This window comes from Mesorhizobium sp. M0698, assembly GCF_040320455.1.
GTDB lineage: Bacteria > Pseudomonadota > Alphaproteobacteria > Rhizobiales > Rhizobiaceae > Mesorhizobium.
The window spans coordinates 500,634-557,689 of the sequence record NZ_JAMYPQ010000001.1; the positions used below are offsets into that span (position 1 = coordinate 500,634).

Consider the following 57,056-nt stretch of genomic DNA (forward strand, 5'->3'; position numbering starts at 1 on the left):
TGCCCACATGCCGGCGCAGTTTACGACGATATCGGCCTCGATCAGGCCTTGCTCGTCGCCCTGCGCCCAGGAAACGCCGGTGACGCGGCCGGCCCTGGTATGGACCTTGGTCACCTTGACGTTCTCGACGATCGTTGCACCGCGCTGGCGCGCGCCCTTGGCCAACGCCATGGCGATATTGGCCGGATCGCACTGGCCGTCGAGCGGCAGGTGCACGGCGCCGACCACATCTGACACATTGAGATGCGGGTACATCTGCTTGACTTCACGAGGCGAAATCTCGCGCACATCGACATCGAAGGCGCGGGCGAGAGACGCCTGCCGATAGATCTCGTGCTTGCGCTCCTCGGTAAGCGCCACCGTGATCGAGCCGACCTGGCGCATGCCGGTGCCGACATCGGTCTCGGCCTCCAGCTTGACGTAGAGGTCGGCCGAGTATTTCGCCAGCCGCGTCATGTTCTGTGAGCCGCGCAGCTGGCCGATCAGGCCGGCGGCGTGCCATGTCGTGCCCGACGTCAGCTGCTTGCGCTCGAGCAGCACGATATCGGTCCAGCCGAGCTTGGCCAGATGATAGGCGACCGAGCAGCCGGAGACGCCGCCACCGATGATGACCGCCCTCGCTTTGGGGGGAATGGCCTTGGTCGGAATGGTTTTGGTGGGTGAGGCGCTCATGCGGCCTCACGGCGATAGAAGGAGGCGAAGCGGCGCAGGCGTGTGGCGGCCTCCATCAGCACCGGCTCAGGCTGGCAGAGGCTGAAGCGGATGTGGCCGGCTGCAGCCTCGCCGAAGCTCGAGCCGGGCATGACGCCGACCTTCTCCTGGTCGAGGAAAGCCCAGGCGAATTTTTCGTCGTCCGGCTCGATCGCCGATATGTCGAGCATCACATACATGCCGCCTTCGGAGCCGCGCACGGTGACGTTGTTCATACCGCGCATGGCATCGAGAACGACGGCGCGCCTTGCGGCATAGCGCTCGGCGATCTCCTTGACGCCGTAACCATTTTCGAGCGCCTCAGCGCAGGCGAGGCTGATGAAGGCCGGCAGGCCGTAGGTCATCACCAGATTGAGGTCGGTCAGCAGCGAGACCATCTCCTCGGGCCCGGTCAGCCAGCCCATGCGCCAGCCGGTCATGCCGTGGCTCTTCGACATCGAATTGATGACCAGCGTGCGTTCCGCCATGCCGGGCAGCGAGCGTGGTGAGACGTGCTCGCCGCCGCCCAGCGTCCAGTAGACCTCGTCCGACAGCAGCCATAGGTCATGCTCGCGGCAGATCTGCGCCAGATCCTCCAGGCGCTCTCGCGAATAGACGGCGCCCGTGGGGTTGTTGGGCGTGTTGATCAGGATGGCGCGGGTGTTCGGCCGAAGGGCGGCGCGAATGTCGGCGGCGCGCGGCTGAAAGCCATCCTCGGCGGGGGTCTCGACGACGCTGAACTCGGCGCCCGCCGCACTGAAGGTGTTGGGATAGGTGGCGTAATAGGGCGCGACGACGATGGCATGGTCGCCCTGGTCGAGAACCGCTTGAATGGCCGCGTAAAGCGCGGCCTGCCCGCCCGGCGTGGCGATGACCTGGTCGGGATTTGTCGCAACGCCGGTGCACCGCATCGAGGCCGCCGCCATCGCCTTGCGCAGGCGTGGAACGCCGGCAAGCGGCGTGTAGTGGTGATTGCTGGCGCGAACCGCCGTCACGCAGGCTTCGATCGTCTCGCTCGGCGTGTCGAAATCGTGGTCGCCGACCGACAGCATGATGATGTCCTCGCCGGCCTGCTTGCGCGCCCAGGCAGCGGAATGAACCTCCCAGCCATCCTTGCCCGAAGGCACGATGCCGGAAATGCGCGATGATGGCCTGGGCATTATGCTGCTCCCGAAATTTCATAACCGGCCTGTTCGAGCCGGTCGCGCAGCGCGGCGATGTGGGCCGGTCCGACTTCGCAGCAGCCGCCGACGATGCCGGCGCCGGCCTCGACCCAACCGACCGCCTGGCCGGCATAGGCATCCGGATCAAGGTCGTGGCGGGCGTGCAGCACTTCCACGGTACCGCCATGCTTGAGCGCCTCAATCGAGGTGAAGCCGTTGGCATAAGCGCCGACCGGACCGCCGAGAGCGATCAGTTCGGGCAGCGCTGCAGCGATCGCTTCGGGCCGGCAGCAATTGATCAGCCGGGCCGCGACGGGCAGGCCGGCAAGAGCGCCCGACGCCGCCGCAATGGCTTCGCCGCTGCGCAGGCGCGGCGTGCCGTGGTCGGCAAGCGTCCACGACACCCATAGGGGCTTGCCGCTTTCCGACGCCGCGGTGACGGCGGCGCGCGCCTCTTCGGCCGACGCCATGGTTTCGCACAGAAACAGATCGACGCCGTCCGCCTGCTCGGCAACGATACGGCGATAGATGTCGAGCGTATCCTGGAAGGATATCGTCAGCGCCGGCGCATAGCTGCCGAACAGCGGCGACAGGCAGCCGGCGATCGCCGCGTCGCCGGCCTGGTCGCGGGCTTGCCTTGCCAGTTCGATGCCGCGCTTCTGCAGCGGCTTAAACAGCTCTTCCGCGCCTTCGCGTGCCAGCCGCTCCGGCGTGGCTGAATAGGTGTTGATGGTGATGACGCGGGCGCCGGCGCGGATGAATTCCGCATGCAGGTCGCGCACCAGATCCGGTTCGTCGATCAGCACCCTGGCCGACCACAGCGGCGTCGGCTCGGAACTGCTACGGCGGACCAGCTCCTGGCCCATGCCGCCATCGGTGAGGATCACTTTCTTCATGCTCTGAGCCTCTCGTTCTTTGGATCCCATAACGGCTCATCCTTCTGCACGACCGCCCGAAAACGTTCGCCGAAGATCTCGATCTCGACCGCGGTTCCCGGCTCGGTGAGGTCGGCGCGCAGCATGCCGAGCGCGATCGACCTGTCGATGCGATGACCCCAGCCGCCGGATGTCGTCTCGCCGACGATCCGGCCGTCATGCCACAGCGTCGACATGTAGGGCGCATCGCAGTCGCCGGGGTTTTCGACAACCAGCGTGACGAAGCGCTTCTTGATGCCCTGCTGCTTCTCGTTTTGCAGCGCCGTCTTGCCGCGGAAGTCGGGCTTATCCCATCTGACGAATCGCTCCAGCCCGCCCTGCAGGATCGAGTAGTCGGTCGACAGGTCGCCCTTCCAGGTACGGTAGCCTTTTTCGAGCCGCAGCGAATCCAGCGCGTACATGCCGAACGGTTTTAGTCTATGCCTCTTCCCGGCCGCCCAGACGGCGTCGAAGATGCCTAAGGTATCGTCGACCTTGCTGTGGATTTCCCAGCCGAGCTCGCCGGCGAAGGACACGCGCACCAGCTTTGCCCAACGTCCGGCGATACTGGTTTCCTGATGCGTCAGCCAGGGCAGGGTGAGGTCGGCTGCGCAGAGTTCGGCGAGGATTTTTCGCGAGTTGGGGCCGGCGAGGATCTGGGTGGAGTATTCCTCCGTCCTGTCGATCAGCTTGAATGTGGCGTCCTTCGGGATGCGCGACTTCAGCCATTCGAAATCATGCCACTGAGCCACAGCGGCGGTGATCAGCGTCATCAGGTTCTCGTCGTGGCGGACCACCGACATTTCGGTGACGATGCGGCCCTTGTCGTCGGCAAAATAGACGAGGCCGATGCGGCCGGGTTTCGGCACCAGGCCGGTCACCTGGAGGCTCAGCCATTCGGCGGCACCCGGACCGTCGAGATTGAAACGGGAGAACCCCGGCAGGTCCAGAATGCCGGCGGCATCGCGGACGGCGAGGCATTCCTCGCGCACACGATGCTGCCACGGCCCGTCGCGGCGGAAGGTCAGCGTGGATTCTTCGGAGATGTCGTCGCCTGCGTTCGTATACCAGGTGGCGCGTTCCCAGCCATTATAAGCATCGAACCGGGCGCCGAGTGCCTTGATGCGGTCGTGGAGCGGCGACAGCTTGCGGTCGCGCCCGGCCGGCCAGGCATGGCGCGGGAACTGGATGGCATATTCGTTGCCGTAGATCTCCATGCCCTTGGCGACGCAATAATCCGGGGCCGAGGCAAAGGCGGTGAAACGGCGTGGATCGCAGGACCACATGTCCCATTCGGTCTGGCCTTCGGTCACCCACTCGGCCAGCACCTTGCCGGCGCCGCCGCCCTGGGCGATGCCGAAGGTGAAGACGCAGGCCTCGAAGGCGTTGGGCACGCCGGGCATCGGCCCGATCAGAGGGTTGCCGTCCGGCGCATAGGGGATCGGCCCGTTGATGACCTTTGAAAGGCCGGCGGTGCCGAGGATCGGCACGCGGGCGACAGCATCGGCCAGGTAATGTTCCAGCCGATCGAGATCGTCGGGAAACAGCTGGAAGGAAAAGTCGTCGGGCATCGGGTCGTTGTGGCCGACCCAGTGGGCGCGGCAATTGCGCTCATAGGGGCCGAGATTCATGCCGTTCTTTTCCTGGCGCAGATAATAGGACGTATCGACGTCGCGCAGCAGCGGCAGCTTCTTGCCCTGTTCCTTCGACCACGCCGCCAGTTCGGGGATTTCCTCGAACAGGATATATTGATGGCTCATCACCATCATCGGCACCTCGCGGCCGAACATCCTGCCGACTTCGGCGGCGCGGTAGCCGGCGGCGTTGACGACGATCTCGCAGCGGATCTCGCCTTGCGCCGTCTCGACCACCCACTCGTGATTGTCTCGGCTCACGCCGGTGACCGGACAGAAGCGGATGATCTTCGCGCCCATGTCGCGCGCGCCCTTGGCCAGTGCCTGGGTCAGCTGCGCGGGGTCGATATCGCCATCATTCGGATCGTAGAGCGCGCCTTTCAGCTCATGCGTCTCGATGAAGGGGTAACGGCGCTTAATCTCGTCGAGCCCGACCACGTCGATATCCATGCCCTGGTAGCGGCCCATGCCCTTGGCGCGCTGGAATTCCTGCATGCGCTCCGCGCTATGGGCCAGCCTGAGCGAGCCGGTGACGTGGTAGTTCATGGGATAGCGGACCTCGTCGGCCAGCCGGCGATAGAGCTCGGTCGAATAACGCTGCATGTTCATCAGCGACCATGACGAGGAGAAAGTCGGCACGTTGCCGGCGGCATGCCAGGTCGAGCCGGAGGTCAGCTCGTTCTTCTCCAGAAGCACGCAGTCGGTCCAGCCCGCCTTGGCGAGATGGTAGAGCGAGGAGGCGCCGACGGCACCACCTCCGATGATCACAACGCGTGCCGTGGTCGGCAAACCGGCCATGTTCTTCTCCGACTATTTGTTTTGATGCATGTCGTTGTCCCAAAACCGCCACGCACTTTTGGGCGACATGCATTCGTTCAATAGACAGGCGGCGAAACCACCCAGATGACGACAGCCGGCTCGGCTCCAGGATTGCGCCATCGGAACGGCTTGCCGTCGAAGCGGAAGGAGTCGCCTTCGCCAAGCCGGTGCCAGATGCCAGCAATTTCGATGTCGAAACTGCCCGAAGCGACGTAGCCGGCTTCCTCGGTCGGCCGGCGCGCCTCGGCCTTCATCTCGGCACCCGGAGCGAAGACCGAACGCAGCATCTCGAAGCTACCGCCGAGATCGGGCGACAGAAGCTCCTCCACCAGGCCGGAATCGCTTGTGCCAAGCGTGCGCCGGTTGCCGGCGCGCACGACCACGCTGCGCTCGGTCTCGACAGGCACGTCATGGCTGAAGAACAGGCTGACCGGCACGCCGAACAATTCGGCGAAGGCCCTGAGATCGCCGAGCGACGGGACCGACAGACCGCGCTCGACCTGGCTGACCCAGCCGACGGAACGGCCGAGCTTCAGTGCGATTTCAGCAAGCGTCAAGCCGCGCGCCTTGCGCAACGCGCGAATGTCGCCGGCCAGCAGCCGTTCGCCGCTGTCCTGTTCCGATCTGGCGGCGGTTGAGGGCAAAGCCATCCCTGTCTTGGTGAAAAATTCTCAGCAAATTTCATTTGATGGCGGGTTCATGAAAAAATCAAGAGGATTTTCACGCAACCACAAGATTTACTTGCGCCATTTTGACGGTTCGGGCAAAGGCTCGGCGCACGAGCGGCGAGTGGGGCGTCCGGTCGAGGCGGGTAGGCTATCGGGCGTTCAAAAAGACGCGCAAGGATGCTCCATCACTTCTAGTCGGCGCATGATCCTTCCGGAAAATCGGTTCGGGATCATACGCAAAAGGACGGCCCATGCTGGAAAACAACTCCCGGATTGCGGCGGCGATCGTCGATGACGCGATCACCTCGCGGCGGTCGGTACGCGCCTTCTTGCCCGATATGGTCGACGACGAGATCATCCGCGATATTCTCGCCGTTGCCGCGCGCGCGCCCTCAGGCACCAATATGCAACCCTGGAAAGTCTATGTGACCAAGGGCGAGGTCAAGCAGCGCATCACCGACGCCATCCTCAGCTCGGGCATCCGCGCCGAAAAGGCCGAGTGGGACGAGTATCGCTACTATCCCGACCAGTTCTTCGAACCCTATCTGACGCGACGGCGGGCCAACGGTTTCGGCCTCTACGGCGTGCTCGGCATCGGCCGGCGCGAGGTCGACAGGATGCGTGCGCAGCACGACCGCAACTTCGTCTTCTTCGACGCGCCGGTCGGCATGATCTTCACCGTCGACCGGCGGCTGAACAAGGGGTCGTGGATCGACTACGGCATGTTCCTGCAAAACATCATGGTCGCCGCGCGGGGCAGGAGCCTGCACACCTGTCCGCAAGCCGCCTTCGCGCCCTATCACCGGCAGATCAGGCCGGTGCTCAACATTCCCGACGAGGAGATCATCGTCTGCGGCATGGCGCTCGGCCACGAGGATACGTCCAAGCCCGAAAATGCCTTCCGCACCGACCGCGCGCCGCTGGAAGAGTGGGTGACGTTCGCGGAGTGACGTGAAGCGCCGTCCGGCTCTACTGCACTTCGTAGCCGACTTCCTCGCTCGCATGGCAGAGCGCTTTCCAGAACGAGCGGGCAAACGAGCGGAACACATAGATGTCGAACTGATCGGCGCCGGTGCGCTGGATCTGCGCGAAGATGTCGTGATGCATGGTCGAGCGGCCGGCGCCGATCGGGAAGGCCGGCAGCGCGAAGTCGATGGCGAAGAATTTCGCCAGCACCCACTCGGCCTTCGGCCCGGCGATACGGATCGCGGTGCGGCCGTGCGAAAGGTCGGTCACCGTACCGATGGCCGAAGTGACGACACTGGCAAAGGCCGGCGCCAATCCCTCGGCTTCATCGACCACAGTGAACTTTCCCGGCGCAAAGCCGAACACCGACCTGGCGCCGTTCGTCACACCGCCACCGGCGCCGTCGGGCAAAGCCAGGCCGGTGACCGCATGGATGCCGGCCATCAACTTCTTCTCCTCGCCGGGCCAGGCGGCGAGCTGCAGGATCGAACCCGGCCTGGTTTCGGAGAGGATGATTTCGACACCATGCTCGAAATTGCCATGCGAGCCCGGATGCAGCACCGGCTCAAGCGGCGATTGGCGTTCAACCATGCATGCGGCTCCCGTCCGGATCGAAGAAATGGTTGGAGACGATCTCGACCGGCCCGAACCGGTTGCGCAGCGGGTCGGAGACATAAGCGCGCGTGCCGCGCCGCGCCTTGCCGCCCTTGACCAGGGCAAGCGCGATATATTTACCCAGCGCCGGCGAATAGCAGCAAGCGGTGATGTGGCCAAGCGAGCCGTGCGGATTGGCTTCGTCAAGCTCCTCGACGATGTGTGCGCCGCCATTGAGCGGCTGGTTGTCGAGCGAAACAATACCGACGAGTTCCAGGCGGTCGGGCGCGATCAGCCCCTCGCGGTCCATCATCGCCGAACCGATGAACGGCTTCTTCTTCGACAGCATCCAGTCGAGATGCAGGTCGCGTGCCGTGGTACGGCCGTCGATCTCGGCACCGGTGACGTGGCCTTTCTCGATGCGCATGGTGCCCAGCGCCTCCAGCCCGTAGGTCACCAGCCCGAACGGCTTGCCGGCTTCGATCAGCGCCTCCCAGACATGGGTGCCGTAGCCGGCGCCGGAATAGACCTCGAAGGCCATTTCGCCGGAGAAGGACAGCCGGCAGATCATCACCGGCACGCCGGCGATTTCGCCGTGGACGATGCCCATGAAGGGCAGGGCGGCATTGTCGACGGCAGTGCCGCTGACGCAAGCAGCCAGTATCTGCCTTGCCTTCGGCCCGCCGATGGCGGCACCGGCCCATTGGTCGGTCACCGAGGTGACGTGGACCTTCAGCGCCGGCCAGATCACGTCGAGGAAATATTCCAGATGCTGCATCACCTTGCCGGCATTGGCGGTGGTGGTGGTCATCAGGAAATCCTGCTCGCCGAGGCGCCACGTGGTGCCGTCGTCAAAGGCGAGACCGTCCTCGCGCAGCATCAGCCCGTAGCGCGCCTTGCCGACGGCCAGCGTCGAAAACATGTTGGTGTATAGGCGGTCGAGGAATTCCGCCGCGTCGGGGCCTTGCACCGCGATCTTGCCCAGTGTCGAGACATCGACGATGCCGGCGCTCTCGCGCGTGCCTCTCGCTTCGCGGACATAGGCCTGCTCGATCGTCTCGCCGGGATGGCCGTAGATCATCGGCCGATACCACAGGCCGGCGGAATACATGGTGGCGCCGTTGGCGACGTGCCAGTCATGCATCGGCGTCAGCCGCTCGGGCTTCAGATCGCCGAAGCGTTCGGCGGCTAGCGAGCCGATCGACACCGCCGAAAAGGGCGGGCGAAAGCGCGTCGTGCCGACCTGCGGGATCGGCTTGCCCAGCGCCTCGGCCATTATGGCCAGGCCGGGTATGTTGGAGCTCTTGCCCTGGTCGGTTGCCATGCCGAGCGTGGTGTAGCGCTTCAGATGCTCGACCGAGACGAAGCCTTCGCGATGCGCCAGCCGCACGTCATCCGCCGTCACGTCATGCTGGAAGTCGACGAAGCTTTTTCCTTCGGCCTTGATCTCGAACACCGGCGCCGGATCGGGATCGCCAGGTGCTGCTTCGACGGCAGGCAAGGCCGCCGGCGTGGCGGTTGCGCCCGCAGCGGAAAGACCGGCGGCGCGACCTTCGGCGATCGCCTCGGCGGTGGAGAAACTGCCGGTGAAGGCGCCGGCGCCGATCCATTGCTGTGTCGTCGGCTTGGGCGGCAGGAACGCTTGCAATGCTTCGTTCCATTCCGCTTTGGCTCCGGCCTGGCTGGCCAGATGAATGGTCGGCGACCAGCCGCCCGACATCAATAGGCAATCGGCGTGGATGCTGCGCGCATCGCCGGAAAGCGCGCCGTTGACCATGTCGAAGCGCTGCACCTTGAAGCCGGAAAGCGCCTTGCCGCCCTCGGTGGCGATCACCGCGTGGCCAGAAAGGATCTCGGCCTCGGTCTCGCCGGCCAGCTTGCGCATTTCGCTCGAAAGCTCAGGGCGCACGTCGATGATGGCGACGACCACGGCGCCGGCCTTCTTCAGCGCCAGGGCCGCGCGATAGGCGCTGTCATTGTTGGTGAACAGCCCGATCCTGTCGCCGGGCAGCACGCCATATTCAATGGCATAACGCTCGGCAGCATGCGCCAGCATTACGCCTGGCCGATCATTGCCTGGAAAGACCAGCGGACGCTCCAGGGATCCGGTGGCCAGCACCACCGACTTGGCGCGGATCGTCCAGTAGCGATGGCGCGATTCGCCCTTGCCGGGCGTTTCCTTGTGGTCGGTGACACGTTCGAGCGCGGCAAGCGTGTTGCCGTCATAATAGCCCCAGACGGTGGTGCGCGGCAGCAGGCGGACATTGTCACGGCCTTCGAGCTGGCCGGCGGCGCGCGCTGCCCAGTCGGCGGCCGGCATGCCATCGATCGTCTCGCCCGACCAATTGGCCGAGCCGCCGAAATGCGGCTCGAGCTCGGCCAGGATGACGCGTGCACCCTGATCGGCAGCCGCCCTGGCGGCCATCAGCCCCGCCGGGCCGGAGCCGACTACCAGCACATCGCAGAACGCGTTCATGCGTTCGTAGCGCGCCGTATCGGGAGCCGTGCCTGCCTTGCCCAGGCCGGCGGCACGGCGGATGAAATGCTCACAGAACATCCAGAAGCGAGTGCCCTTCAGCGGACCGATCACCGGTCCCATGAAGGTCTTGTAGTAGAAGCCGGCCGACAAAAGCTTGCCGCCGAGCTGGTTCACGGCACTGATGTCCCAGGCAAGCGAAGGGAAGCGGTTCTGGCTGATTGCGGCCAGCCCGTCATAAATCTCGACCATTGTGGCGGGGATGTTCGGCTCGCGAACCTCGCCCCTCAACACTGTGACCAGCGCGTTCGGTTCCTCGACGCTGGCGGTCAGCAGGCCGCGCGGGCGGTGATATTTGAACGAACGCCCAAACAGGGTGACGCCGTTGGCCAGCAGCGCCGAAGCCAGCGTGTCGCCGGCATGGCCGGTATAAGGCGCGCCGTCGAAGGTGAAACGGATGGTCCGCAGCCGGTCGATGCGGCCCCCGGCCTCTGTACGGCGCGGGCTCATGGCTTGTCCTCGGCCCGGTGCCGCGCAACCGAGTTGTGGTCGCCGCGCGCGAACGCGGTGCTGGAGATCTCGTGCGTCAGCGTGTTGCGCACGACCCTGAGATGGGCGCGGCAGCCGCCGGAATGCTGCCAGATCTCATTGTGGTCGCCGGCTGGATTAAGCCGGTCGTAGACATAGGCGTTCCAGGCGTCGAGGTTCTGCGAGGCGGGCTGTGGGCGCTGGCGATTGCCGTCGCCCTGATAGGTGAATTCGATCACGTCGCGCGGGCCGCAATAGGGGCAGGTGATGAGCATGGATCTCTAACCTAATGCAGCCCGGGCGTGGCGCCCTGGCCCTTGTCGTCGATCACCAGGCCGCGGTAGAAGCGGTCGAGCGTGAAGGCCGCGTTGAGACCGTGCGGCTCGTCCTTGGCAATGGTCCAGGCAAAGCACCAGCCGGAAGCCGGCGTCGCCTTGAAGCCGCCATAGCACCAGCCGCAGTTGAGATACATGCCCGGCAGCGGACCGGTGGTGATGATTGGCGAGCCGTCCATCGACATGTCGCAGACGCCGCCCCATGAGCGCAGCATGCGGACACGGGCCAGCCCAGGGAACAGCGCCAGCATCTCGCTCATCACCTCATCGACGATCGGCAGGCTGCCGCGTTGGGCGTAGCTGTTGTAGCCGTCGAGATCGCCGCCATAGACAAGGCCGCCCTTGTCCGATTGCGACATATAGAAATGGCCCATGCCGAAGGTCAGGACCGTATCGATGAACGGTTTTAGCGATTCCGTGACGAAGGCCTGCAGCACGTGGCTCTCGATCGGCATCGTCTCGATGCCGGCAAGCCGCATGACCCGCCCGGTGCTGCCGGCAACCGCGACCGCTACCTTTTTTGCGCGGATTTCGCCGCGCGTTGTCGTGACGCCGGTGATGCGGTCGCCGTCGCGCAGGAAGCCGGTGACCTCGCAATTTTCGATGATGTCGACGCCGCGGCGATCTGCGCCGCGCGCATAGCCCCAGGCGACGGCGTCGTGGCGGGCGGTGCCGGCGCGCCGCTGCATCAGGCCACCGACGATCGGGAAACGCGCGGTGGCTGAGACGTCGAGCGCCGGCACCAGGCGCGCGATTTCGGCCGTGGTCATCAGTTCGGCGTCAACGCCGAGATGGCGCATGGCGTTTCCGCGCCGGGCATAGTCGTCGAGCTGAGCAGGTGTGTGGGCGAGGTTCAGGCAGCCGCGCTGCGAGAACATGACGTTGTAGTTGAGGTCATGGGCCAGGTTCTCCCACAGCTTCATCGAATGCTCGTAAAAGCGGGTGTTGGCCGGCAGGAGATAGTTGGAACGGACCGCCGTGGTGTTGCGGCCGACATTGCCGGAACCGAGCCAGCCCTTCTCCAGCACCGCGACATTGGTGATGCCGTGCTCCTTGGCGAGATAGTAAGCGGTCGACAGGCCATGGCCGCCGCCGCCGATGACGATCACGTCGTAGGACGCCTTCGGGTCGGGCTTGCGCCAGGCCGGCTTCCAGTCCTTGTTTCCGGTCAGCGCGTTCTTGAGAAGCGAAAAGGCCGAATATTCCGCCATTCTTATTGTCATCCATTTCAGGCTTTGCGGCAGACTATAGAGCAGGCCGCCAACGCAAAGCCAAGATTGCGCCATCGCTTTTCGACTCCCCGACTTCGACCGGATTGGCCGACTTCGACTGGATTGGCCGACTTCGACTGGATTGGCCGACTTCGATTGGCGGACTTCGAAAACGAGCCGCCTGGGATGACTTGCCCCGTGATATGAGCGTCTTTATCAAGGACGTGCTTCAAAACTGCCTCTGCCGCCCGCGAGTCGCCAGAAAAATCATGTTCTTTCGTTTACTCCGCCTGGTCCTGATCGCTGCACTTGTTGTCTCGGCGCCGCCGTCGTTCGACGCGATGGCGCAGGCGCTCGGGCAGGGTGCCGCCGGGCTGGTCACAGACCAGCAGAAGGTCATCCAGAGCCTGACGGCCAAAACCGACGATCTCGAGAAGAAGATACAGCAGGACGGCCAAGACGATGCCACCCTGGTGGAAATCCGCCTGCAATTGGAGGATCTGTCGCGGGCGGCGCTCACCAGCGCGCTGGCGTTCCGCTCGCGTCTCGGCGATATCAACGATCGGATCGAGACGCTGGGACCTCCGCCGGCCGCGGGCCAGCCGGCCGAGCCTGACATCGTGACCGGTGAACGCCAGGCGCTGGCTTCCGAAAAAGCCCAGATTAACGCCGTCATTGCCAGCGCGCAGAACCTGTCGATCCGCATCAGCGGGCTGATCGAGAAGATCGGCAACATGCGCAGCGAGCTGTTCCGCAATCAGCTCACCAAGCGCTACGTGCTGTCCGATGCATTGAGCCCGGAGGTCATCTCCGATGCCAACGACGAATTTACCAGTTTCTACAAAGCGGTGTCGTCCTGGCTGAGCTTCGCCTTCAAGTTCAAGTTCCAGGCAATTCTTGCCGCGACGTTGATGGCGCTTGCGCTGGCCGCCGTGCTTTTTGTCGGCGGGCGGCGCCTGTTCGGCCGCGTCTTCGAAGCCGATCCTTCCGTCGAGGATCCATCCTATCTCAGCCGCCTGTCGGTGGCGTTCTGGTCGACATTGCTGCCGTCGCTGGCGGTTGGCGCCTTCCTTATCTCGACGGTCTTCTTCTTCAATTATTACAATGTCTTGCGCGGCGACATCGGCATCTTCCTGAATTCGCTGGTTGCCGTTATCGCGGTGGTGTTCTGCGTCAACCGGCTGACCAATGCGGCGCTGGAACCGCGATTGCCGAACTGGCGTCTGATCCCGGTCGAAACCGGCCCGGCGCGCTGGCTGGTGCGGCTGACGACTGCCATGGCCGTCGCCATCGGCATCAATTATTTCCTGTCGGTCGTCAACGACAAGATGGGCTCGCCGCTATCGCTGACCATCGCCAGAAGCTTTGTCGCCACCATCAGCGTCGGCGTCATCCTGATCCTGATGGGGCTGCTGAAGCCGTTCAAGGCTGCCGACGGGAGCTGGCGCCCGTGGCCGCAATGGCTGCGCTACACCGCCGTCGCGCTAGGGCTATTCACCATAGCGTCGGCGCTGCTCGGCTTTATCGGCCTTGCTATTTTCGTCTCGGTGCAGGTCGTGGTTACCGGCACTATCCTGGTGACCGCCTATATCGGCTTCCTGTCGGCGCGGGCGATCGGCATGGAAGGTGGCTTCGCCAACACTTCGATCGGGCGCTGGCTAGCGGCCAATTCAAGCTCCGAAGAGACCGCGCTCGACCAGCTCGGGCTTGTCGTCAGCGCCGCCATAAACATCATGATCGTGCTGGTGTTCCTGCCGCTGATCCTGTTGATGTGGGGCTTCCAGCCCGGCGACATCCAGGCCTGGGCCTACAAATTGGCGACGGGCCTCACCATAGGCTCGGTGACGATCTCGGTCACCGGCATTCTCACTGGCGTCGTCGTCTTCATCATCGGCTATTTCCTGACGCGCTGGTTCCAGGGCTGGCTCGACGGTTCGGTGATGGCGCGCGGCCGGGTCGACACCGGTGTGCGCAATTCGATCCGGCTGGCGGTCGGCTATGCCGGCGTCGCGGTCGCGGCACTGGTCGGCATCTCGGCGGCCGGTATCGACCTCTCCAATCTCGCGCTGGTCGCCGGCGCCCTGTCTCTCGGCATCGGCTTTGGCCTGCAGAATGTCGTCTCCAACTTCGTCTCGGGCCTGATCCTTTTGGCCGAGCGGCCGTTCAAGGTCGGCGACTGGATCGTTGCCGGTGACATCAGCGGCACGGTCAAGAAGATCAGCGTGCGCGCCACCGAGATCGAAACGTTCCAGCGGCAGTCGGTGATCCTGCCCAATTCAAACCTGATCAACAATGCGGTCGGCAACTGGACGCACCGCAACAAGCTCGGCCGCATCGATATCAAGGTCGGCGTCGCCTATGGCAGCGACATCAAGCACGTGCATGGCGTCCTGTTGGAGATCGCGCGCAGTCATCCGCTGGTGCTGAAAAACCCCGAACCCTTTGTGCTGTTTTCCAATTTCGGCCCGGCCGCGCTCGAATTCGAGATCCGCGTATTCCTGGCAGACGTTCTTAGTGGCAATATCGTCCAGAACGACATCCGCTTTGCCATCTTCGATGTGTTCGCCGACCAGCATATCGAAATTCCGTCGACACCGCGCGCCGTCGTCGAGACCAAAAAGCACGAGGCGTGGCCGATCGACGACGACAAGATCGAAGTCGAATTCGCCGAGCGGGAACAAGCAAAAGCCCTAGCGGCGGTCGAGGCGAAACGTCTCGCCAAGTCGGGACGCAAGGTACGGAAGCCCGATCCTGACTAGCTGATTCGAGCTTGCCTTCAAGCCTTCGGAAACCAATTGCGGCATGAATGCGGCATTCAGTTGCCGTTCAGCTTGCATTGCATATAAGCTCACCTGCAAACGGCGAGAATGCCTTGCGAAATGCAACAGGGGCGGTGGCAACACCGATACTGCAAAATGTGGAAGTCTCTCGTCGCCGCCATCGCTTTTCTGGCCGTGGGCGGTTCGGCCCATGCCGCCAGCGCGGTCAACAAGGACGCCGAGACCCGCACGCTGATCGTGACGGAAGGCGGCGGCAAGACCGAGCTGGCGCTGGCCGCTGGCGAAACCGTGGAATTTTGCCCGAGCGGCTGTTTTGTTACCTTGCCGAATGGCGACCTCGAGGCGCTGACCGGTTCGGAAACCATTGAGATCTCGGGCGGCGTTGCGCGCATCAAGTAAAGTCGACGCCATGATTTTTGAAGGCCGGGCAAACGCCCGGCCTTTTATTTGCTTCCGGTAATCGGTGATGAAGGTATGCACTTTTCTTCGAAGCTGCGCAGGACGGGCTCTAGCAGCGCCTTCGTACCGAGCAGGGCGAAGGCGTAGGTCTAACTGCATTCGACAGGCTGGTGGCGCGGGCTTTTTTGGCGATGTCGCAAACAGGCTGCAAGCGCGGCGCCGCGCCGCCCTATAGTCTGCTCGCAATAGCATCTTGGAGTCGCGGGCAATGGCAGGGTTTCCGGAAAAGGCGAAGGTCGTCATCGTCGGGCTGGGCGGCATCGTCGGCGCATCGGTCGCCCATCACCTGATCGAGCGCGGATGGGACGATATTGTCGGCATCGACAAATCGGGCATCCCGACGGATATCGGCTCGACGGCGCATGCCTCCGACTTCTGCTACACGACCAGCCATGATTTCCTGTCGTGCTGGACGACGCTCTATTCCATCGATTTCTACGAAAAGATGGGTCACTACGCGCGCATCGGCGGCCTCGAGGTCGCCCGCGTCGGCGACGACGCCCGTATGGCGGAGATCAAGCGCAAGATCGCCTCGGCGAAGGCCTTCGGCACACGCGCCCGCCTGATCGATCCCGCCGAGATCAAGGAAAAATTCCCGCTGATCGAAGAACAGATGGTACAGGGCGGCCTGTGGGATCCCGACGCCGGCCTCGTCATCCCGCGCTCGCAGACCGTCGCCGGCAAGCTTGTCGACCAGGCGGAAGCTTCCGGCACACTCAGGGCGTTTGCCAATACGTCGGCCAGGTCGCTCGTCATCGAGAACGGCCGTATCAAGGGCGTGGTGACCGACCGCGGCACCATCGAAGCCGACTATGTCGTGGTCTGCACCGGCATCTGGGGACGGCTGATCGCGGAAATGGCGGGCGAGGACCTGCCGGTCATGCCGATTGACCATCCGCTTACCTTCTTCGGGCCGTACACTGAGTTCGCCGGCACCGGCAAGGAGATCGGCTGGCCGCTGCTGCGCGACCAGGGCAACTCGGCTTACATGCGCGATACCGGCGATCCCAAGACCGCCGAAGGCGGGCAGATCGAATGGGGTTATTACGAAGAGACCAATCCGCGCCTTTGCCATCCGCGCGATATTCTCGAGAAAAACGAGGCGCGGCTTTCGCCGTCGCAACGCGATCTCGACATGGAGCAGATCATGGCGCCCCTCGAGCGCGCCATGGAACTGACGCCGATCCTGGGCGAGCTGGGCTACAATGAGAGCCATTCCTTCAACGGCCTGCTGCAGGTGACGGCGGACGGCGGCCCCTCGATGGGCGAAAGCCAGAAGGTCAGGGGCCTATGGTATGCCGTGGCGATCTGGGTCAAGGACGGCCCCGGCATGGGCAAGCTCATCGCCGACTGGATGACGGACGGCCGCACGGCGATCGACCGCCACGCCATCGACTATTCGCGCTTCTATCCGCACCAGACCAAAGAGCAGTTCATCTGGGACCGCTGCACCGAAACGGCGATGAAGGTCTACAACCCGGCGGTGCATCCGCGCGAGCCCTTCTCCAAGGCCCGCAATGTCCGCCGCTCGCCCTTCTGGGAGCGCGAAAAGGAACTCGGCGGCTATTTCATGGAGCTCGGCGGCTGGGAGCGCGCCCACGGCTACGCCGCCAACGAGCATCTGCTCGAGAAATACGGCAACCGGGTGCCGGTGCGCCAAAACGAATGGGACAACCGCCATTTCTGGCGCGTCTCGAATGCCGAGCATCTCGCCATGAGCGAGGATTGCGGCATCGTCAACCTGTCGCATTTCGCCATGTACGACGTGGAAGGCCCGGACCATGTCGCGCTGATGGAATGGCTGTGCGCGGCAAAGATCGGCGGCGACGGCAATATCGGCAAGGGCATCTATACCCATTTCCTCGACGAGGAAGGCATGGTGCGTGCCGACCTGACCGTCATCCGCATGGCCGACCGCTGCCGCGTCATCGACGGCGCCGATGCCGGGCCGCGCGACTTCCAGTACATGCGCCGGACGGCAGAGGACAAAGGCTTCGACGTTACCGTCACCGATGTGACCGAGACATATGTGACCGTCGGCATCTGGGGTCCGAACGCGCGGGCAACATTGGGCAAGGTCGTGGAAAACCCCGACGGACTGACGCCTGAGAATTTTCCCTTTGCCGCGATCAAGCCCGTCAGGATCGCCGGCAAGGACGTGACCGCCTTCCGCATCTCCTATGTCGGCGAGCAAGGCTGGGAACTGCATATGCGCTACGAGGACGGCCTGGCTGTCTGGGACGCGCTGCGGTCGACCGGCGTGATGGCCTTTGGCGTCGAGACCTATGCCAACAGCCGCCGCATGGAGAAGAGCCTGCGCCTGCAAAACGCGGACCTCTTGACCGAATACAATCTGCTGGAAGCCGACCTTGCCCGTCCGAAAGTCAAGGAGGCCGATTTCTGCGGCAAGGCAAAGCATCTGGAATATCGCGCCCGGGTGCATCAGCCGGCCATGCTTTGCACGCTTATCATGACGGACAATACAGATTCGAATGGTGTTCCCCGCTATCCGGTTGGCACGATGCCGGTGATGGACCCGCAAACCGGTGAGACGCTCGTCGACGAGCTCGGCCGCCGCTCCTTCACGACCTCGGTGGCCTATGGTCCGACCCTCGGCAAGAACATCGCGCTCGCCTACCTGCCCTGGGCGTATTGCCAGGAGGGCCGCAAGCTGAGCGTCGAATATTTCGGCGAGAAGTACCCGGTCGAAGTGGCCGCCGTCGGCTACAGGCCGCTCTACGACCCGGAGAACCTCAATCCGCGCAGCTAAGCGTTGCTTGCCTGCCGATTCTCCACACAGGCAAGCCGAGCAGTGCCAGCAGGACCTGAATGCAGAAGCCCGATTCATCGTCGGGCTTTTCGCTTTGTGGAGCGATGATTCTCGCTTTCCGTCGCGCTGCGATTGGGGGGTGCCTTTGCGGCGGATCGGCTGGGACAGAAAAAACGATGCGCTTGTGTTTCAGCTGAACCGGAATATCCCGGTTCGCGTCAGCTGGACCTTCGCAATTCCCATTGTGCTGCCCTTCCTGAACGAGTGGGCGAGCCGACCCAAGGATGCACTGATCCATACCTCTATCTTTGCAGCGCTTCTGTTTGCGTCGATATTTCTGCACGAACTGGCGCACGCCTGGATCGGACGCCGACAAGGCGTCGCCACCGACATGATAGAATTATATCTCTTCGGCGGGCTCACGCGTTTCAAACGCGCCGCAGCGCCATCGCCTGCCTGGGCGCGGATTGCGATAGCGGGTCCCCTGGCGAACGTCGCGCTCGCCGCGTTTTTCGATGCGGCCTATTGTCTGGTTTTTGGAGAACTCATCCCAGTTGCGCCCGAAGGGCCATTCGGGTGGCTGCCGTCAAGGTCGGCCGGTCCTCTGGAATGGACGCTTTGGATTGGCGCATTGTTGAACGTGTCACTTATCATTCTCAACATCCTGCCCGCCTACGATCTGGATGGCGGCGTGATTGCAAGACATTTGTTCCTGAGACGCTTCGGCGTCCGCCGGGCCGCGCAGATCGTCGGCATCTGCGGCATCGTACTTTCAATTCTGCGTTTTGCGATCATCTTGCCTGCCGCGGTTGCAGGTATTCTGTTGTGGCTTCCGCCGTCATTCAAGCCGAACTGGAGGGCAGCGCGCGGGGTCGGTGCTAGAAAACCGAAGCCGGACCCATCCTCCGAGACGGATGTCGAGAAGGCCGTGGAGTGGCGGGGGCGGGGCGGGCACCGCATCCACAAATGAAATTCGTTTTCCGGCGGTTCGCAAAAATGTGACCGAATGAGCCCGGCTCTCCACCGGGCTTTTCTCTTTGTCGATCGGCGATTTTCGCTTACCGTGCGTCATGTCTGGTTTTGCCCGTGCAAGACATCTCGTCTCGGGTGCCGCCGCGCTGGCGTCGGTGCTATGGCTGGCTGCAAACTCCCGCGCCGCCGAGCCGGTCGACGTCGAACTGGTGCTGGCAGTCGACGTTTCGCTGTCCATGTCGCCGGACGAGCTCGAAATCCAGCGTCATGGCTATGCGGCGGCGCTGACGCATGACGATGTCCTGCAGGCAATCGGCGAAGGCGCTCATGGCAAGATTGCCGTCACCTATGTCGAATGGGCTGGCGCGACCTGGCAGCAGGTCGTCGTGCCGTGGACGGTGATCGCCAATCGTGCCGACGCCGAGCGGCTGGCAGCGCAGCTTTCCGCTCATCCGCCGGCCAGTGCCAGGCGCACCTCGATCTCCGGCGCGCTGGAATTCGCCAGCGATCTCTTTGCTGAAAGCGGCTTCCAGGGCGTCAAGCGGGTGATCGACATTTCGGGTGACGGCCCCAACAACCAGGGCGCACCTGTCGATATCACCCGCGACGCCGTGATCAAGCAAGGCATCACCGTCAACGGCCTGCCGCTGATGACCAGGGGCGGGTTCAGCAGCGCTTACGATGTCAACAATCTCGACCGCTACTACAGCGACTGTGTCATCGGCGGGCCGGGATCCTTCATGATCCCGGTCAATGACTGGACGCAGTTTCCGGAGGCCATCCGCCGCAAGCTGGTGCTGGAGCTTGCCGGTCCGGCCTCGCCGGAGCGAGCGGCGGAAGAGGCGGCGCATCCGCCATTGGTGCTGGCACAGGACATCCCCGTCACCGACTGCCTGGTCGGCGAAAAAATGTGGCGCGACCGCAGCTGGATATACAACAGCCGCTGATGGCGGAGTTTGCTGTCGATGGTGACATACCGCAGTGCAGCATCTGCTTCATTGACAAGCCTGCGGGCGTCTGTGACACAATTCCGCATCCGAACACATAAAAGGGGAACCGACATGAACAGGATCGGAATTCTTGCCGCAAGCTTGACGCTTGCCGTCGGATTGTCCGCGCCGGCGATGGCCGCCACATCGGTCAGCATCGGCATCAGTGGATGGACCGGCTTTGCGCCGCTGACGCTCGCCAAGCAGGCCGGCATCTTCGAAAAGCACGGCCTCGACGTCACCTTGAGGAAGGTGCCGCAAGCCAGCCGGCCGCTCGCCATCGCCAGCGGCGACCTGCAATGCGCCGCCACCACGGTCGAGACCTGGCTGGTCTGGAACGCCAATGGCGTGACGACCAAGCAGATATTCCAGCTCGACAAATCCTACGGCGCCGACGGCATCGTCGCCCGCAACGACATCAAGACCGTCGCCGATCTCAAAGGTAAGTCGGTCGCGTCTTCGGCGCCGGGCACCTCGCCCTATTTCATGCTGGCCTGGGTGCTCAACAAGAACGGCATGTCGACCAAGGACGTGACGGTCGTCAACCTGGAGCCGGATGCGGCGGCGCAGGCGTTTCTCGCCGGCCAGAACGATGCGGCGGTCACCTATGAGCCGTTCATCTCGGCGGTGCGCGAAAAGTCCGACCAGGGCCATATCCTTGTGACCACTCTCGACTATCCGATGGTGCTCGATACGGTCGGCTGCACGCCGGAGTTCCTTAAGGCCAATCCGGATGCGGGCAAGGCGCTTGCCGACAGCTATTTCGAGGCACTCGACCTGATCAAGAGCGATCCGGCGAAATCCTATGAGACGATGGGTGCCGACGTGAAGCAGTCGGCCAAGGAATTCGAAGAGTCGGCCAAATACCTGAAATGGGCCGACAAGGCTGAAAACAAGCAGTTCTTCACCAAGGAATTCCAGGACTTTTCCAAGACCGCCGGCGAGCTTCTGCTGCAGATGGGTTTGATCAAGGAAGCGCCTGACGTCTCGACATTGGCCGACACCAGCGCCGTCGCCGACTAACCGGCAGGATTGTCGCCCGGCGGCGGCGCGTGCGCCGCCGCTTTTTCATTCAGATCAGAGGACGGTCGAAGATGCCGCGCCCCTTGCATCCGGTCTCGCCGGGCATTCGAACCGTGCTCGGCATTTCGTTCTTCGTGCTGTTCGTGGCGTTCTGGGCGTGGATCACGCTTGGCGGCCACGTCAATCGCATTTTCCTTGCCGATCCGCTGTCGATGGTGAGAGACGGTTGGCGGCTGCTGGTCGAGGACCGCTTCTGGCTCGACATCCTTATCACCATCTGGCGCGTCTTCGGCGGGTTCCTGATGGCGGCCATCGTTGCCGTGCCGCTCGGCATCGTGATGGGTGCCTGGAAGCCCGTGGAGGCGTTCCTGGAGCCGTTCGTCTCCTTCGCCCGCTATCTGCCGGCATCGGCCTTCATCCCGCTGCTCATCCTGTGGGCGGGCGTTGGCGAGCTCGAAAAACTGCTGGTGATCTTCGTCGGCTCGGTGTTCCAGATCATCCTGATCATCGCGGTCAAGGTCGGCGGCACACGGCGCGACCTGGTCGAGGCGGCCTACACGCTTGGCTCGTCCGACAACGGCATCGTGCGGCGCGTGATCATGCCGGCCAATGCGCCGGAGATTGCCGAGACCCTGCGGCTGGTCCTCGGCTGGGCCTGGACCTATGTCATCGTCGCCGAGCTGATCGGCTCGTCGTCGGGCATCGGCTACATGATCATCAACAGCCAGTCGCGGCTGGCGACAGGGCAGATCATCTTCGGCATCATCGTCATCGGCCTGATCGGGCTGTTGTCCGATTTCGCCTTCAAGGCGCTCAACCGTTGGCTGTTTCCATGGAGCCTGGCGTGAGCAAGCTGCTCATCGAAAGCGTCTCGCGCACCTTCGCCGGTGTCGGCGGTGGGCAGCCGGTCAAGGCGCTGATGCCGATCGATCTGGCGGTCGCCGCCAACGACTTCATCACCATCCTGGGGCCATCCGGCTGTGGAAAGTCGACGCTGCTCAGGATCGTCGCCGGCCTCGAAGCGCCGAGTGGGGGACGTGTTCTGCTCGACGGCAGGGTGGTGGACCGGCCCGGTCCAGACCGCGGCATGGTTTTCCAGTCCTATACGCTGTTTCCGTGGCTGACGGTCGCCGAGAACATCGCCTTCGGCCTGCGCGAACGTGGAATGGCCGAGCACGAGCGCAGCGAAATCGTCGCTTCTTACGTCGATCTCGTCGGGCTGAGAGGTTTTGAAAACCATTGGCCGAAGCAGCTTTCCGGCGGCATGCAGCAGCGCACCGCGATTGCCCGGGCACTGGCCAACGATCCGGAGATCCTGCTGCTCGACGAGCCGTTCGGCGCACTCGACAACCAGACCCGCGGGCTGATGCAGGAACTGCTTCTCGGCATCTGGGAGCGCCGGCAAAAAACGGTGCTGTTCGTCACCCACGACATCGAGGAGGCGATCTTCATGGCGTCGCGCGTGGTCGTGATGACGGCACGGCCGGGCCGCATCAAATCGGACGTTGCCGTCGACCTGCCGCATCCGCGCCACTACACGCTGAAGACCAGCCCGGAGTTTTCGGCACTGAAGGCGCGGCTGACAGAAGATATCCGCGTCGAGGCGATGCGCACGGCGCAGATATAGTCGGGTCAGCAAGGCGCCTGAACGGCTCAGAGACTTCGTAAGTCCTTGATAAGCACGTAAAGATGCAGCGGGTCCGTCGGCGATTGCGCGAATCCGTAGCGCTCGTAAAACGTGCGGGCGCCGTCGTTCTTGGCGTGGACGACGACCTTGCGGATACCTGCAATATCGGCCGCCTGCAAACTGCGCAGGACGGCATCGCGCAACAGTCCGCCGCCGACGCCTTTGCCTTGCCAGTCCAGACTGACCGCAAGACGCGCCAGCAGCATTACAGGCACCGGATGGCGTGCGAGACCTTTCGTCAATCGCTCGGGCGCGCCCTCATATTTAACTTCACCAACGACCAGGGTATAAAAGCCGATCACATCTTCGCCAGAGAGACCAATGTAGGTCTGCGAAGCATTGGCTTGCTGGTTTTGGAATGCATAGCGTACGAGAAAGCGATTGAGCGGTTCTTCACCGCAGTCGAACATGTCCACCAAATGCGTGCGGGCCAGTTTCTCGATCTGGAATTCGCTCACGCTGGATCGCGACCGGAAAAGATGCTTGGTTCGTTCAATAGGTGCTTGAGGCGGGGGAGATCACGCGTTGGCGCGTCGAGCGCTGCCATGAACGCGACCCATTTTTCGGCGTCGAGATGGAAGCTGCGCCGGTCGGCTAATGTTTCTTCGGCTCGCGCAAGCGCGCTTTCAAGCACGAAATCGCTGAGCGAACGGCGTTCAGTAGCGGCGGCGGTTGCGAGTGTACGCTTTGCCTGGGGGGTAAGGCGCAAGTCCAGTTTTTCCGATCTGGTGGTTCTGGTCATTGGTACCTCTCGATTGAAGGATACCACGCCAGACAATGTCATGACAATGCGGCCGCGCCCGCGAAACGTGCTGGATCAAGCCGCTAGAAGCTGCTTGCGGTCGACGCGTTCCTGTTGCGGCGAGCGGGCGTACAACTCGCGATAGCATTTGGAGAAATGCGAGGCGGAAACAAAGCCGCAGGCGACCGCCACTTCGACCACCGGCAACGACGACTGGATCAGCAGGTGCCGGGCGCGGTCGAGGCGGATCTCCAGATAGTAACGGGCAGGGGAGCGCCCCATCTCGGTGCGGAACAGGCGCTCAATCTGCCGGCGCGACAGGTCGACATGGTCAGCGACCTCGATCAGCGAGAGCGGCTCGGAGAGATTGGCTTCCATCAGCTCGATAATGGTCAGAACCTTGGAATTCTGCACGCCAAGGCGGGCGCGCAGCGGCAGGCGCTGGCGGTCGGTCGGGCTGCGCACGCGATCGGTCAGCACCTGCTCGCAGACGCGGTTGACGAGGCTTTCGTCGAAATCGTCGCCGATCAGCTTCAGCATCATGTCGAGCGCGGCGGTGCCGCCGGCGCAGGTGTAGATGTTCTGGTCGATCTCGAAGAGGTCGGCGAAGACATTGGCCTTGGGGAACGCCTCGGAAAAGCCCGGCAGGTTCTCCCAATGGATGGCGCAGCGCTTGTTGGACAGCAGGCCTGCGGCGGCCAGGATATGCGCGCCGGTGCACAGGCCGCCGACGGCAACGCCGCGATTGTACTCCTCGCGCAACCAGGCAAAGGCCGATTTGTTCTGGTAGCGCTCGACATTGATGCCGCTGCAGACGATGGCCATGTTCGGCCGGTCCGGTCCGGACATTTTCTTGCGCTCTTCCTCCAGCGAGGTGTTGACGGCGCATTCGACGCCGTTCGAGGCGCGCACCGGCTTGCCGTCGATGCTGGCGAGCCGCCAGCGATAGGCTTCATAGCCGAGCATGCGGTTGGCCGAACGCAATGGATCGAGCGCCGTCGCGAAGGCGATCATGGTGAAATCGGGGACCAGGAAGAATACGAACGATCGCCGGATCGGGTGCTTTACGACGTTCACGGGTAGATCCTCACGCTGCAATGGCGCGAACAGGATGTCGCGATTAGCATAGCGACATCAGGAAAGACGTTTCCTGTCAATTGGCTAGATGGCAACGGAGCGACTTTATTTGCGACACGGGTCGCAAATGGGCAATCGCTATGCGGCGAAGGACGCGACATGCCGCCGGATCGACCAAACGAGCCTACGCAGTCTGCGCACACGAAAACGCCGCCTCGGCAAAACCGAAGCGGCGCTGGATCGACTTCGAAGCAGCGCTAGGCTGCTTCCGCCGGGATTGCCGCGTCTCAGGCGACGAAGCCGAGGCGCGCGGCAGCCATGGCACCGGTCTGGCCAGGCATGGTGTTGGCCAGGCGCTGGCGCTCGAGCGCGGTCGTCAGGTTCATTTCGCGACGGGCAAAGAGGCGGGCAAAAAGCTTCATGATCATCTCCATTCGGTTGCTCAGACGGGTCGCCTTCGCTTGATGGAGTGGGGCAGCTCGTTTGTTGATGATGATATAGGCTTACGTGAGGGGAAACTAAATCGCAAAAGCGAAGCACTTGATATGAAAAGCGACACGGAATGCGACAAATTTGGGCATTCTGCCCCGGATTTTCGATTATTTACAATGTGTTGATTGCCAGTGCGGGCTGCTATGCGACTTGCTCATATGCGGCATGCGACGGCGACATGGCTCGGGAAAATCATTGGAGTACAAACAAAAAGGCCTGCCGGGCTGATCTGCGCGGCAGGCCTTCAGCTGTTGATACACACGGTTTACTTTGCTCCAGCCCAGGATCCCACACCATGGCGAGTGCCGGCCTTGGCATCGGCAGCTTCAGGCCAGCCGATATCCTTCTGCAGTTCAATCGGCAGCGCGCGGATGGCGCGTTCCGTCTGGTAGCGGGCACGGGCCTCGCTGAACTCGGTCGCGATCCGACCGATGGATAACAGGATAGACATCTCATTCTCCTTCGCGTTGGGCCGGGTTGTCCCGGCGCTTGCAGCGTCAGGCGGTACACCGGGTTTGTTTCAGCTTCATTTCGTGTCGATTGCAGGTCCGTGTCATGGTTGTTTCGGGACCACTTCGATGCGTCCTGCCTTCGATGGAGTTGACTATCCTCCCAAACTGATGTTCAATCAAACGAAATGGAATGATGGTTTGCATCAGAAAAATTGAAGGTCGCTTGCCATGAACGCCCCACTCAATCATCCGCTGCCGCTGCTCGATCTGGATGTTCTGCGCACTTTCGTCGCGATCGCCGAGACCGGCAGCTTCACCACTGCGGCCAATGCGGTCTTCCGCACGCCGTCGGCCGTCTCCATGCAGATCAAGAAGCTGGAGGACATTCTCGGCCGCTCGGTGTTCGCGCGCGACGCCCGTTCGGTGACGCTGACCACCGATGGCGAGATGCTGCTCGGCTATGCGCGCCGGCTGCTGTCGATCAATCGCGAGGTGGTGTCGAAGTTCATCATTCCAGACATTGTCGGGGTGGTGCGGCTCGGCTCGCCGGACGATTACGGCGAACGTGTGCTGCCGCATGTGCTGAAGCGGTTCGCACAGTCGCATCCATCGATCGCGGTCGACGTCACCATCGACCAGAGCGTCAATCTGCGCCGGCGCATGGACGACCGGGCGCTCGACATCACGCTGCTCACCAACTCCTACAAGACCAGCGCGATCGGCGCCGAAGTGCTGCTCACAGAGCCGATCGTCTGGGCCGGTGCCAAGGGCGGTTGCGCGCATCTGCGCGAGCCGCTGCCGGTCTCATTGTGGGAAGAGGGCTGTGCCTGGCGGGCAGGGGCATTGGAGGCGCTTGGCCGCGAGGGCCGCAATTACCGTATCGCCTATATGAGCGCGCACACGGCCGGCCAGCGCGCCGCGATCATGGCGGATCTTGCGGTGGCGCCGCTGCCGAAATCCTTCCTCGGCAGCGACATGGTCGAGCTGTGCCCGAAGGACGGCATGCCTGACATCGGCACCTACAACCTCGCCATGGTGGTGACGCCGGACGCCAGCGCGCCGGTGAAGGCAGTCGCCGACCATATCCGCGCGACGTTTGAGATGTTCAGGGAAACTGGGAAGTTCTGACCCAAACTACGACCTGAGCGGCGCAACCAGATCGCGAGGGGTTCCGTCGCGGTCTGCCCTTTGCAGCGACAACTCTCCTGCCTTGGCATGATAACTGTAAGTTTCGTTGGTCAAGAAGGCCACTATACTGTCCCGCGCGCGTCGCGCCTCCGGCATGTCGATCAACGGCCAGACATGGAACATGCCTTGCTCGTGGACGACCTCAATTTCGACGCCGGCCGTGCGTGCCTTTTCCGCGAAGATCAGATTGTCGGGGGTGAGCAGATCGCGTGAGCCGGTCAGCAGCAGCGTTTTGGGCAGCACCGACAGGTCGCCGTAAACCGGGCTGATGCGCCAGTCGGTGGGATCTATGCCGGCGCTGTAAAGCCGGATCGCCTCGCGGCCGCCGGCAATGCCCAGCCACGGATCGTTGCGTTCGGCCTCATACATTTCTGGGTTGGCGAGCGACACGTCGAGACCGGGCGAAATCAGCACGTGGCGTGATGGCAAGGGCAGGCCATTTTGCGCAGCCATCATCGTCAGCACGACGGCCATGTTTCCGCCGGCGGAATCGCCCATGAAGATGATATCAGTCGCCCTGGTTTCGCCGAACATCTGGCGGTAGACGGCGCCGACCATGCCGAACATGGCGTGAAAATCGTGTTCGGGAGCAATGGGATAGATCGGCACGGTGATACCGAACCCGAGGCGGTCGGCCATGTCGGCGATCAGCCGCCAATGATAGGGTGTGATTTCAAAGACATAAGCGCCGCCGTGCAGGTAGAGAATCCGCCTCCGCTCACCAGCCTGGGGAGCGATCTCGTAGACGGGAAAGCCGTTGATCGCGCGGGTTGTGATCTCCAGGCGTGACCGCAGCGACGCAGGCGGCTGATGGTTTTCCGTCTTGCGCGCATAGGCGATCCAGCGCTGCAGGTTCTCGGGGCTGGAAAACGCCTTCTTGCGGCTGTACCTGAGGACGAACGACACGACGTGGCTTTTGAGACTGGGCATGCAGATACACGGACTTCGGCTGAGCCGACTAAGAGAACCCCGACTATTTCGAAGATTGTGTCGCCACCAAAAAAGTCAAGATTGATGCAATCTCAACACGGTCGTTTGATCCCAGCTGTCGACAAAGCGTCCGGCCATGAAGTCTCTGGCCTACCGGCGCAGCTCAACGCCGCGGCAGCAACGCGGCGCGCAGCCAATTGCTGGGTGCAGCCGGAGCCGCATTGCGGCTCCGGCGAATACCGAGCAGCTTGCATTTGTCGATGAATTTCATCCGCGCTGCATGCCCCATCCGACCGAAAGCTGCCTTTCGCTCGAACGCGGCGACACCGGCCAGCCAATGTCCTTTTGGATCTCAGGCGGCAAGCTGTTGAGGATGCGCAGCGACTTGCGCGCTTCGCGTGTTTTCTTGAAGGCCGCACCATAGCGGCCGAGGCTTTCGAACATCGACATCTTGATCTCCTTGGAGCGTTGCGGTGGCCGAAAACTGTTTCCGCCTGCCGTTCGATGCCGGTTAAATGCTCCGCCTATGTATCTGGCGGATTTCACGAAAACGCGATTTCGTTTCCAGATCGGCGCGATCTGGAAACATTTGCATACAAATGAAAATGGAAGGTCTGACAGCCTAGCGGAGGCGAGTCATCCCCGCCCGCGCCGCGCGGCGTGGCCTTCGCGCGAACGCCGCCGCGGGGCAGCGTCGCCGGCAATGCCGTCTTCGCTCACCGTCTTGCGCGGCGGCAGTTTCACCGCCGCCGACAGCTTGGGAAACGGGTCGATCTTGTTCGGGAGCGCCATGGCATAAACGAAATGTTCCTGGAATTTCGGCTCCAGCGCCGTCTCGATCTTCTCGATCTTGCTAACGGTTTCCTCGATCTCGCGGCGATAGCCACGGTTCAACAGCGCCATGCGGGCGCCGGCGCCGGCCGCATTGCCAACGGCCGAGACCTTGTCGAGGTCGCAATCCGGAATCAGGCCCAGCACCATTGCGTATTTCGGGTCGATGAACGAGCCGAATGCGCCGGCGAAGTGGATGCGGTCGACATGATCGGTGTGCTGCTTTTCCATCAAAAGCTTGGTGCCGGCATAAAGGGCGGCCTTGGCAAGCTGGATAGCGCGCACATCAGTCTGGGTGATGGTGATCTTGGGCTCGCCTTCCTTCAGCACATAGGAGAAGGTGCGGCCATTGGCGACGACGCGAGGCGAGTGGCCGCTCAGCGATCCATCGACGACGCCGTCCTCGGAGATGATGCCGGCGAGATACATCTCGGCGACCACCTCGATGATGCCGGAGCCGCAAATACCGGTGACGCCGGTCGCCTGCACGCTGTCGAGGAAGCCCGGCTCGTCGGACCAGAGTTCCGAGCCGATGACGCGGTATTTCGGTTCCAGCGTTTCAGGATCGATGCGGACGCGCTCGATGGCACCCGGTGCGGCGCGCTGGCCACCGGAGATTTCCGCACCTTCGAACGCCGGGCCAGTTGGCGATGAGGCCGCCACGACCCGCTGGCGATTGCCGAGCACGATCTCGGCATTGGTGCCGACATCGACGATCAGCATCATCTCGTCCTGGCGGTGCGGCCCTTCCGACAGCGTCACTGCGGCAGCGTCCGCGCCGACATGGCCGGCAATGCAAGGAAGCATATAGAGCCTGGCGCCCTGGTTGAGCTTCAAACCGATATCCGATGCCTTGATGTGCACGGCGCCGGAGACGGCTAGCGCGAAGGGGGCGCCGCCGAGCTCGGTCGGATCGATGCCGAGGAACAGATGGTGCATGATCGGATTGCCGACGAACACGGAATCCAGGATGTCGTTGCGTTGGACGTTGCCTTCGGTGCAGACCTTGTCCACAAGCCCCGAAATGGCCTCGCGCACGGCGACCGTCATGCCTTCGCGGCCGTCCGGGTTCATCATCACGTACGAGACACGGCTCATCAGATCCTCGCCGAAGCGGATCTGCGGATTGGATGTGCCCGACGAGGCGGCGACGCGGCCCGACAGCAACGACACCAGATGCATGGCGATCGTGGTCGAGCCGATATCGCAGGCAAGGCCGTACGCCTCGTTCTTGAGGCCGGGCCACAAAGCGATGACCCGTGCGGTCTCGCTGTCGGTGTCCTTGTGGATGGCGGCGGTCGCGGTCCAGTTGCCTTTGCGCAAAATGCCTTGCACCTGCGGCAACAGATGGAAATCGAAATCGAGGCTCTTGAGGCCCCAGTCCTTCATCAGCGCGATCTTCAGACGGTCGAGGTCGCCGAGCGGCTTGTGCATGTCGGGTTCTTCGATCTCGACATAGCACATGCGGATTGCCGCATCGCGGGCGATGACCCTGGTGTCGGCGTCCTTGCGGATGGTCTGCGCGTTGATGACGGTGTCCTGCGGCACGTCGACGACGAGATCGCCGAGAATCTGCGCCGAGCAGGACAGCCGGCGGCGCTCGGGCAGGCCGCGTACGCGCTCGTAGCGCTCTTCCTTGGCGCCCTTGGGCGAGAGGTGATCGTTGGAGGAAACGATCTTGTGCTTGGCGAAATTGCCTTCCTGCACCTCGATCTGGCAACGACCGCAAGTGGCACGCCCGCCGCACACGCTCTCGACATAGACACCGAGCTGGCGCGCGGCATCCAGAACCGGCGTGCCGACCGGAAACCGCCCGCGCTTGCCCGACGGCATGAACAGCACGAGCGGATCGGTGATGTTGACGGGAGAGTTCATACGTTCCAGACTTTACTTTCTACGCAGCTCGGGTCTTGGCCACGGCAGCGATGCCGCTGTGTCTCGGTTCCTCCCCAGTCCTAGGCCCCATATCGTGTCGGCCAAGACCTGGCTCAACCCCGCGCCATACGCGCTTCGCGGCCGCCGCGCCTGCGTCCGCCATTGCCATTGCCATCGCCCGGCGCGTTGACCTGCGTCCGGGCGGCAACGGCCTGGCCGCCTTCAGCAGGCTTGTAGTCCTTGTAGGTCCTGATCCAGTTGGTGCAGTTCTCGTCGGTGCCGTTCAGCACGTTGGCGCCGCGCACCGCTTCCATTTCCTGCGGCCGCACCGGGTTCATGATCGCCGAGGTCATGCCGGCGCCGATCACCATCGGGATGAAGGCGGCGTTGATGCCATGACGGTGCGGCAGGCCGAACGAGATGTTGGAGAGGCCGCAGGTGGTGTTGACCTTGAGCTCCTCGCGCAGCCGGCGTAGCAGGGCAAATACCTGGCGGCCGGCATCGCCCAGCGCGCCGATCGGCATGACCAGCGGGTCGACGACCACATCATGCGCCGGAATGCCGAAGTCGGCACAGCGCTGAACGATCTTCTTGGCGACGGCGAAGCGCACATCGGGGTCCATCGAAATACCGGTCTCGTCGTTGGAAATGGCGACGACGGGAACGTTGTATTTCTTGATCAACGGCAGGATGGCTTCGAGCTTTTCCTCCTCGCCGGTGACGGAATTGACCAGCGGCCGGCCCTTGGCGACCTTCAGCGCCGCTTCGATTGCCGCAGTCACGGAGGAGTCGATCGACAACGGCAGGTCGACCAGGCCTTGCACGATCTCCAGCGTCTGCACCAGCAGCGCCGGCTCGGTGGCGTTGGGATCGACTGCAGTGACGCCGGCATTGACGTCGAGCATGGTCGCCCCACAGGCGGCCTGCTCCAGCGCATCCTTGATGACGGTCTCAAAATTGCCGGCGATCATTTCGGCGGCCAGTTTCTTACGGCCGGTCGGGTTGATGCGCTCGCCGATCACGCAGAAGGGCTGATCGAAGCCGATGATGATTTCTCGTGTCGCCGAGGCGACGATGGTCCGGGTCATGAAATCTCTCCATCGTGATATAAAGAGTTCTTTATATCGTTATCTGTTTCTGATCAAGCGAATGCTGACGATTCGCGCTGTCAATGCGCGGTCTTGACCATGTCGACCTGGGTTTCAGTGAGGTCGTCATGCAGTATGTGGTCGAGCCGGTCGGCAACGAGCTGGTCGTCGCGGCGGATTTCGCGTTTCCACGGCCGGCGACCCTTCAGCACGCCGGATTCGTCGACGATCTCGGCGACGTATTCTTCCTGGCGGTAGGCCATCACATGGACGCCGGATACACCGGGAATTTCCTTCACCTCATTGATGATGTCGATGCAGAGCTGCTTGCCTTCCTTCTTCTGATCCTGGGCGCCTTCCAGGCGCTTGACGATCTGATCGGGAATGTGAATGCCCGGTACGTTGGAGCGGATCCATTTGGCCGTCTTGGCCGAGGCCAGCGGCCCGACGCCGCACAGGATGAAACATTTCTCGGTATAGCCGAGATCGCGGACCTTCTGCATGTAGGTGCGGAACATCGGTACGTCGAAGCAGTACTGGCTCTGCACGAACTGCGCCCCGGCGGCGATCTTCTTGCCCAGCCGATAGGGCCGGAAATCGATCGGCGGCGCGAACGGGTTGATGGCCGCGCCAAGGAAAAGCTGCGGCGGCGTCGTGAGTTTTCGGCCGGACAGGAATTTGCCGTTATCGCGCATAACGCGGCAGGTTTCGAGCAGCGACATGCAGTCGAGATCGAACACCGGCTTGGCGCCGGGCTGGTCGCCGGCCTGCACGCCGTCGCCGGTCAGGCACAGCATGTTGGCGACGCCCATCGCAGCACCCCCAAGCACGTCGCCCTGGATGGCGATGCGGTTCCGGTCGCGGCAGGCGATCTGCATGATCGGGGCATAGCCCATGCGGGTCAGCAGCGCGCAGATGCCGACCGACGACATGTGGCAGTTGGCGCCGGAAGCATCGACGGCATTGATGGCGTCGACCCAACCGTCGAAAATCCTGGCGCGGTTGTAGACGTCTTCCGGATCGGCGCTGTCGGGCGGATTGAGCTCGGTCGTCACTGCGAACTCGCCGCGCCTGAGGACGCGTTCCAGCCGGCCACGCGAGGTGTGGCCGGGCAGGGGATCGAGCGGCAAATGGATGCCGGCCGGATTCTCGTCTGGCTGACGGCCGATCATGCCGACGCTCCGGTCTTCGTAGTGTTCCGGGCCGCATTGCGGGCGGCCGCGGCCTGCGCGGTGACCCGCAGCCAGGCGGAGGTTTCGCGCAAGGACTGATCCACCGGCTTCTGCACGTCAAAAATCTTGTCGCCATGCGCCATGTTCTGCGAGCCTTCCCAGGCTTTGACCCAGACGCAAGGCATGTCAGGCTCGACTTCGCAATTGCCGTTGGCGCGGACACCGCCGCAAGGGCCGTTGCGCAATTGTTTGGGGCAGTTCATCGGGCACGACATGCCGGTCGAGGAAAGAATGCACTGGCCGCACATGCGGCAGTCGAACATGAAGCCCTTGACGCGCTTTTCGACGAATTTCACCGGCCCTTCGACACGGCTGTAGCCGATGCCCTTCCACAGCGGATGGAGGAGCAGGAACATGTCGGCGAATTTGCCGTAGAACCATTCGAGCAGCCGCGAATGCCGCACCGACCAAAGCCGCACCGCGAAAGAGCGCTGCACACGTCGCTGCGGCGACACGTCGGCCGGCTTGTAGTCGGATTTCGGCGCCGCCTTCTTGACGATGGTCGCCTGGGTCACGCCGGCTTGAGCCGTCGTCGCCGGCATTGATTGGGGATCAGACATTTTCTTTGCCGCCCGCCTTGACCAGAGCGACCAGCCGCTCACGGTCGTATTTCGCATCGAGCTCCCGAAGAGCCTTCTCTGCCTCGGCTTCAAGATCGTCACTGACTGCGACGGGCTCTGCCTTGCGCCATTCGGCAAGATAGTCGTCGGTGCCGCCGGCGCCGGTGCGCATGGCGCACATGTCGATCGCCTCGGTGAAGCGCAACGGCAGTTCGCGCTTGGCGTTCTGCCGGCCCTTCTTGACGATGACCTGGGCGGGGATGTCGCGCCAGTAGACGACGATCAGATCGGCCATGAATTCCTGCTCCTGCAGAGCGCCGTGCGTCCAATCGGACGCATAAACGATGCTCTACCATTTAACTCCGCTGCATCGTGCTCTCCGAAGATCGATTCCGATCTTTTGGCCAATGCAGTGGTTTCGAGCATTGCCGGAAGCGCTGTTGGGCTGCTTGTTATGGGACGACGCGGGGGCCTTCAAAAGCGACGCAATCGACGGCCGCGGTTGAAAGCGGAGTTTCTTCCAGCACTGGTCAGCCGGCGCGGCCATCGTAGCTGCCGACCAGCTTCCTGTGGAAGCGCACGTAACCTCGTTCGGTCGTGCGTAAATGCTCCGCGACGATGTCATGGAAGCGCGGCAGGCGGTGGAAGGGAACGGCCGGATAGGAATGGTGCTCGGAATGGTACGGCATGTTCCAAGCCACGAAGCGCACCAGCCTTGTGGTGAAGGTGGTGCGGGTGTTCTCGAGCATGTTGGCGACATGCGGGCACAACGCGTACTCGGCCAGCAGGTAGGCACGCAAAAACGGCTGTCCGACCAGCACCGGCAAGATCCAGACCCACAACAGCAGCGCCGACTGCGCGGCGAGCGATGCGGCCAGCAATGCCGCATGGCCGATCAGGAACAGCCGTGCTTCGGCAACCACCTTGCCGCGGCCCTTTTCCGGCACAAAGCCGTCGCGGTTGCGGCCCGCCGCATTGGTTGCGATCACACGGCCCATGGCGATCCAATAGGGGCCGCCTGACAGATAGCGCAGATATTGGCTGATGGTCTCCGGCTTCGGGGCCATCAGTTCGGGGTCGTTGTCCGGGTCGTGCGTATGGCGGTGATGGGCGAAATGGAAATAGCGGAACCATTCCGGCGGCAGCAGGATCAGGAAGCCGGCCACGGCGGCAACAGCGCGATTGAGCCACGCCGTCCTGAACGCCGTTTCATGGATGGTCTCGTGCAACAGCGTGAAGAAGAAGACGATCAGGATTCCCTGCGGCAAGACGAGCAGCGGCCAGAACGGGACGCGGGCGGCGATCAGCGCGCCTAGCAGGATAACCAGCCCGGCATGGACCGCCAGCCGGACAATGCCTGGCCGGTCAACCCTGGCGGTGAGGTCGCGACGGTCCTCGACCGAAAGGCCGGCAATGATGGTGCGGTGGTCGATGTCGCTCATGATGCAATGTTAGTGGCGGGTGGCTGTCCGGTAAATCGGCGCGTCACCAGACGCCGTTCCTTATCCCCGTCCAGAGATAAAACCATACCGTCGGATGATACCATTGTTTCGAAGGCAGGCCGGGATCCACCGTGCCGACCTTGCCGGCCAGCGCATCCCTGACCGCTTCGACGCAGATGTCGCGCGAGAAGGCCGCCTGCCGCAACGCGTAGCTTGAAATTGTGTCGCCCGGCTGCGGTTTGCCACGCGTCTGCCGCAGCACGCCGCCAGTGTCGACGCCGGCGTCGACCAGATGTACGGTGGTGCCGAAGTTCTCCGCATCGCCTGAAGCCAGCGCCCAGTAGCCGCCATTCATGCCGCGATATTTCGGGGCGATGCCGGCGTGGTAGTTGAGGACCGGGCAAGGGATTTTCGCCAGCGTCTGCCGCGACAGCAAGCGGCAGCCGGCGAGCAGCACCACACCCGGCTGGATTTCCGCGATCGCCTGCAGGCACTCCGGCGCGTTGGCCGACGAGACATAAATGATCTTTTGCCCAGGCTTCGGTTCGGTTTGCAGCTTCTGCCCGGCGGCAAGCCGTGCTGCGTGGCCGGCGAAGAAGCGCTTGCCGAGGCGCGTCAGCACCATCCTGCCGAGTTGACCGATGGCCGAGGTCCAGCCTTGCCGCCGCGCCCGCGCGAGAAGCAATTGCTTTTTGGATTCAGGAGCTTCGAGGATGACGCTGACCGGGCCGAGTTGATCGGCGACGGCGTTGACGATCGCCCAGATATGCGGGCCGCCTTCGGTGACGACGACGATCGGCCGTTGGTTTGTTTTCGACAGTGCCATGCTCTGCGACCCCCCCGCAAAGAACCTGTTCTTTGCGCGCGAATGCTAGGCTGACCGGGTTAACCCCTGGTGATCGGGGCTCAGCGCTTGAATTCGAGGATATCGAGCTTCGATTCGTAATAGGGCGCCGGGAACTCGATGCGCCATTCACTGGCGCTGTTGCGGAAGGCATAGCCGACCTGATCGCTTTCCGGGCCGCTGCCGTAGGGCTTTGCCGGATCGTCGTTGACGTGGAAGGAACCGAGATAGATCGCGCGTTTCTCGCCATCGTCGAAGAAGCGGCCCTTGGTGCGCTGCGAGCCGGTGATCTTTTCCAGTCTCCAGCCGGAGCCGTCGTCACTCACCTTGCATTTGAACCAGCCATAGATGACGAGCGGGCTCAATCCGCCGGCCTTGATGGTGCGGCATTGCCATTTGCCGGTCAGGTCCCTGTCAGAGAAGGGAACCAGCGGCTTTGCCAGCAAAGCGTCGAGCTGCTTGACCTCGGCGGGATCGCCGGCCTTCGCCTCGTCAAGCGCTGCCTTGCGCGTCTCGCCATATTTGTTGAGCCGCGCCTTGTCGGCAGCCGTTATCAGCTTCTGCACCTCGCCATCGGCCAACGCGGGCATGGTCAAGCAGAGGACAGTTGCTGCGGCAAACATGAGGCGAGCGATCATCGGTGGCGTTTCCCTTTTGTTGGCTGGAGCAGGCTGTTTTCTTGTCTGGCGCATACCTTAATGTTTCGCCGCGTTCTGTCATCCGTGCCTGAGCATCGACAGCAGAAACGAGGTGCAAAAGAATGCGGATCTTGCTGACGGGATCGTCCGGTTGGCTGGGCAGCGCCTTGGCGCCGCGCCTGCGGGCTCTTGGTCATGACGTCACCGGCCTCGATCCCGTCCCATCCTCGGAAACGCGAATCGTCGGCTCAGTCGCCGATCGCGACCTGGTCATGAGGGCGGTCGAGGAGAACCGCATCGAGGCCATCATCCATAGCGGCGCGCTGCACAAGCCTGACATCGAACGTCATCGCAACGAGGATTTCGTCGAGACGAATGTGCGCGGCACGCTCAACCTGCTCGATGCGGCAGCAGCTTTTGGCGTTCAGCGCTTCGTGTTTACGTCGACGACATCGCTGATGATTTCCGAGTCCATACGCACCGGCTTCACCGGCGGGGCGCGCAAGGCGGCATGGCTGACGGAAGACATGTCGCCTGAACCGCGCAACATCTATGGCGTCACCAAGCTTTCAGCCGAACAGCTCTGCCGGCTCTATCATTTGCAGTTCGGCCTGCCGGTGATCGTGTTGCGCACCGCCCGGTTTTTTCCCGAGGCGGACGACATGGCGCACGTGATCGAACAGTCGGATGCCAACACCAAGGCCAATGAGCTGTTGTTCCGCCGGCTGACGGTGGAGGACGCAGCCGACGCCCACATCGCTGCCCTGGAGAAAGCGCCGCAATTGGGCTTCGACACTTTCATCATCTCGGCACCGACGCCTTTCCAGCCCGAAGATTGCGCGGCCTTGATCGCCGACGCGCCGTCGGTCGTCGCGCGCTATTTTCCGGATTATCCGGCACTCTACACGAAGAAAGGCTGGACGATGTTTTCGTCGATCGACCGGGTCTACGATGCGTCGCGGGCGAGGAAGCGGCTGGGTTTCGTCTGCAAGACGAGCTTTGCCGATGTGCTTGCCGCCCTGGCGATCGAATAGAAGCGCGGCTATCATCGCAAAACGTTTGCGCGGGGAGGTGCATGTTGGGGGTGACGATCCATTTTGAGGGACAGCTGCGCGAAGACGAGCACTACGCTGTGCTATTGCGGGAAGTGGAGGCGTTTGCTGTCACTCGAGGCTGGCCGTTTCGGAAAATAGACGAAGCCGAAATGGTTCTCCATCGGGTCGTTGATGAACGCAGCGTGGACTATCTCGGCCCGGTTATAGGAATAGAGCTTCTGCCGCATCCCAAGTCGGAGCCCCTTCGGTTCGAGTTCGACAGGCACCTCTTCATGCAGCAATTTTGTAAGACCCAGTTTGCCGGGTCGGACGCGCATATCGAAATCATCGAGCTGCTCCGCAAAGTTGCTCCTCTTTTCGACAAGCTCGATGTCTTTGATGAAGGCGAGTACTGGGAACTGGGCGACTCCTCAATTCTGCAAGTCAACCTCGACACCGTCGAAGCCCTGATTGCAGAGGCGTTGCGCAAGGATCCAACTGCAAGGGGACCGATCCGGTTAGAAAACGGCCGCGTTGTCGATTTCGTGTCGGATCCGCAACCGGCGAGCAAATAATCCGAAGCGGGGCGTCTAACGGACGTCCTCCGGATGTGAGGCCACCCGCTTAAGTTCGCCCGTCAGGTCACCATAGCCGGTCGAGCGCCGCTCATAAGCGAGGCCGAGCATTTTCGCCGCCTTTTCGGCGACCTTGTCGAGTTCCGGGTCGTCGGTCTGGGCGATATAGATCAGCTTCTCGTAATTGCCGAAATAGTCCTTGATCAGCTCCGGGTGCTTGTCCAGACCGAGCGGCTTCATGAAGAAGGCATCGAATTGCCGGCAGAGGAAATCGGTCATGTAGAACGACATCATGTCGTCATCGGCGACCTTCGCATAGGCATCCATGCCCTGGTAGAAGGCAAAGCAATGCGGCCCGGCCATACGCTCGACGCCGTGCTTCTCGCAGATCCGGTCGAGCAGGCCACCCGTGCCGCAATCGGCATAGCCGACGAATATGTGTCTGTAGCCGTCGGTCTTGGCCTTCTCGATAGCCTTGTCCATGGCCGGCGCGATGCGGTCAGGATAGAAATGGAACTCCGCCGGCAAGCAGGTCAGGTCGAGATGGTCGAGCCCGAGCTGCTCCTTGACCGCCAAAACTTCGCGCGCAATCATCCCGCAGGCGATGACGAGCAGCCTGTCGCCTTGATCGGATTGTTGTTTTCGCGCGGTAGTCATGGAACCAGTCTAATCCATCTTCGTTGCTGTCCAGCGAATTTATATCCTGAGGGAGACACCATTCATGAAATTGTTCCGCGTCGCGCCAATCGCTATTCTCGCCTGCGCCTTGGCTGTTTCGGCCTGCGCCAACACGGTGCGCGGCGTCGGTAAGGATATCAAATCCACTGCGAAGGCTGTTGACGATACCGTCAAGAAACCCTGATCCGCACGGCTCTAAATATTTGGGAATAAAAAAGCCGCACTGCAAGGCGCGGCTTTTCTCGTCGGTGCCGGACTTATTGGCTCAGGCCGAAGCGCGGACGTTGTGCTTGCGCTTCATGAAGTCCTTGGCGGTCTCGACCGCCACCGCGGCGTCGCGGCAATAGGCGTCGGCGCCGACGGCTTTGCCGAATTCCTCGTTGAGCGGTGCGCCGCCGACCAGCACGACATAGTCATCGCGAATGCCCTTTTCCTTCATCGTATCGATGACGACTTTCATGTAAGGCATGGTCGTCGTCAGCAGCGCCGACATGCCGATGATGTCGGGCTGGTGCTTTTCGATGGCATCGAGATATTTTTCGACCGCATTGTTGATGCCGAGGTCAATGACATCGAAGCCGGCGCCTTCCATCATCATGCCGACCAGATTCTTGCCGATGTCATGGATGTCGCCCTTGACGGTGCCGATCACCATCTTACCCTGCTTCGGCGCGCCGGTGGCGACAAGCAGCGGACGCAGGATGAACATGCCGGCCTTCATCGCGTTGGCCGACAGCAGCACTTCGGGAACGAACAGGATGCCGTCGCGGAAGTCCTCGCCGACGATGCGCATGCCCTCGACCAGAGCCTCGGTTAACACCTTGTAAGGCGCCCAGCCGCGCTCGAGAAGGATATTGGTGCCTTCCTCGATTTCTTCCTTCAACCCGTCATAAAGATCGTCGTGCATCTGCTGCACCAACTCGTCGTCGGAGAGTTCCGAAAGGATGATCTCGTCGTCGGCCATTTTTTCTCAGGCTCCTTGCCGGCTACAACTGTTGCGGCAGCTTAAAAATATCGCGTCAATACCTAACCCGCACGGGCCGGTTGTCCATAGCTGATTTGCGACTTCCCGCAAAACGAAAGCGACCGTAAATCTCTTGGAATTCTTGTCGATTTTGCGACAGGCGTTGGCGCTGGCGGGCCGTTTCGAATAGGGTGCATGGCTACGATCCGGCCAGAGACCGCAATATGCGGCCGCAAACGGATTTCAGGCCGGTGCAAGAGCCCGGCCGGAGTAAATCAGGCCAGAACGAAAGCCAGGGAAGAACGATTATGAGTGAGAACGCGCCGGTCGATCAGGAAGCGTCAAACGCACGGCGCGGGCGCGCTGCCAGCGGTGGCGCCGCAGCCCGACGGGCTGCACGTTCGGGCGGCGGCCCCGGCACACAGCTCACCTATATCAAGCGCAAGATCAACGTCTATGAAGTGCTGGACGAGGAAGGGCTGGCGCTGATCGAAAAGAACACCGACACGGTGCTGGAGGAGATCGGCATCATCTTCCGCGACGACGCCGAGGCGCTGCAGCTTTGGAAAGAGGCGGGCGCCGACGTCAAGGGCGAGCGGGTGCATTTCCCCAAGGGCCTCTGCCGCTCGCTGTTGAAGACCGCTCCGTCCGTCTATACCCAGCACGCCCGCAACGGCGAGCGCTCGGTGCAGATCGGCGGCAACGCGACAGTGTTCGCGCCGGTCTATGGACCGCCCTTCGTGCGCGATCTCGACGGCGTCAGGCGCTATGCGACGATCGAGGATTTCCGGAATTTCGTGAAACTCGCCTATATGGCGCCGTCGATCCATCATTCGGGCGGCACGGTTTGCGAGCCGGTCGACGTGCCGGTCAACAAACGGCATCTCGACATGGTCTACAGCCATATCAAATATTCGGACAAGCCGTTCATGGGCTCGGTGACCGCGCCCGAGCGCGCTGAAGATACGGTGGCGATGGCCAAGATCGTGTTTGGTGACGATTTCGTCGAGAACAACACGGTGCTGACCAGCCTGATCAATGCCAACTCGCCGATGGTCTTCGACGAGACCATGCTGGGAGCGCTGAAGGTCTATTCGCGCCACAATCAGGCCTGCATCGTCACGCCGTTCATCCTTGCCGGTGCGATGAGCCCGGTGACGGTCGCCGGCACGCTGACCCAGGTTTTGGCCGAGGTTCTGGCCGGGGCGTCGTTCACACAGCTGATCCGGCCGGGTGCGCCGGTGCTGTTCGGCACCTTCGCCTCGTCGATCTCAATGCAGTCTGGCGCGCCGACCTTCGGCACGCCGGAGCCGTCGCTTGTCTCGTATGGCGCCGCACAGCTTGCCCGTCGGCTCGGCCTGCCGTTTCGCACCGGCGGTTCGCTCTGTGCTTCAAAAATCCCCGATGCGCAGGCCGCCTACGAGAGCGCCAACACGCTCAACTCGACGATCCTCGCCGGCACCAACTTCGTGCTGCATTCGGCCGGCTGGCTCGAGGGCGGTCTCGCCTCCTGCTACGAAAAATTCATGATGGACATCGACCAGCTCGGCATGACGCAGAAGTTCTCCGAGGGTGTCGACCTGTCGGAAAACGGCCAGGCGATGGATGCCATCCGCCAGGTCGGCCCAGGCAGCCACTATCTCGGCTGCGATCACACCCAGGCCAATTTCCAGACCGCGTTCTACCGCTCCAACATCGCCGATAACAATTCCTACGAGCAGTGGCTGGCCGAAGGCGAAAAAACCGCGCCGCAGCGCGCCAACGAGCTCGCGCGCCGCTGGCTCGAAAGCTACGAGGCGCCGTATCTCGATCCGGGCATCGACGATGGGCTGAAGGACTTCATCGCCAGGAAGAAGTCGTCGATGGCCGACGCCTTCACCTGAAAGGAGCCCGAATCAGGCGGGGCTAAAGTCGCCAACATCATCCACAAGGAAGTCTGGCGGAGTGCCTTCTCCGACCCGGACAAGAAGGGGTGATCCCGAGCGCGGCATGACTGAAACCATCGCGGCAGCGCTTTCCGCCTCCGGCCTCATGCTTCGCGGCGGCTTCAATTTTGCAGGTGGTGAAGAAACACCCTCCGGTCTCTCCGGCGTCGCCGCCAAATCCGTGCTGCTGGTGGGGCAGGCGGGTGCCGCACCTTGGCCGCACTTCCTGCGCTGGTTGGAGAAACAGTCACAGCCGATCGACGATCCGCTCGACAGATGGTCGCGCGAAGTGATCGGCGCGGTGGCCGGAAAATTCGGGGCGCGCGCCGTGTCACCGTCCGACAGGCCTTATCTGCCGTTCCAGCAATGGGCGATGCGTGCGGAGGGGCTGAAGCCGTCGCCGCTCGGCATTCTCATGCATCCGAAATACGGGCTCTGGCATGCCTATCGCGGCGCGCTGCTGTTCGAAAATGAGATTGCGCTCCAAGAACCCCACGACGTGATTCACCTTTGCGATACATGTTTGGAAAAACCTTGCCTGAAATCCTGTCCGGTCGAGGCTTATTCTGCGAATGGTTTTGCACATGAAACCTGTCTGGCCCATGTGCGCGGGCAAAACGGCGCGCCCTGCCGGACCGGCGGCTGCCTCGAACGCAACGCCTGTCCTTACGCTACCGATTATCGCTATCCGGCCGAGGTTCAGGCCTTTCACATGGCAGCATTCGCGCGTCTGTAGCGTCGCCGAATGCCGCACGAAATCTTGAAGCAGATCGCCTCATTACAGCTTGCCGCGACGGTCACCGCGGGTATCTATCGCACGTCAGATCAACGGAGCGGATGATGGCCACGCAAGCGATGCAGATCAAGACAAGCGACGGCATTGCCAAGGCCCGGCTGTACCGTTCGGCGGCCCCAGCCAAGGCAGCGATCATCCTCTACATGGACGTTTTCGGTCCGCGACCGGCGCTTGATCAGATGGCGGAGCGGCTTACGGGCGAGGGCTATGCGGTGCTTGTGCCGGACCTTTTTTACCGCAATGCGCCCTACGGTCCGTTCGATCCCAAGACTGCGTTCGGCGACGAGAGGAGCAAGGCCGCCATCACAGGTCTCCTGGGCGGCACGACCCAGGAGATGACGATCCGCGACAGCGGCGCTTTCCTCGATGTGCTCGCTGCCCAGGGCCTAACCGGGCCGGTCGGCATTGTCGGCTATTGCATGGGCGGAGCGCGGGCGCTGAACGCGGCGGCCAGCTATCCCGATCGCATCGCCGCCGCGGCCACTTTTCACGGCGGCAATCTGGCTGGTGACGCAGCCGACAGTCCGCATCGGAAGGCCGCCTCGGTCAAGGCAAGGGTCTATATCGGCACTGCCGGTGTGGACCGCAGCTTTCCGCCGGAGCAATCGGCGCGGCTGGCCGAAACACTGCGCGCCGCCGAGGTCGATCATGTCATAGAGAACTATGCCGGCATGGCGCATGGCTGGTGCATGCCGGACCATAGTGCCTTCGATGCAGCCGGCGCCGAACGCCACTGGAAGCGGCTGACGACGCTGTTTGCGGAGACGCTCGGCCAAGGCACGCCAACCATTACGACGTGACCGCCCGCCAAAAAATTCTTTCCATCGCCCCAAGGAACCGCCATTAGCCTTCGTCCAACAGGCAAATGATGGCGATGATGCTGGACGAAAGCGAAGCCTCCGACGCCGAACTGATCGGACGGGCGAAGGGCGGAGACCGGGGTGCTTTCGGCAAGTTGCTCGAAAGGCACTATGGTTTCGTCTATCGCGCCGCCTATCGTTGGTGCGGGAAAAAGGCCGACGCCGAGGACATCGCCCAGGAAGTCTGCGTCCGGCTCGGGCGGGCGATCCGCGACTATCACGGCAGCGGTGCCTTCACGACGTGGCTCTACACCATGACGCTGAATGCGGCGCGCGACATGATGCGCAAGACCGCCCGCGAGACGGTCAAGACCGAGGCCTATGGCGCCTATGCGCTGATTTCGGGGGAAATCTCGGCTGAGCCGGAAGACCCGGCCGAGACGCTCTGGGCAGCGGTGCGCAAGCTGCCGGACAAGCAGCGCGATGCGGTGCTGCTGGTTTATGGCGAAGGGCTGAGCCACGCCGCCGCCGCCGAGGCGATGGCGATCTCGGAGACGACGGTTTCCTGGCACATCCATGAAGCGAAGAAACGGCTGAAGACGCTGATGCGTTCAGCCGGGGAAGTGTGACCATGGTCGACGACAACGAACTGAACAGACTGCGCGACATCGCAGCACCGGCGCCGGACGCGGACGCAAAGGCGCGTGCCCTCCAGGCCGCGCTGCGCGCCTATGACATGGAAGAAAAAACTTTGCCGGGCGCCCAAGGATCGGTGAGCGGGCTTCGTCTCACAGAGCGAGCACAAAGGCTCTGGAGCGAAATCATGCAAAAGAAACTCTTCGCCACGCCGGCCATTGCCGGGCTCGTTGCCCTGCCGATCGCCGGATACGCTACCATTTATATGCTGGGGGAATCCAAATTCGGCGGGCCCGAATTCGGCGGGGATAAGATCACCGAAACGCTGGCTGACAAACCGGCGACCGTCAAACCGCCGGTCGTTGCCGAAGCGGACAAGCAGAAGAAGGCGGACGCCGACAGTGAAAGCCGCGACACCGGCGAGGCGCTTGTGGCGCCGACATCGCCGCCGAAGGCGGAATCGACCGCGGTCGGCGGGCTGACGCAGCAGGATGTGCTCAGCCGCAATGCACCCGAACCGGCGCAGAGCGGCGAGTTCGCGTTGGATGGGGGTGCAAGCTCCGCGGCTCCGGCAGTCGATGGCGGCGCGCGGGTCGGACGCGTGCCTGGCACGGTTGCCGAGCCCAAGCTGATGGCACAGCAGCCCGCCGCTGCGCCGGCCGACCAGATGCTGCCGCAAGAGGAAAACCGCGACCGCGTCGAGAATTTCAAGACCAACCCGGTGCATGCCGCACTTGAAGACCCGGTCTCGACCTTCTCGATCGATGTCGACACCGCTTCCTATTCCTTCGTCCGGCGCTCGCTGAAGGAAGGCTTTATCCCGCAGGCCGACACGGTTCGCGTCGAGGAGATGATCAACTACTTCCCTTATGCCTGGAAGGGACCGGACTCCGCCTCGACGCCGTTCCACTCGACCGTCAGCGTCATGCCGACGCCGTGGAACGAGCACACCAGGCTGATGCATGTCGCAATCAAGGGTTTCGACGTGAAGCCGGCCGAGCAGCCCAGGGCCAATCTGGTCTTCCTGATCGATGTGTCGGGCTCGATGAACGAGCAGGACAAGCTGCCGCTCCTGCAGTCGGCCTTCCGGCTGCTTGTCAACAAGCTGAGACCTGACGACACCGTCTCGATCGTCACCTATGCGGGCGATGCCGGTACCGTGCTGGAACCCACCAAGGCTTCGGAAAAGGACAAGATCCTCGCTGCCATCGACAATCTGACATCCGGCGGCTCGACGGCAGGCGAGGCCGGCATCAAGGAAGCCTACAGGCTGGCGCAGAAATCCTTCGTCAAGGACGGCATCAATCGGGTGATGCTCGCCACCGATGGCGACTTCAATGTCGGCCAGACCGACGACGACGACCTGAAGCGGCTGATCGAAAAGGAGCGCAAGACAGGCGTATTCCTGTCGGTGTTCGGCTTCGGCCGCGACAATCTGAACGACCAGATGATGCAGACCATCGCCCAGAACGGCAATGGCACTGCTGCCTACATCGATACGTTGGCGGAGGCCGAGAAGGTGCTGGTCGAGGATGCCTCCTCGACACTGTTCACCATCGCCAAGGACGTGAAGATCCAGGTCGAGTTCAACCCGAACAAGGTCTCGGAGTACCGGCTGATTGGCTACGAAACCCGCGCCTTGAACCGAGAGGATTTCAACAATGACCGGGTCGATGCCGGCGAGATCGGCTCAGGTCATTCAGTCACCGCGATCTACGAGATCACGCCTAAGGGCAGCGGCGGCGAACAGATCGACCAGCTGCGCTACGGCCAGGCCTCGGTGAACAATGGCGGTGTCGCCAATGCCGACGAATATGCTTTCGTCAAGATCCGTTACAAGCTGCCGAACGAGGACACCTCGAAGCTGATCACCACGCCGGTAACGTCAACCAACGAGGTGGCGTCGTTCGACCAGGCCAGCACCGACCAGCGTTTCTCCGTTGCCGTTGCTGCCTTCGGCCAGAAGCTGCGCGACGAGGATGCGACCGCGAAGTTCGGCTACGACAAGATCATGCAGATTGCCACCGCCGCCAGAGGAGCCGACCCGTTTGGATACCGGTCCGAGTTCCTCTCGCTTGTGCGCCTTGCCTCGGCGCTCGGCGGTAACCGGTAGTGGCAATGACGGCCGGTTTCTTCAGATGGGATCGTTCTGATAGGGGGAGCCGGCCTACGGGCGGGTGAGGCAGGCCGGCGAGGGAAACCTTGCCGGCCTTTTTTCGCGGCCGCACTGCTTCGCGCGGACCATGTCGCAGACGAAAGCGTCAGGCGCGTCCGCGGCGCCGCTCGCGGCGGGCTTCGCTGGTCTCGGCGACGTTGACCGTAGCCTGCTTGTTGCGCATCGGGCCGATGCGTTCGACGATCTGCTCGACGGTCGGGCGATCCGACTTGGTGTGCGCATCGAGCGCCTTGCGCATGGCGGCGAGGTGCTGGAACGAGGTGCCGCAGCAGCCGCCGACGATTTTGGCGCCGGCATCGACGGCGAGGCGCACATAGTCGGCCATCAGCTCGGGTGTGCCGGAATAGTAGATCTCGGCACCGCGAAATTCGGGAATGCCGCAATTGCCCTTGACGATCACCGTTGCTTCCGGCTTCGCCTCGGTCATGTCGAGCAGCGAAGCGAGAATGTCGGAGGCGCCGACACCGCAATTGGCGCCGACACCGAGCGGTGTCTGCGACAGGCCGTCGACGACGCCGTGGATGTCCTTCGGCAGCAGTCCCATCATGGTGCGGCCGGCGGTGTCGAAGGAGCCGGTATAGGTATAGGGCAGGCCGACGCGGATGGCGGCTTCGGCGGCGGCGCGGATTTCGTCAGGCGCCGACATGGTTTCGATCCAGGCGACTTCGGCGCCGCCGGCCTTCAGCCCCTCAATCTGCTCGGCAAAGGCTTCGACCGCCTCGTCATAGGTCATGGCGCCGAGCGGCACCAGCAGCTCGCCGGTCGGGCCAACGGAGCCGGCCACGATCACCTTGCGGCCAGCGTTGCCGGCGACGGCGCTTGCGATCTCGGCCGCGCGCTTGTTCAGCGCATAGACGCGGTCCTGCGCGTGGTGCAGCTTGAGCCGATGGCAGGTGCCGCCAAAAGAGTTGGTCAGGATGATGTCGGCGCCGGCATCGACAAAGTTCTGGTGCAGGCTGGTGATGGTGTCGGGCGCGGTCTCGTTCAAGAGCTCGGGAGCCTCTCCGGCCTCAAGGCCCATGGCGAACAGATTGGTGCCGGTGGCGCCATCGGCGAGCAGGACGCCCTTTTCGGCAAGCAGAGCGTCGATCGGATTGGTCATGTGAAATACGCCTTCCCGGAAGAATAACTGAGATAAGGATATAAAGAATTCTTTATGTGCCGTCAATGTCGGCACGTAGAGCAACCGGTCAAAATTGCATCTCCGCCAGCTTTCGTGTGAAGCTGGCCGCTTCATGCGCGTTGACGTCCGCGGCACGGATCAGATTGTCGAAATGGCTGGTCAGGGTGCGGATCGGCTGCGTGGCGTTCAGCACCAGATACATGTCGCCGACGTAAATGGCGGCGCGATAGGGCCCGAAGATGGTGTAGGGGATCGAATAGCGCATCCGCCCGTCATAGAGAAACAGGCGGAAGGTGGGATAGAGGTCGTCGAGCAGCGTCGCCATGTGGAGGAGCTGCTGGTGGCGGTCGGCCTCCGGAAAGCGGTCCCACACGCCCAGCCCACGCGCGAAGATCTCCAGCGTGTGGCGCGGCATACAGACTTCCATGTCGGTTTCGGGCCGTCGGTTGTAGTCGATGCGGTACTGCGTTTCGCCGGCCTGTGCCTCGCGGCTCTTGTTGGCGATGACGGCTTCGTAGTCGACAAGCGCCTCGGTGCGCAGAAGATCGGGAATGCCGGCCGGCACGTAGCGGATTTTCGTTCCCGCCGCCTCGGCATGCCAGCGAGCCAGCAGCGTGCGGTCGAAGCCGTCCGGCGCCTCCTCGATCTCAAGGCTCTCGCGGATTTCGCCGGTAACACCCTCGTCGTGGCTGAGGCCGAGCAACCAGTCGAGCGAGACTTTGAATTCGGCGGCGATGTTGAGCAGCGTTTCGGCGCGGGGAAGGCGGGTCGAGGCGCCGGAGAGCAGCTGCGACAGTGCCGAACGGTCGATGCCAACCGCGGCGGCGAAGGCCGACTGGTTCAAATCGGACCTTGTCAAGAGCATTTTCAGGCGCTCGCGAAAGATCGTCGACAGGTCGCGCTTGTCCAAATCTCTACTCTCCCTGACGTGAGCAAAATTTTGCGCCGAAGCGCTCTACATGGCGTTTCGAGCGCAAATGAATCTACGAGCTTGTTTACAATAGATAACATCTGCAGCTGAAAATGCGCAATCGCAACAGTTTGTGCGCCTTATCGCGTTGCAGCGATGCAACGCTCCTGACACAATGCTGTCAGGAATCAAACGGGTTCCGGCGACTGGAAGGCAGTGGTCGATAGCATGACGAGCATGGGCAACAGGCGACACGGCGCAGCGGGCATCGAATGGCCGACCGTATTTCTCGCACTTCTCTGCTACGGCGGCTGGCTCGCTACCGGCTTCCTGCTCTGGCCATCCTACCCGCTGCTGGCACTCGCCTTTCTGACCCTGATTGCGGCGCTGCAATCCTCGCTGATGCACGAGGTCCTGCACGGCCACCCAACCCGGAATGCGCGGCTCAACGAAGCCTTTGTGTTCCTGCCGATTGGCCTTGTCTGGCCGTTTCGCCGATTCAAGACCATTCATCTGCGCCACCATGCAGACGAGCGCCTGACCGATCCGCTCGACGATCCCGAAAGCTATTACAAGGCTCTCTGGCAGCACGAGGAGCTGCCGTCGGCGATGAAATTCCTGCTGAAGGTCAACAACACGATGATCGGGCGTTTGGTGCTAGGCCCGTGGCTTTCCTGCATCGGCTTTTTCATCGACGACGCCAGGCAGGTTGCCGCGGGCGACAATTCCATCCGCAAGGCATGGCTGCTGCATGCGATCGGCCTCGTCGTGGTGCTGCCCATCGTGCAGTTCGGCTTCGGCATGCCGTTGTGGCTTTACGTTCTGGTGCCGGTATGGCTGGGACAATCGCTGATTTCGATCCGCACCTACGCCGAGCACCAATGGTCTGAACATCCGGAAGGCCGCACGATCATCGTCGAGCGCTCGCCGCTGTCCTTCCTGTTCCTCAACAACAATCTGCATTTCGTCCATCACAAGAGCCCGACGGTGGCCTGGTACAGGCTGCCGAAGGTGTTTCGCGACCGCCGTGACGAATGGCTGCGGATGAACAATGGCTACGCCTATCCGAACTATTTCGCGCTGCTCAAGGCCTATGCCTTCAAGGCGAAGGAGCCGGTCGTCCATCCCGTGCTGCGGCGCATGCCGGAACCAGGACGCGCATTCAAGCCGCGCGTCAGGGCACGCAGCCTCAATGGGCTTGGCAGCGCACCGGTACCCGCCGAGCCGCCGAAAGAATGATTCTTGCGTTGTTGCAGGCGGTGCCGCGCGGACGACGCTTTCCTGACCTTGTCAATTTCCCCGCATAACGGTCAAATCCCGGCATGAGCGAATTCATTGCGGCTTTGCCGATGTACGACTGGCCGGAAGCGCGGGACGATGTCGACGCGCAATGGGCGCGGCTGCGCGATGCTTTCAGACAAAAAGGCATCGATGCGCCGGAGACGATCATCCGCCGCACCGGCGATTTGCCCCCCGTGCCTGGCGGTATTCGCGATGATCAGGGAAAACCCATCGCGCCCGATCCGGCGACATTGCCGCCGGACGAACTGGATTTTCACCAGCTCTGGCTGCATCCGGCGCTGCTCTTTGCGCAAACCTGCTGGGGACCGATGGAACTCGGCCTGTCGCAGCGTGTCCAGCTCGTCGGCCAGCCGCGTTACGACGCCTTCGAGGGTGGACAGGGCGAACTCTATTCGAGCGCCATCGTCATGAGGGCGGGCGAGGCACCGCCGGCAAGGGCGCCGGCCGACGGCGGTGCCGTCATTCCGCTCGATCAGCTTCGCAGCAAGCGCTTCACCTTCAACAGCCTCGATTCCATGTCGGGCATCATCGCGCCAGCCCGCGACCTGCAAGCATTGGGCGAGAGTTTGGATATCTTTTCCGCGCTGAGCGAAAGCTGTGGGCACCGTGCTTCGATCGTTGCCGTTGCCGAGGGCAGGGCGGACGTCGCGGCGATCGATTGCGAGAGCTGGGCGCTGGCGCAGCGTTTCGAGCCGGCGGCGCAGAAGGTGACGGTCGTCGGCTGGACAAGGCGGCGCAAAGGCTTGCCGTTCATCACCGCCAGGACGACGCCGGAAACGATCGTCGCCGCGATGCGCGAGGCGATCGCAGCGCTCACGTAAAGCGCGTCGCGTTCGGTCGGCCTCATGCGACGCGCTTTAGATTCTTGTTTTATGCATGTCGTTATCGCAAAGCCGCTGCACACTTTTGCGCGACATGCTAGCGTCGCTCAGCCGCCAAGCAGCCGATTGTCGAGCGGGTAGGTCGAAAGCTTCTCGTTGCCGGTTTCAGTGATCAGGATCTGTTCTTCGATCTTGACGCCTTCGTAGCCGCCAAGCCGACCGATATAGCTCTCGACGCACAGCACCATGCCAGGTTCGAGCACTCCGTCCGGTGTGTCGTCGGTCCAGTCGCTAGCATGCGGCAAAGTCGGGTATTCGTCGGCAAGGCCGACGCCGTGATAGAGCACCCCGTAACGGGCCGGGAAGCAGTCTCCCGGTGGCACTGACGAGCCCTCGACGAGGTCGCGGAACGATATGCCCGACCGCATCAGCTCCGTGTTGTGGGCGATCTGGTCGGCGGCGATGCGGAACAGGTCGCGCTGCTCATGCGACGGCGGCGCGTCACCGCAAAGCCAGGTGCGCGAAAGGTCGGCGCAGAAGCCGTAAGGACCGATCAGGTCGGTGTCGAAAGCGACGAGCTCGCCGGCCTCGATCGTCCGCGACGAACACTCCTGGAACCATGGATTGGTGCGCGGACCCGACGACAGGAGCCGGGTTTCGATCCATTCGCCGCCGCGCGCGATGTTGCCGCGATGGAGTTCGGCCCACAATTCGTTCTCGGAGATGCCAGGCCTCAGCGCCTTCTCCATCTCGCCCATTGCCGCCTCGCAAGCGGCGATCGCCCGGCGCATGGCAAGGATCTCGTCGGGTGATTTTATCAGCCGCGCATTTTCCATCACCGCCTCGCCATTGCCGGTCGAGATGCCGAGACGGGCGAGCTCTTCGATGCCCTCGGGATTGATATGGTCGACGGCGATACGGCGATTGCCGCCGCCATGTTCCAATACCAGGTCGGCGATGCCGGCTGCCCAGCGGCGGACTTTTCCGGTCAGCTCGCCGCTGTACAGATAAGCCCACGACACCGCCGGCCGCACCTCGTCGACGACGCCGGAATGATCGGAAAGGTGCTCGCAGGAGAAATAGTCGAACAGCACCACCGGGCCATCGGTGGCAACGAAACAATGCCTGGTCCGATTGTGTGCGACCCAGAGCTGCATGTTGGTTGCGTCGGTGGCATAGCGGATGTTGACCGGATCGTAGAGCAGGGCTCCCGCATAGTCGCGGCGCTTCAGCTCGGCGCGGATGCGCTCGAGCCGGTATCGGCGCATGGCGGGCAGGTTAGGAGCAGCAATGCCCGCCGCCTGCCATTCGGCTTCCGCCAGCGCTCCATAGCCCAGCGCATGCTGGTTGAGTTCAGCGGCCTTCAGCCGCGATTTTTTGTGCAGCGCATCATTCGAGCCGTCGGGCTCGAACGGCATGATCTTGCGGTGATGACGGGGCCGGTCAGTCGGGTTCCTGTCCACCCTCGGCTCCTCCGCTAACGCCTTCCTTAGGCGCCGTGGCTTCTCCCACCGCCATTCTCTTCAATCTTACATAGGCGCCGGCCCGGGCGGACTTGCCGGTGCCGCGCAACAGCGGAACCATCATTTGCCGTGGTTGGCCGTCCGGCTCATAGCCGGCCGCTTTGAGCTGCTCCAAAATGACCGGCCGCGGATCGTCTCGGTCAAGCCAGACGAGTACGGCTGGCTCCTGCATCAGCGTTTCGAAATTAGGCACTTCCTGGTCAAGTGCGACCAGTTTTTCGTCGACCAACCGCAGGTTTCCGACCCATGCACCATCAGATATTGCGGTTTTGACCGGTCCGTCCGCAGTCAGCTGGCGATAGAGGGCGGGGTAATCCACGCGGATCATCCGCGAGAGGCCACTGGTCCCGTTTATCTGGACGTACCAGGTGGCGGGCGCGAGCAGCACGGCGATGATCGCTCCAGCCGCGATCACCAGAAGCTGCGCATTCCTGCCCCGCGGCGCCAGCCGTTCCATTGTAGCGACGATGGCCAGCGGCAAGATGAACAGGACGGGCAGCAGCCAGCGGTCCTTGACCACCGTCACGCCGGTGGCAAGTACAAGTATTGCCAGCATGGCCAAGCCGAGCGCCAAAGTACGCCACAACAGAATTTCCCTTGCCGGACCTTTCGGGTGCCGCTCGGAGAAACGGAACTTCGCCAGCCAGAAAGTGAGGGCGGAAACGAGAACGGGCAAGACCGCGAAATTGAAGGTGCCCATGATAAACTTGCCGGCGCCGACAAAGGCCGCCGCCACGCGCCCTTGTTGCGCGTCTATTCCGAACTTCTCGCCTCTCGACAATAAATCGGCGGGATGCATGAGGCTCCAATAGGTGGTTGGCGCCAGCACCAATATCGCGACTGCTATGCTGATGGCGAACTTCGGATCGAGGATCGCGCCGCGCCATTCGCGCAGCGACAGCACGGCCGCAACAAGGGCCACCACGAGGAAGACATCATTATATTTGGCAAGAATTGCCGCCGCGGTAGCCAGGCCAAACGCCGCATAGGCGATCATGCTTCGCCGCTCGAGAAGATAGGCCATGGCCAGCAGGAGCAGCGAGCAGAAGCCGACGACGGCGACGGAATGCGACAAGGCGCGCTGCGATTCCCAGACGATCTGCGGGATCGTAAACAGGCCGAACATGGCCGCCGCCGCTGTCGCCTTGGTGTAGCCGAACCGCCGCATGGCGGCGAACACGCTGCAGGCGGCAAGGAACAGCACGGAGTATTTGACGAGCTTCAGCGTGAAGATACTGGTGCCGAAAACATGCGCGGCCAGCCAGTTGATCCAGGTGTAGAGAGGTGGTTGCGAGCCGCCATATCCAGCCCAGAGATGCGGAACATAGATCAGTTGCTCCGCATCATCGATGCCGACGCCGGTTCCCGCCCAAGAGCTCAACAGGGACAGTATGATGGTCTGCAAGGCAAAATAAGCCGCGACCATGACGATCGCCGCCGGGAAGGGGCCGATCCGTCCCTCGGCCAGCCACTCGGCCCATCTCAGATTGTACTTCAATGAAATCTCATCGCCCTTGCCAGCAGAGTGTTGCCGGCTGCGCTAGCATGAAGAGTATGCTCCGCACAATGCGACCGGCTGGCTGCGCCTACGTCCTCATCTTTTCGCCGCTCGGGTCGAAGGGCGGCTCGACATTGATGCGTGCGGGACGCCGGTGCCCGAGGATTTCGATCTCGAACAGCCCGGCGCTCTCGTTCTCGGCAAGCGCTGCCGGTACATAGCCTTGCGCCATCGACTTCTCGACATAATGCGCATAGCCGCCGGAGGTGACCCAGCCGACCACGCGCCAGTCGCCGTCGACAATGCCGCGCACGGCAGACGCGCCTTCGGCGGCGTTCGAGCCGCGCACTTCCTTGCCGCCCGCGTCGAAGCGCGGCGCGCCATAGCCATGCGGCTTTTCCACGGTGCCGTAATCCTTGCCGCCGACCTTGGCCCAGATCGGCTCGTCGCCCATGACGTCTGCATCCGCGGCATCGACGATGAAGGAGACACGGCGCAGTTTCGGCCCTTCTGCCTGTTCCTTGGCCGCTGCTTCCCGGCCGATGAAGTCGTTCTTCTCTAGCTTGATGAAGCGGTCCATCGAGCCTTCGAACGGTCCGTAGATCGGACGTAACTCGCGGAACCAGGTCGGGAAGTTCTTCTCAAGGCGCATCGAGAGCAAAGCCCGCATGCCGAAATCGACAAGGCCAAACTCTTCGCCAGCCTCCTTGATTGCCTTGTAGACCAGGCGCTGGTAGGCAGGCGCCATCCAGATCTCATAGCCGAGGTCGCCGGTGTAGGTGATCCGGTTGACCATGCAGGGCGCTCCGCCGACCGCCATCTCGCGGAAATCCATGAAGCGGAAGGCCTTGGTCGAGATGTCGACATCGACCAGTTTCTGCAGCAGGTCGCGGGATTTCGGCCCGGCGATCGACAACCCGACCAGCGTCTGGTCGAAGCGGTGGATGCGCACCTCTGACGCCCTTGGACCGTCCTTCGGCAGATGCTTCTCGAACCAGCGCATGTGGTATTTTTGCGCTGCCGAAGAACCCCATATCATGAAGCGGTCTTCCCCACCCCTTGGGCCCGCCTTGGCAATGGTGAAGTCCCCGATCAGCCGGCCGAACTCGTTCAGCATGGGCGTCAGCACGATGCGGCCGGTCTTCGGCATGCGATTGGTCATCAGACGGTTGAGGAAGTCCTCGGCCCCTGGCCCGGAGACTTCGTATTTGGCGAAGTTGGCGATCTCGGTGACGCCGACCCTCTCGCGGGTGGCGCGCACTTCCTCGCCGATCGGGCGGAAATCATTGGAGCGGTGGAAGGACACGACGTCCTTCGGCTCCGAGCCTTTCGGCGCGAACCAGAGCGGGGTTTCGAGACCCCAGCTGTCGCCCATGACGGCGTTGTTGGCGAGCATGGTGTCGTAAAGCGGGGTCGTCTGCGCTGGTCTTGCCGCCGGTAATTCCTCGTTGGGAAAGCGGATGGAGAAGCGGCGCGAATAATTTTCGCGGACCTTTGCGTTGGTATAGCGCAGCGTTGCCCATTCGCCGAAGCGCGCAACGTCCATGCCCCAGACGTCGAAGCCGGGGTCGCCATGGACCATCCAGTTCGACAGCGCCAGGCCGACGCCGCCGCCCTGGCTGAAGCCGGCCATGACGGCGCAGGCGCACCAGAAATTGGTCAGGCCCTGCACCGGGCCGACCAGCGGGTTGCCGTCCAGCGCGAAGGTGAAGGGGCCGTTGATGATCTGCTTGATGCCGGCCTTCTCGATGCCGGGGAAATGCTTGAAGCCGATCTCGAGCGACGGCGCGATGCGGTCGATGTCTGGCTGCAGCAGCTCGTGGCCGAAATCCCAGGGCGTGCTGACCGGCGACCACGGCTTGCAGGCCTTTTCATAGGTGCCGAGCAGGATGCCGTTGCGCTCCTGGCGGGTATAGATCTCGCCCTTGAAATCGAGCACGCCAATCATCTCGCGGCCGGTCGACTTGTTGAATTCCTCGACCTCCGGCATCGGCTCGGTCAGGAGATACATGTGCTCCATGGCCAGCACCGGCAGTTCGACGCCGACCATGCGACCGATCTCGCGCGCCCACAGGCCGCCGCAGTTAACCACATGCTCGGCTTTGACTGTGCCTTGCTCAGTGACGACGTTCCAGGTGCCGTCGACCTCCTGCGTCAGTTCCACGACGCGGTTGCGCAGTACGATCTCGGCGCCTAGCTTCCTGGCGGCCTTGGCATAGGCATGGGTGGTGCCGGAAGGGTCGAGATGACCCTCGACTGGATCCCACATGGCGCCGACGAAATTCGTCTCGTCCATCAGCGGGAACATCGCCTTGGCTTCGGACGGCGTGATCAGTTCGGTGTCCATGCCGAGATAGCGGCCCTTGGCGTGGGCGAGCCGCAAGAAGTCCATGCGCTCGGGCGTGTCAGCCATCATCACGCCGCCGGTCAGGTGCAGCGAGCAGGATTGGCCGGAAATCTCCTCGATCTCCTTGTAAAGCTGCACCGTGTAGGCCTGCAGCTTGGCGACGTTGGGATCGCCGTTCAGCGTATGGAAGCCGCCCGCCGCATGCCAGGACGAGCCGGAAGTGAGCTCCGAACGCTCGATCAGCATGATGTCGTTCCAGCCAGCCTTGGCCAGATGATAGAGCACCGAGCAGCCAACGACCCCGCCGCCGATGACAACCGCTTTTGCATGAGATTTCATGAAGATAATTCCGTTTTTGAAGAGATTGAATCGAGTGAGCGGGGCGCGAAAACAAAGCGGAGATCGGATACAGCGATGTTTCCGGCCAGCCTGCCATCAAGACGGAGTGGGGGTCGACTACTCATCAGATGATCAGAAATCGGTCGGCGCGCCGCCTTCGGCCCGGCGCTTGTCGACGAAAGCGTTGAGCTCCTCCCTGATTGCCGGATCCATGTAAGGCTCTTCATAGGAGGCCAGCCGTTCCTTCCAGACGCGATTGGCCTTTTCGAGCGCCGTCGGCGACCCGGCCTCCGCCCAACTCTCGAAATTGCGCCAGTCCGAGATAATAGGCGCATAGAACGCGGTCTTGTAGCGGTCCTGCGTGTGCTGGGTGCCGAAGAAATGGCCGCCGGGGCCGACGGACTGTATGGCGTCGAAACCGAGTGCTTCCTCGGAAAGATCGAGCGGCGTCAGGAACTCGGCGACCATCTGCAACAGGTCTATGTCGAGGATGGTCTTCTCGTAGGAGCAGCGCAGGCCGCCTTCCAGCCAGCCGGCCGCATGCATCATCAGATTGCCGCCGCCCTGGATGGCGCCCCACAGTGAGAACACGCTTTCATAGGCGGCCTGCGCATCGACCGTGTTGGCGGCGCAGGTGTTGGAGGTGCGGTAGGGGATGTTGTAGCGGCGGGCGAGCTGCCCGCCGACCAGCTGCGCCTTCATATATTCCGGCGTGCCGAAGGCCGGCGCGCCGGACTTCATATCGACGTTCGAGGTGAAGCCGCCGTAGCCGACAGGCGCGCCCTTGCGCACCATCTGCGCAAAGGCGATGCCGGACAGCGCCTCGGCATTCTGCTGCACCAGCGCGCCGGCAATCGTCACCGGCGCCATGGCGCCGGACAGGGTGAACGGCGTCACGATGACCACCTGGCCCTTGCTCGACATCTGGATGATGCCTTCCATCATCGGCACGTCGAGCTTGAGCGGCGAATTGGTGTTGATGATGGTGAATACCGACGGCTCTGCAAGCAACTGCTCATGGCTGATGCCACGTGCGATCCTGGTGATCTCGATGCCGTCGACGTTGCGCTCCTTGCCGAGCGAATAGATGTGGAACATCTTGTCGGTCAGCGTGGCGAGGTCACGGATGCATTCAAGGTGGCGGACGGACGGATGGATGTCGATCGGCTCGACCGGATAGCCGCCCGTGCAGTTCAATATGTTGTGCATCTGCGCAAGCTTGAGGAAGTTGCGGTAGTCCTGCTGGTTGCCCGGCCGGCGGCCGCGGTCGACGTCGGAGCAATTGGGCGCCGACGCCATCATCGAGATGATCAGATTATCGCCGCCGAAGCGCACGTTGTGCGCCGGGTTGCGGGCGTGGATGGTGAATTCCGGCGGGCAGTGCGCAACCAGTTCCAGGATCATGTCACTGTCGAAGCGCACCCGCTCGCTGCCTTCGCGGACATCGGCGCCATGCGCCTTCATGATGCGCCGGGCTTCGTCATGCAGCACGTCGACGCCGATTTCCCGCAGCACGCGCAGAGAGGCGAGGTGGATAGAT

The 57,056-nt window shown here is 62.6% G+C and carries 52 protein-coding genes (2 of these 52 cut by a window edge); 20 read left to right on the top strand and 32 right to left on the bottom strand.

All coding sequences use genetic code 11. From position 1 onward, the window contains the following. The 5 genes from NKI16_RS02545 to NKI16_RS02565 all read right to left on the bottom strand — a co-directional run. A protein-coding gene (locus NKI16_RS02545) for a GcvT family protein (protein ID WP_352623283.1) crosses the window boundary here: on the bottom strand, positions 1-672 show its 5' portion. 1,803 nt of this gene lie to the left of the window's left edge; only the first 672 of its 2,475 coding nucleotides appear in the window; the start codon lies at positions 670-672; its stop codon lies off the left edge, out of view. After that, entirely contained in the window at positions 669-1,850 is a 1,182-nt protein-coding gene (locus NKI16_RS02550; RefSeq protein WP_023676542.1) for a pyridoxal phosphate-dependent aminotransferase, read from the bottom strand. Before NKI16_RS02550 ends, NKI16_RS02545 begins: the two co-directional genes overlap by 4 nt. Then, a complete protein-coding gene (locus tag NKI16_RS02555) occupies positions 1,850-2,749 on the bottom strand; it encodes a homocysteine S-methyltransferase family protein (RefSeq protein WP_023676541.1) in 900 nt (299 codons plus the stop codon). The genes NKI16_RS02550 and NKI16_RS02555 overlap by 1 nt, the downstream gene beginning before the upstream one ends. Continuing rightward, a complete protein-coding gene (locus tag NKI16_RS02560; RefSeq protein WP_352623284.1) occupies positions 2,746-5,199 on the bottom strand; it encodes a GcvT family protein in 2,454 nt (817 codons plus the stop codon). Before NKI16_RS02560 ends, NKI16_RS02555 begins: the two co-directional genes overlap by 4 nt. Before the next feature lie 77 nt (positions 5,200-5,276). Next, positions 5,277-5,870, bottom strand: coding sequence for a helix-turn-helix domain-containing protein (locus NKI16_RS02565; protein WP_352623285.1), 594 nt, complete (start codon positions 5,868-5,870; stop codon positions 5,277-5,279). A 269-nt stretch (positions 5,871-6,139) separates the two neighbouring features. Here NKI16_RS02565 and NKI16_RS02570 point away from each other — a divergent pair, with 269 nt between their 5' ends. Then, positions 6,140-6,838, top strand: coding sequence for a nitroreductase (locus tag NKI16_RS02570; protein WP_352623286.1), 699 nt, complete (start codon positions 6,140-6,142; stop codon positions 6,836-6,838). 19 nt (positions 6,839-6,857) lie between these two features. On the opposite strand, the gene NKI16_RS02575 is transcribed toward NKI16_RS02570, so the two are convergent. Genes NKI16_RS02575 through NKI16_RS02590 form a run of 4 tightly spaced genes read right to left on the bottom strand, consistent with a single transcriptional unit; the run spans position 6,858 to position 11,998 of the window. Then, positions 6,858-7,445 carry a sarcosine oxidase subunit gamma gene (locus tag NKI16_RS02575; protein WP_023676538.1) on the bottom strand — a complete coding sequence of 196 codons (588 nt, stop codon included), beginning with the start codon at positions 7,443-7,445 and terminating at the stop codon, positions 6,858-6,860. Continuing rightward, a complete protein-coding gene (locus NKI16_RS02580) occupies positions 7,438-10,434 on the bottom strand; it encodes a sarcosine oxidase subunit alpha (RefSeq protein ID WP_352623287.1) in 2,997 nt (998 codons plus the stop codon). Before NKI16_RS02580 ends, NKI16_RS02575 begins: the two co-directional genes overlap by 8 nt. Continuing rightward, positions 10,431-10,727, bottom strand: a complete 297-nt coding sequence (locus NKI16_RS02585) for a sarcosine oxidase subunit delta (protein WP_023676536.1) — start codon at positions 10,725-10,727, stop codon at positions 10,431-10,433. The genes NKI16_RS02580 and NKI16_RS02585 overlap by 4 nt, the downstream gene beginning before the upstream one ends. A gap of 11 nt (positions 10,728-10,738) precedes the next feature. After that, on the bottom strand, positions 10,739-11,998 hold the full coding sequence (locus NKI16_RS02590) for a sarcosine oxidase subunit beta (protein WP_352623300.1): 1,260 nt from the start codon (positions 11,996-11,998) through the stop codon (positions 10,739-10,741). Positions 11,999-12,267: 269 nt separating this feature from the next. On the opposite strand from NKI16_RS02590, the gene NKI16_RS02595 reads away from it, so the two are divergent. The 8 genes from NKI16_RS02595 to NKI16_RS02630 all read left to right on the top strand — a co-directional run bounded on the left by NKI16_RS02595 (position 12,268) and on the right by NKI16_RS02630 (position 22,618). Then, positions 12,268-14,757 (top strand): mechanosensitive ion channel family protein, encoded by a 2,490-nt coding sequence (locus tag NKI16_RS02595; RefSeq protein ID WP_352782381.1) that lies wholly within the window; start codon positions 12,268-12,270, stop codon positions 14,755-14,757. A 156-nt stretch (positions 14,758-14,913) separates the two neighbouring features. Then, a complete protein-coding gene (locus tag NKI16_RS02600; protein WP_023676533.1) occupies positions 14,914-15,177 on the top strand; it encodes a hypothetical protein in 264 nt (87 codons plus the stop codon). 268 nt (positions 15,178-15,445) lie between these two features. Further along, positions 15,446-18,007 carry a GcvT family protein gene (locus NKI16_RS02605; RefSeq protein WP_352623289.1) on the top strand — a complete coding sequence of 854 codons (2,562 nt, stop codon included), beginning with the start codon at positions 15,446-15,448 and terminating at the stop codon, positions 18,005-18,007. Positions 18,008-18,014: 7 nt separating this feature from the next. Further along, entirely contained in the window at positions 18,015-18,977 is a 963-nt protein-coding gene (locus tag NKI16_RS02610; protein WP_352623290.1) for a site-2 protease family protein, read from the top strand. Positions 18,978-19,077: 100 nt separating this feature from the next. After that, positions 19,078-19,926, top strand: coding sequence for a DUF1194 domain-containing protein (locus NKI16_RS02615; RefSeq protein WP_352623291.1), 849 nt, complete (start codon positions 19,078-19,080; stop codon positions 19,924-19,926). A 114-nt stretch (positions 19,927-20,040) separates the two neighbouring features. Beyond that, on the top strand, positions 20,041-20,991 hold the full coding sequence (locus NKI16_RS02620) for an ABC transporter substrate-binding protein (RefSeq protein ID WP_352623292.1): 951 nt from the start codon (positions 20,041-20,043) through the stop codon (positions 20,989-20,991). A gap of 71 nt (positions 20,992-21,062) precedes the next feature. Beyond that, entirely contained in the window at positions 21,063-21,839 is a 777-nt protein-coding gene (locus tag NKI16_RS02625) for an ABC transporter permease (RefSeq protein ID WP_023676527.1), read from the top strand. Continuing rightward, positions 21,836-22,618, top strand: a complete 783-nt coding sequence (locus tag NKI16_RS02630) for an ABC transporter ATP-binding protein (RefSeq protein ID WP_031211730.1) — start codon at positions 21,836-21,838, stop codon at positions 22,616-22,618. The genes NKI16_RS02625 and NKI16_RS02630 overlap by 4 nt, the downstream gene beginning before the upstream one ends. 26 nt (positions 22,619-22,644) lie before the next feature. Here NKI16_RS02630 and NKI16_RS02635 read toward each other — a convergent pair whose 3' ends face one another. From NKI16_RS02635 to NKI16_RS02655, 5 genes are all read right to left on the bottom strand, one after another. Continuing rightward, positions 22,645-23,136 (bottom strand): GNAT family N-acetyltransferase, encoded by a 492-nt coding sequence (locus tag NKI16_RS02635; protein WP_352623293.1) that lies wholly within the window; start codon positions 23,134-23,136, stop codon positions 22,645-22,647. Continuing rightward, positions 23,133-23,420, bottom strand: coding sequence for a type II toxin-antitoxin system TacA family antitoxin (locus tag NKI16_RS02640; protein WP_023676524.1), 288 nt, complete (start codon positions 23,418-23,420; stop codon positions 23,133-23,135). Before NKI16_RS02640 ends, NKI16_RS02635 begins: the two co-directional genes overlap by 4 nt. A 75-nt stretch (positions 23,421-23,495) precedes the next feature. Further along, on the bottom strand, positions 23,496-24,434 hold the full coding sequence (locus NKI16_RS02645; protein WP_348625928.1) for a GlxA family transcriptional regulator: 939 nt from the start codon (positions 24,432-24,434) through the stop codon (positions 23,496-23,498). Positions 24,435-24,784: 350 nt separating this feature from the next. After that, the gene (locus NKI16_RS02650; protein WP_013894968.1) at positions 24,785-24,919 is read right to left on the bottom strand and encodes a hypothetical protein; all 135 of its coding nucleotides are present in this window, start codon (positions 24,917-24,919) and stop codon (positions 24,785-24,787) included. A gap of 335 nt (positions 24,920-25,254) precedes the next feature. Continuing rightward, complete coding sequence (locus NKI16_RS02655; RefSeq protein WP_023676522.1) at positions 25,255-25,440, bottom strand: hypothetical protein; 186 nt, start codon at positions 25,438-25,440, stop codon at positions 25,255-25,257. A gap of 229 nt (positions 25,441-25,669) precedes the next feature. On the opposite strand from NKI16_RS02655, the gene NKI16_RS02660 reads away from it, so the two are divergent. Then, positions 25,670-26,569, top strand: coding sequence for a LysR substrate-binding domain-containing protein (locus tag NKI16_RS02660; RefSeq protein ID WP_023676521.1), 900 nt, complete (start codon positions 25,670-25,672; stop codon positions 26,567-26,569). Positions 26,570-26,575: 6 nt separating this feature from the next. Here NKI16_RS02660 and NKI16_RS02665 read toward each other — a convergent pair whose 3' ends face one another. The 10 genes from NKI16_RS02665 to NKI16_RS02710 form a co-directional block, all read right to left on the bottom strand. Continuing rightward, the gene (locus NKI16_RS02665) at positions 26,576-27,559 is read right to left on the bottom strand and encodes an alpha/beta hydrolase (RefSeq protein WP_023676520.1); all 984 of its coding nucleotides are present in this window, start codon (positions 27,557-27,559) and stop codon (positions 26,576-26,578) included. Positions 27,560-27,826: 267 nt separating this feature from the next. Beyond that, positions 27,827-28,009 (bottom strand): hypothetical protein, encoded by a 183-nt coding sequence (locus NKI16_RS02670; protein WP_023676518.1) that lies wholly within the window; start codon positions 28,007-28,009, stop codon positions 27,827-27,829. A gap of 186 nt (positions 28,010-28,195) precedes the next feature. Continuing rightward, positions 28,196-30,265 (bottom strand): ASKHA domain-containing protein, encoded by a 2,070-nt coding sequence (locus tag NKI16_RS02675; RefSeq protein WP_023676517.1) that lies wholly within the window; start codon positions 30,263-30,265, stop codon positions 28,196-28,198. 113 nt (positions 30,266-30,378) lie between these two features. Further along, on the bottom strand, positions 30,379-31,353 hold the full coding sequence (locus NKI16_RS02680; protein WP_023676516.1) for a methyltetrahydrofolate cobalamin methyltransferase: 975 nt from the start codon (positions 31,351-31,353) through the stop codon (positions 30,379-30,381). Between the two features lie 80 nt (positions 31,354-31,433). Beyond that, positions 31,434-32,525 (bottom strand): methylenetetrahydrofolate reductase, encoded by a 1,092-nt coding sequence (locus NKI16_RS02685; protein WP_023676515.1) that lies wholly within the window; start codon positions 32,523-32,525, stop codon positions 31,434-31,436. Beyond that, complete coding sequence (locus NKI16_RS02690) at positions 32,522-33,145, bottom strand: methylenetetrahydrofolate reductase C-terminal domain-containing protein (protein WP_023676514.1); 624 nt, start codon at positions 33,143-33,145, stop codon at positions 32,522-32,524. Before NKI16_RS02690 ends, NKI16_RS02685 begins: the two co-directional genes overlap by 4 nt. After that, the gene (locus NKI16_RS02695) at positions 33,138-33,440 is read right to left on the bottom strand and encodes a virulence factor (RefSeq protein WP_023676513.1); all 303 of its coding nucleotides are present in this window, start codon (positions 33,438-33,440) and stop codon (positions 33,138-33,140) included. Before NKI16_RS02695 ends, NKI16_RS02690 begins: the two co-directional genes overlap by 8 nt. A 235-nt stretch (positions 33,441-33,675) precedes the next feature. Beyond that, positions 33,676-34,587, bottom strand: coding sequence for a fatty acid desaturase (locus tag NKI16_RS02700; protein WP_352922236.1), 912 nt, complete (start codon positions 34,585-34,587; stop codon positions 33,676-33,678). A gap of 43 nt (positions 34,588-34,630) precedes the next feature. After that, the gene (locus NKI16_RS02705; protein ID WP_023676511.1) at positions 34,631-35,413 is read right to left on the bottom strand and encodes a formyl transferase; all 783 of its coding nucleotides are present in this window, start codon (positions 35,411-35,413) and stop codon (positions 34,631-34,633) included. A gap of 80 nt (positions 35,414-35,493) precedes the next feature. Next, complete coding sequence (locus tag NKI16_RS02710) at positions 35,494-36,069, bottom strand: DUF4893 domain-containing protein (RefSeq protein ID WP_023676510.1); 576 nt, start codon at positions 36,067-36,069, stop codon at positions 35,494-35,496. Between the two features lie 122 nt (positions 36,070-36,191). Between NKI16_RS02710 and NKI16_RS02715 the strand changes: the two genes are divergently transcribed. After that, positions 36,192-37,103, top strand: a complete 912-nt coding sequence (locus NKI16_RS02715; RefSeq protein WP_031211725.1) for an NAD-dependent epimerase/dehydratase family protein — start codon at positions 36,192-36,194, stop codon at positions 37,101-37,103. A gap of 41 nt (positions 37,104-37,144) precedes the next feature. Next, positions 37,145-37,678, top strand: a complete 534-nt coding sequence (locus NKI16_RS02720; RefSeq protein WP_023676509.1) for a hypothetical protein — start codon at positions 37,145-37,147, stop codon at positions 37,676-37,678. Between the two features lie 15 nt (positions 37,679-37,693). On the opposite strand, the gene NKI16_RS02725 is transcribed toward NKI16_RS02720, so the two are convergent. Further along, positions 37,694-38,335 (bottom strand): DUF1638 domain-containing protein, encoded by a 642-nt coding sequence (locus NKI16_RS02725; RefSeq protein WP_023676508.1) that lies wholly within the window; start codon positions 38,333-38,335, stop codon positions 37,694-37,696. Positions 38,336-38,399: 64 nt separating this feature from the next. On the opposite strand from NKI16_RS02725, the gene NKI16_RS02730 reads away from it, so the two are divergent. Beyond that, a complete protein-coding gene (locus NKI16_RS02730) occupies positions 38,400-38,540 on the top strand; it encodes an entericidin A/B family lipoprotein (RefSeq protein ID WP_023676507.1) in 141 nt (46 codons plus the stop codon). An 81-nt stretch (positions 38,541-38,621) separates the two neighbouring features. Here the strand turns inward: NKI16_RS02730 and NKI16_RS02735 are convergent, their stop codons facing one another. Continuing rightward, entirely contained in the window at positions 38,622-39,320 is a 699-nt protein-coding gene (locus tag NKI16_RS02735) for a cobalamin B12-binding domain-containing protein (RefSeq protein ID WP_023676506.1), read from the bottom strand. Between the two features lie 308 nt (positions 39,321-39,628). On the opposite strand from NKI16_RS02735, the gene NKI16_RS02740 reads away from it, so the two are divergent. The 5 genes from NKI16_RS02740 to NKI16_RS02760 all read left to right on the top strand — a co-directional run bounded on the left by NKI16_RS02740 (position 39,629) and on the right by NKI16_RS02760 (position 45,590). Then, positions 39,629-41,203: a trimethylamine methyltransferase family protein gene (locus NKI16_RS02740; protein WP_352587662.1), complete on the top strand. Its 1,575-nt coding sequence runs from the start codon at positions 39,629-39,631 to the stop codon at positions 41,201-41,203. A gap of 106 nt (positions 41,204-41,309) precedes the next feature. Beyond that, the gene (locus NKI16_RS02745) at positions 41,310-41,981 is read left to right on the top strand and encodes a ferredoxin (RefSeq protein WP_023676504.1); all 672 of its coding nucleotides are present in this window, start codon (positions 41,310-41,312) and stop codon (positions 41,979-41,981) included. 104 nt (positions 41,982-42,085) lie between these two features. Then, the gene (locus tag NKI16_RS02750; protein ID WP_023676503.1) at positions 42,086-42,841 is read left to right on the top strand and encodes a dienelactone hydrolase family protein; all 756 of its coding nucleotides are present in this window, start codon (positions 42,086-42,088) and stop codon (positions 42,839-42,841) included. A 68-nt stretch (positions 42,842-42,909) separates the two neighbouring features. Then, positions 42,910-43,470 carry an RNA polymerase sigma factor gene (locus NKI16_RS02755; RefSeq protein WP_023676502.1) on the top strand — a complete coding sequence of 187 codons (561 nt, stop codon included), beginning with the start codon at positions 42,910-42,912 and terminating at the stop codon, positions 43,468-43,470. Between the two features lie 2 nt (positions 43,471-43,472). Further along, entirely contained in the window at positions 43,473-45,590 is a 2,118-nt protein-coding gene (locus NKI16_RS02760; protein WP_023676501.1) for a vWA domain-containing protein, read from the top strand. 148 nt (positions 45,591-45,738) lie between these two features. Here NKI16_RS02760 and bmt read toward each other — a convergent pair whose 3' ends face one another. Together bmt and NKI16_RS02770 are read right to left on the bottom strand one after the other, a co-directional pair. Beyond that, the gene (gene bmt, locus NKI16_RS02765) at positions 45,739-46,755 is read right to left on the bottom strand and encodes a betaine--homocysteine S-methyltransferase (RefSeq protein WP_023676500.1); all 1,017 of its coding nucleotides are present in this window, start codon (positions 46,753-46,755) and stop codon (positions 45,739-45,741) included. A gap of 88 nt (positions 46,756-46,843) precedes the next feature. Then, positions 46,844-47,686, bottom strand: coding sequence for a helix-turn-helix domain-containing protein (locus NKI16_RS02770; RefSeq protein ID WP_023676499.1), 843 nt, complete (start codon positions 47,684-47,686; stop codon positions 46,844-46,846). 228 nt (positions 47,687-47,914) lie between these two features. Here NKI16_RS02770 and NKI16_RS02775 point away from each other — a divergent pair, with 228 nt between their 5' ends. Together NKI16_RS02775 and NKI16_RS02780 are read left to right on the top strand one after the other, a co-directional pair. Further along, positions 47,915-48,925 (top strand): fatty acid desaturase, encoded by a 1,011-nt coding sequence (locus tag NKI16_RS02775; protein WP_031211723.1) that lies wholly within the window; start codon positions 47,915-47,917, stop codon positions 48,923-48,925. Between the two features lie 83 nt (positions 48,926-49,008). Further along, entirely contained in the window at positions 49,009-49,809 is an 801-nt protein-coding gene (locus tag NKI16_RS02780; RefSeq protein ID WP_023676497.1) for a phosphate/phosphite/phosphonate ABC transporter substrate-binding protein, read from the top strand. A gap of 107 nt (positions 49,810-49,916) precedes the next feature. Here NKI16_RS02780 and NKI16_RS02785 read toward each other — a convergent pair whose 3' ends face one another. The 4 genes from NKI16_RS02785 to NKI16_RS02800 form a co-directional block, all read right to left on the bottom strand. Further along, complete coding sequence (locus tag NKI16_RS02785; RefSeq protein WP_023676496.1) at positions 49,917-51,227, bottom strand: M24 family metallopeptidase; 1,311 nt, start codon at positions 51,225-51,227, stop codon at positions 49,917-49,919. A 25-nt stretch (positions 51,228-51,252) separates the two neighbouring features. Next, positions 51,253-52,830: an ArnT family glycosyltransferase gene (locus NKI16_RS02790; RefSeq protein ID WP_023676495.1), complete on the bottom strand. Its 1,578-nt coding sequence runs from the start codon at positions 52,828-52,830 to the stop codon at positions 51,253-51,255. 88 nt (positions 52,831-52,918) lie between these two features. After that, positions 52,919-55,516, bottom strand: coding sequence for a GcvT family protein (locus NKI16_RS02795; protein WP_023676494.1), 2,598 nt, complete (start codon positions 55,514-55,516; stop codon positions 52,919-52,921). Between the two features lie 132 nt (positions 55,517-55,648). Then, positions 55,649-57,056: the 3' portion of a trimethylamine methyltransferase family protein gene (locus NKI16_RS02800; RefSeq protein WP_023676493.1), read on the bottom strand. 170 nt of this gene lie beyond the right edge of the window; only the last 1,408 of its 1,578 coding nucleotides appear in the window; its start codon lies beyond the right edge, outside the window — the gene reads right to left on this strand; it ends in the stop codon at positions 55,649-55,651.

Excerpts from the sequence above, each read along its gene's own strand:
- NKI16_RS02550 (WP_023676542.1), bottom strand. The coding sequence starts at position 1,850 with ATGCCCAGGCCATCATCGCGCATTTCCGGCATCGTGCCTTCGGGCAAG.
- NKI16_RS02555 (WP_023676541.1), bottom strand. The coding sequence starts at position 2,749 with ATGAAGAAAGTGATCCTCACCGATGGCGGCATGGGCCAGGAGCTGGTC.
- NKI16_RS02560 (WP_352623284.1), bottom strand. The coding sequence starts at position 5,199 with ATGGCCGGTTTGCCGACCACGGCACGCGTTGTGATCATCGGAGGTGGT.
- NKI16_RS02565 (WP_352623285.1), bottom strand. The coding sequence starts at position 5,870 with ATGGCTTTGCCCTCAACCGCCGCCAGATCGGAACAGGACAGCGGCGAA.
- NKI16_RS02570 (WP_352623286.1), top strand. The coding sequence starts at position 6,140 with ATGCTGGAAAACAACTCCCGGATTGCGGCGGCGATCGTCGATGACGCG.
- NKI16_RS02575 (WP_023676538.1), bottom strand. The coding sequence starts at position 7,445 with ATGGTTGAACGCCAATCGCCGCTTGAGCCGGTGCTGCATCCGGGCTCG.
- NKI16_RS02580 (WP_352623287.1), bottom strand. The coding sequence starts at position 10,434 with ATGAGCCCGCGCCGTACAGAGGCCGGGGGCCGCATCGACCGGCTGCGG.
- NKI16_RS02585 (WP_023676536.1), bottom strand. The coding sequence starts at position 10,727 with ATGCTCATCACCTGCCCCTATTGCGGCCCGCGCGACGTGATCGAATTC.
- NKI16_RS02590 (WP_352623300.1), bottom strand. The coding sequence starts at position 11,998 with ATGGCGGAATATTCGGCCTTTTCGCTTCTCAAGAACGCGCTGACCGGA.
- NKI16_RS02595 (WP_352782381.1), top strand. The coding sequence starts at position 12,268 with ATGTTCTTTCGTTTACTCCGCCTGGTCCTGATCGCTGCACTTGTTGTC.
- NKI16_RS02600 (WP_023676533.1), top strand. The coding sequence starts at position 14,914 with ATGTGGAAGTCTCTCGTCGCCGCCATCGCTTTTCTGGCCGTGGGCGGT.
- NKI16_RS02605 (WP_352623289.1), top strand. The coding sequence starts at position 15,446 with ATGGCAGGGTTTCCGGAAAAGGCGAAGGTCGTCATCGTCGGGCTGGGC.
- NKI16_RS02615 (WP_352623291.1), top strand. The coding sequence starts at position 19,078 with ATGTCTGGTTTTGCCCGTGCAAGACATCTCGTCTCGGGTGCCGCCGCG.
- NKI16_RS02620 (WP_352623292.1), top strand. The coding sequence starts at position 20,041 with ATGAACAGGATCGGAATTCTTGCCGCAAGCTTGACGCTTGCCGTCGGA.
- NKI16_RS02625 (WP_023676527.1), top strand. The coding sequence starts at position 21,063 with ATGCCGCGCCCCTTGCATCCGGTCTCGCCGGGCATTCGAACCGTGCTC.
- NKI16_RS02640 (WP_023676524.1), bottom strand. The coding sequence starts at position 23,420 with ATGACCAGAACCACCAGATCGGAAAAACTGGACTTGCGCCTTACCCCC.
- NKI16_RS02645 (WP_348625928.1), bottom strand. The coding sequence starts at position 24,434 with ATGATCGCCTTCGCGACGGCGCTCGATCCATTGCGTTCGGCCAACCGC.
- NKI16_RS02650 (WP_013894968.1), bottom strand. The coding sequence starts at position 24,919 with ATGAAGCTTTTTGCCCGCCTCTTTGCCCGTCGCGAAATGAACCTGACG.
- NKI16_RS02655 (WP_023676522.1), bottom strand. The coding sequence starts at position 25,440 with ATGTCTATCCTGTTATCCATCGGTCGGATCGCGACCGAGTTCAGCGAG.
- NKI16_RS02660 (WP_023676521.1), top strand. The coding sequence starts at position 25,670 with ATGAACGCCCCACTCAATCATCCGCTGCCGCTGCTCGATCTGGATGTT.
- NKI16_RS02665 (WP_023676520.1), bottom strand. The coding sequence starts at position 27,559 with ATGCCCAGTCTCAAAAGCCACGTCGTGTCGTTCGTCCTCAGGTACAGC.
- NKI16_RS02670 (WP_023676518.1), bottom strand. The coding sequence starts at position 28,009 with ATGTCGATGTTCGAAAGCCTCGGCCGCTATGGTGCGGCCTTCAAGAAA.
- NKI16_RS02675 (WP_023676517.1), bottom strand. The coding sequence starts at position 30,265 with ATGAACTCTCCCGTCAACATCACCGATCCGCTCGTGCTGTTCATGCCG.
- NKI16_RS02680 (WP_023676516.1), bottom strand. The coding sequence starts at position 31,353 with ATGACCCGGACCATCGTCGCCTCGGCGACACGAGAAATCATCATCGGC.
- NKI16_RS02685 (WP_023676515.1), bottom strand. The coding sequence starts at position 32,525 with ATGATCGGCCGTCAGCCAGACGAGAATCCGGCCGGCATCCATTTGCCG.
- NKI16_RS02690 (WP_023676514.1), bottom strand. The coding sequence starts at position 33,145 with ATGTCTGATCCCCAATCAATGCCGGCGACGACGGCTCAAGCCGGCGTG.
- NKI16_RS02695 (WP_023676513.1), bottom strand. The coding sequence starts at position 33,440 with ATGGCCGATCTGATCGTCGTCTACTGGCGCGACATCCCCGCCCAGGTC.
- NKI16_RS02700 (WP_352922236.1), bottom strand. The coding sequence starts at position 34,587 with ATGAGCGACATCGACCACCGCACCATCATTGCCGGCCTTTCGGTCGAG.
- NKI16_RS02705 (WP_023676511.1), bottom strand. The coding sequence starts at position 35,413 with ATGGCACTGTCGAAAACAAACCAACGGCCGATCGTCGTCGTCACCGAA.
- NKI16_RS02710 (WP_023676510.1), bottom strand. The coding sequence starts at position 36,069 with ATGATCGCTCGCCTCATGTTTGCCGCAGCAACTGTCCTCTGCTTGACC.
- NKI16_RS02715 (WP_031211725.1), top strand. The coding sequence starts at position 36,192 with ATGCGGATCTTGCTGACGGGATCGTCCGGTTGGCTGGGCAGCGCCTTG.
- NKI16_RS02720 (WP_023676509.1), top strand. The coding sequence starts at position 37,145 with ATGTTGGGGGTGACGATCCATTTTGAGGGACAGCTGCGCGAAGACGAG.
- NKI16_RS02725 (WP_023676508.1), bottom strand. The coding sequence starts at position 38,335 with ATGACTACCGCGCGAAAACAACAATCCGATCAAGGCGACAGGCTGCTC.
- NKI16_RS02730 (WP_023676507.1), top strand. The coding sequence starts at position 38,400 with ATGAAATTGTTCCGCGTCGCGCCAATCGCTATTCTCGCCTGCGCCTTG.
- NKI16_RS02735 (WP_023676506.1), bottom strand. The coding sequence starts at position 39,320 with ATGGCCGACGACGAGATCATCCTTTCGGAACTCTCCGACGACGAGTTG.
- NKI16_RS02740 (WP_352587662.1), top strand. The coding sequence starts at position 39,629 with ATGAGTGAGAACGCGCCGGTCGATCAGGAAGCGTCAAACGCACGGCGC.
- NKI16_RS02745 (WP_023676504.1), top strand. The coding sequence starts at position 41,310 with ATGACTGAAACCATCGCGGCAGCGCTTTCCGCCTCCGGCCTCATGCTT.
- NKI16_RS02750 (WP_023676503.1), top strand. The coding sequence starts at position 42,086 with ATGGCCACGCAAGCGATGCAGATCAAGACAAGCGACGGCATTGCCAAG.
- NKI16_RS02755 (WP_023676502.1), top strand. The coding sequence starts at position 42,910 with ATGGCGATGATGCTGGACGAAAGCGAAGCCTCCGACGCCGAACTGATC.
- NKI16_RS02760 (WP_023676501.1), top strand. The coding sequence starts at position 43,473 with ATGGTCGACGACAACGAACTGAACAGACTGCGCGACATCGCAGCACCG.
- bmt (WP_023676500.1), bottom strand. The coding sequence starts at position 46,755 with ATGACCAATCCGATCGACGCTCTGCTTGCCGAAAAGGGCGTCCTGCTC.
- NKI16_RS02775 (WP_031211723.1), top strand. The coding sequence starts at position 47,915 with ATGACGAGCATGGGCAACAGGCGACACGGCGCAGCGGGCATCGAATGG.
- NKI16_RS02780 (WP_023676497.1), top strand. The coding sequence starts at position 49,009 with ATGAGCGAATTCATTGCGGCTTTGCCGATGTACGACTGGCCGGAAGCG.
- NKI16_RS02785 (WP_023676496.1), bottom strand. The coding sequence starts at position 51,227 with ATGCCGTTCGAGCCCGACGGCTCGAATGATGCGCTGCACAAAAAATCG.
- NKI16_RS02795 (WP_023676494.1), bottom strand. The coding sequence starts at position 55,516 with ATGAAATCTCATGCAAAAGCGGTTGTCATCGGCGGCGGGGTCGTTGGC.